We start from the raw sequence: 56,135 nt of genomic DNA, 5'->3' as shown, positions 1-56,135 counted from the left end.
CCCGAGGAGGACCCCTTCGCCGACGCCGGCCCGGACGACTGGGACTCCTGGAGCACCGACCGCCCCACCGTCCCGCACCAGGCGACGGCGCCGGAAGCCACCACGCACCCGCGCGCCGCGGAGCCGGCCCACCCGCCGCGACCCCGTCTCACCCCCGAGGAGGCCCGCACCGTCGCCTCCTGGGACCGCGACCTCGACGCCCTCACCGGTGAGCTCCTGCACACCCGTGCGAGCACCACCGAGGTGCGGCTGCCCGCCTCGCTGACCGCCTCCCAGCTGCTGAGCCTGGCCGCCGACCCGGACGGCTTCGCCCAGGAACTGGCCCGCCCCATGCCCCGCCCACCGCAGCCCGCGGCCCGCCGCGGCACCCGCTTCCACGCCTGGGTCGAGGCGCGCTTCGAGGAACTGACCCTGCCCATGCTCGACCCGGACGAGCTGCCCGGCAGCGACGCCGAGATCGCCGACGAACGCGACCTGGAGGCCCTCAAGGAGGCCTTCGAACGCACCGAGTACGCCCACCGCACGCCCCACCGCGTGGAAGCCCCCTTCCAGCTGTCGCTCGCCGGCCGCGTCGTCCGCGGCCGCATCGACGCCGTCTACCGGAAGGACGACGGGGACGGGACGACGTACGAGATCGTCGACTGGAAGACCGGCCGCGACCGCACCGCCGACCCGCTCCAGCTCGCCGTCTACCGGCTCGCCTGGGCCGAACAGCAGGGCGTCCCCCCGGAGACCGTCACGGCCGCGTTCCTGTACGTACGCACCGGTGAGGTCGTCCGCCCCGACGCCCTGCCCGGCCGCGCGGAGCTGGAACGGCTGCTGCTCGGGGAGCCGCCCGGTGAGATACCGCACTCCGAGGACACCGGCGCGGGCCGATAGGCTCGAGGACATGAGCCAGCCCGTTGACACTGCCGTCAGCGCCGTCCGTACGTACATCGCACAGCACCGCGTCGCCTTCCTCGACGACCTCACCGAGTGGCTGCGCATCCCGTCCGTCTCGGCCCAGCCCGACCACGCGCCCGACGTGCGCCACAGCGCCGACTGGCTCGCCGCCAAACTCAAGGAGACCGGTTTCCCGACCGCCGAGGTCTGGCCCACCCCCGGCGCCCCGGCCGTCTACGCCGAATGGCCCTCCGCAGACCCCGAGGCACCCACCGTGCTGGTCTACGGCCACCACGACGTGCAGCCCGCGGCCCGCGAGGACGGCTGGGACAGCGAGCCCTTCGAACCCGTCGTCCGCGACGGCCGCCTCTACGCGCGCGGCGCGGCCGACGACAAGGGCCAGGTGTTCTTCCACACCCTCGGCGTCCGCGCCCACCTCGCCACCACCGGCCGCACCACCCCGGCCGTCCACCTGAAACTGCTGATCGAGGGCGAGGAGGAATCCGGCTCCCCGCACTTCCGCGCGCTCGTCGAACAGCACGCGGACCGGCTCACCGCGGACGCCGTGATCGTCTCCGACACCGGCATGTGGTCCGAGGACACCCCCACCGTGTGCACCGGCATGCGCGGCCTCGCCGAGTGCGAGATCCGGCTGTACGGCCCCGACCAGGACATCCACTCCGGTTCCTTCGGGGGCGCGGTGCCCAACCCGGCCACCGCCGTCGCCCGTCTGGTGGCCGCCCTGCACGACGAGCACGCGCGCGTGGCGATCCCCGGCTTCTACGACGGTGTCGTCGAGCTCACCGCCCGAGAACGCGAACTCTTCGCCGAGCTGCCCTTCGACGAAGACCAGTGGCTGCGCACCGCCAAGTCCCACGGCACCCGCGGCGAAGCCGGATACAGCACGCTGGAGCGCGTCTGGGCCCGCCCCACCGCCGAGGTCAACGGCATCGGCGGCGGCTACCAGGGCCCCGGCAGCAAGACGATCATCCCGTCCTCCGCCATGGTGAAGCTGTCCTTCCGGCTCGTCGCCGGCCAGGACCCCGAGCACGTGCGCGAGGCCGTCGGCGCCTGGGTGCCCGGGCAACTGCCCGACGGCATCCGCCACGAGATCTCCTTCAGCCCCGCCACCCGCCCCTGCCTGACTCCCCTGGACCACCCGGCCCTGCAGTCCGTGGTCCGCGCGATGGGCCGCGCCTTCGGCAGCCCCGTCCGCTTCACCCGCGAGGGCGGCTCCGGACCGGCCGCCGACCTCCAGGACGTCCTCGGCGCACCGGTGCTGTTCCTCGGCATCTCCGTCCCGTCCGACGGCTGGCACGCCCCCGACGAGAAGGTCGACCTCGACCTGCTCCTCAAAGGCGTCGAGACCAGCGCGTACCTGTGGGGCGACCTCGCCGAGCACTGGCGGCACGCCCCCTGACCTCGCACGCCGTCCGAACCGGACGTCCGCGCGGGGCACACTGGAAGGGACCCGCCGCGCCCCGCAGGACCCGGTCCCTCCCGCCGCACGTCCCGCCGAACCGCCCGCCGACCCAATCCGTTCCACCGGGGGAGTTGGAAGCACCCGTGACCACCTGGACCGACCACACCACCGACCGACCCATCTCGCTCACCGCCCCGAGCGGCATCGACCGCGCCGCCCACCACCGGCTCGACGAGGCATGGCTCGCGGCGGCGTGGAGCCACCCCTCGACCCGCTGCTTCGTGGTCTCCGGCGGCCAGGTCCTCATCGACGAGACGGCGGACGGGCGTACCGAACTCGTCATGACCCCGTCCTTCGAGGCCCCGCTCACCGAGGCCCACCGCTACTTCCTGGGCATCGACGACAAGGGCGTCAGCTACTTCGCCCTCCAGAAGGACTCCCTGCCCGGCCGCATGGACGACTCCGCCCGCCCGGCGGGCCTGCGCGAGGCGGGACTGCTCCTGTCGCCGCGCGAGGCCGGCCTGATGGTGCACGCGGTCGCCCTGGAGAACTGGCAGCGGCTGCACCGCTTCTGCTCCCGCTGCGGCGAGCGCACCGTCATCGCCGCCGCCGGCCACATCCGCCGCTGCCCCGCCTGCGGCGCCGAGCACTACCCGCGCACCGACCCCGCGGTGATCATGGCCGTGGTCGACGACCAGGACCGCATCCTGCTCGGCCGCCAGGTCCACTGGCCCGAGGGCCGCTTCTCCACGCTCGCCGGATTCGTCGAGCCGGGGGAGTCCATCGAGCAGTCGGTGCGCCGCGAGGTCCACGAGGAGGTCGGCATCGGCGTCGGCGAGGTCGAGTACGTCGCCAGTCAGCCATGGCCCTTCCCGTCCAGCCTCATGCTGGGCTTCACCGCCCGCGCCACCACGACCGAGATCGACGTCGACGGCGACGAGATCCACGAGGCCCGCTGGTTCTCCCGCGACGAACTCGGCGCCGCCTTCGAGTCCGGCGAGGTGCTCCCGCCGTACGGCATCTCGATCGCGGCCCGCCTGATCGAGCGCTGGTACGGCAAGGAGCTCCCGACCCGCAGCGCCTTCTGACGGGACGCCCGGCGCTCCGACGGGGTCCCGGCGCCACGCCGCCGGGACTCCGTCCCGCGCACCGGCCATGTTGTCGGGCCGGGCGGAGCCGTAGCGCAGAGGTCGTCGCGCGCGGTCTCCAAAACCGCGAGGACGCCGGTTCGAATCCGGCCGGTTCCGCCCTCCCCGCACCCCTGAACACAAGCGTGCCCCCTCCGGTGACCTCGACCGGAGGGGGCACGGCGCCGGGGTACGTCAGACCGCGAGAGCCTGCTTCACCTGGGCGAGGCTCGGGTTCGTCATCACGACCTCGTCGCCGCCGGCGGAGGGGACCACACGCACCGTGGGCACCGTCTGGTTCCCGCCGTTCGCCTTCTCGACGAAGGCCGCGGACGCCGGGTCCTGCTCGATGTTGATCTCGGTGTACGCGATGCCCTCACGGTCCAGCTGGCTCTTCAGCCGGCGGCAGTAGCCGCACCACGTGGTGCTGTACATCGTCACAGTGCCCTGCATGCCTCTCGCGCTCCTTCGGCGGCTCGGGGAAGTCCTCGATGTGGGGGGAACGTACGTGAAAGCGCAAGCATTCCCGCCGGGTGCCGCACGGCTCCCACGTGATGCCCGCCGCATTAGTACGACTGCGAGGCCCTCCCTGTGGACAACCGGCTCACCCGTCTCCGGCGACCTGGCAGCATGGCTGTGTGACAGCAGCAACGCACTCCACCCTCTTCCCACGGGTACCGGACTCGGCCGACGCGGTGCTCGAAGGGCTCGACCCCGAGCAGCGCGCCGTGGCCACCGCCCTGCAGGGTCCGGTGTGCGTGCTGGCCGGCGCCGGCACCGGCAAGACCCGGGCGATCACCCACCGGATCGCCTACGGGGTGCGCGCGGGCATCCTCCAGCCCTCCAGCGTGCTCGCCGTCACCTTCACCAACCGCGCCGCCGGGGAGATGCGCGGCCGGCTGCGCCAGCTCGGGGCCGTCGGCGTCCAGGCCCGCACCTTCCACTCCGCGGCACTGCGTCAGCTCCAGTACTTCTGGCCGAAAGCGATCGGCGGCTCCCTGCCCCGGCTCGTCGACCGCAAGATCCAGCTGGTCGCCGACGCGGCCGCCGCCTGCCGCGTCCGGCTCGACCGGGGCGAGCTGCGGGACGTCACCGCGGAGATCGAGTGGTCCAAGGTCACCCAGACCGTCCCGGCCGACTACGCGGCCGCCGCCGCCAAGGCCGGCCGGGAGTCCCCCCGAGACCCCGCCGAGATCGCCCAGCTCTACTCCGCCTACGAGGACCTCAAGCGTGAGCGCGCCGTCATCGACTTCGAGGACGTGCTGCTGCTGACCGTCGCCGTCCTGCAGGACCGGCACGACATCGCCGAGCAGGTCCGCGCCCAGTACCAGCACTTCGTCGTCGACGAGTACCAGGACGTCAGCCCGCTCCAGCAGCGCCTGCTGGAACTGTGGCTCGGTGAGCGGGAGAACCTGTGCGTGGTCGGCGACGCCAGCCAGACGATCTATTCGTTCACGGGCGCAACCCCCGACCATCTGCTCGACTTCCGCACCCGTCATCCCGGGGCCACCGTCGTCAAGCTGGTCCGTGACTACCGCTCGACCCCCCAGGTCGTCCACCTGGCGAACGGCCTGCTCGCCCAGGCCCGTGGCCGGGCCGCCGACCACCGGCTGGAACTGGTCTCCCAGCGCGCCGCGGGGGCCGAGCCGGTCTTCACCGAGTACACCGACGAGCCCGCCGAGGCGGAGGGCGCCGCCCGCCGTATCCGTGAGCTGATCGACGCGGGGGTCCCGGCGAGCGAGATCGCCGTCCTGTTCCGGACGAACGCCCAGTCCGAGACCTACGAGCAGGCCCTCGCCGACGTCGGAGTGCCCTACCAGTTGCGGGGGGCCGAGCGGTTCTTCGACCGTCCCGAGGTGCGCAAGGCCGGCATCGCCCTGCGCGGCGCGGCCCGCTTCGGCGGCAACGACACCCTCCTCGACGACGCCCCCGACCTGCCCTCCCAGGTGCGCGCCGTGCTCTCGGGCGAGGGCTGGACGCCCCAGCCGCCGGCCGGTTCCGGAGCGGTCAGGGAGCGCTGGGAGTCACTGGCCGCGCTGGTGCATCTCGCCCAGGACTTCGCCGCCGCCCGGCCCGGCGCCACCCTCGCCGACCTCGTCGCCGAGCTCGACGAGCGGGCCGGCGCCCAGCACGCCCCGACCGTCCAGGGCGTCACCCTCGCCTCGCTGCACTCGGCCAAGGGCCTGGAGTGGGACGTCGTCTTCCTGGTCGGCGTCGCCGAGGGCATGATGCCGATCACCTACGCAAAGACCGACGAGCAGATCGAGGAGGAGCGCCGGCTCCTCTACGTCGGTGTCACCCGCGCCCGCGAGCGCCTCCATCTCTCCTGGGCGCTCTCCCGTTCACCCGGAAGCCGGCCGAACCGCCGCCCCAGCCGTTTCCTCCAAGGGCTGCGTCCCGGCTCGAACGCCGTCGCGGGCCGTGGCGGCGCGGTCGGCGCGGGAGGTGTGGAGCACGGCTCGTCCGGGGCGGCGTCCGCCCCGGTCGTCCGGAGTCCGGGGCGCAGGCAGCGCAGCCCCGCGCGTTGCCGGGTGTGCGGCCGCACGCTGACCGACGCGGGCGAGATGAAGCTGATGCGCTGCGATGGCTGCCCCACCGACATGGACGAGGGCCTGTACGAGCGGCTCCGTGAGTGGCGCGCCGACCAGGCGGGGCGCAGCGGACAGCCGGCCTTCTGCGTCTTCACCGACAAGACGCTGATCGCCATCGCCGAGACGGTCCCCGACGACGCGCACGCACTGGCCAGGATCCCCGGGGTGGGGATGCGCAAGCTGAGTCGCTACGGAGCCGATGTTCTGGCCATCTGCGCAGGTCGTGACATCGACGGGGAACGGGATCAGGACTGATCCCAACTCGTCGGAAAAATAGTTTGCGCATGCCCCGGCAATCCCCATAGGTTCTTAGGCACGGGGACGGTGGCCTTCTCCAAGGCCCTTGCTCCGTGTTGTACTTGTACATCCGCGGACCGGTTCACCCCGGTCCCCTAGACGCCGAGAGGAGGCGAGTCCAGTGATCAGCATCAACACCAGCTCCATCGTCAAACTGACCGATCGCTCGGCCGTCTCCCTGTGCATGCTCGGCGCCTCGAACCAGGGCACCGGTCTGTCCGGCATTCGTGCCGCACGCCTGGTGTCCTCCCTCGCTCCCGCGGCTCCTGCCGTCCGTGAGCGCGATGAGCGACCGACCGAGGCACTGGAAGCGGTAGTGGCACAGGCGAAGGCCTATGCCTTTGCGGCAGCCGGTGCCGGATTCCGGAAGCAGACGACGCAGCACCACCTGATGTGGGCCTTCCGTGGGCCAGAACCCTGGAGTGATCCAGCCTGATCCGATCAGGCCGGCGCCTTCAGGGCCGCGGAACCCCATCCGGGATCCGCGGCCCTTCTGTTTTCCCCAAGCGGGGAGAGCGAAGCGCCCCGGGACAACAAAAGAACCCGGTACCAGCCGCCACCCGGCCAACCGGCCGGAAACGACCAGACGAGGAAGACGAACCGTGCAACTCGAAGCGCACGTCCCGTCCGTACCGCCTTCCGACACGATCCCCAAGCCCGGCTCCACGGAGGACCCGACCTTGACTCCGCTCACCGCGCTCACCGCGCTCGACGACGCCATCGAGAACCTCGGCGTGCCCGTCCCGTGCCGCTCCTACGACCCGGAGGTCTTCTTCGCCGAGTCGCCGGCGGACGTCGAGTACGCCAAGTCCCTCTGCCGCACCTGCCCGCTGATCGAGGCCTGCCTCGCCGGCGCCAAGGAGCGGCGTGAGCCCTGGGGCGTCTGGGGCGGCGAGCTGTTCGTCCAGGGAGTTGTCGTCGCCCGCAAGCGGCCGCGTGGCCGCCCGCGCAAGAACCCGGTCACGGCATGAACACCCCAGGAACGATCGACCGCCCCCTCACGCACGACCCCCAGAAGCAGGCCCCGATGATGCCGTCCACTCAGGAGCCCGCAGGCTCCGCGACCGAAGACTTCACCACCAGCGGTGCGAACGACTCGCGCCAGAACAGGACCCGAGAGATGCAACTCATCCCAGAAGCCCTGGCCCGTGCGCATATGCACGAGCGACTGCAGGAGGCGCAGCGGGAGCGCCGGGCCGCGGGCCTGGTGACCGCTCGCCGGATGCAGCGCCGGGCCGAGCGCGCCTCCCGGCGCGCCCGCCGCGCGCTCGCCATGGCGGTCATGCAGTAACCGGTACCACCTGAAGCGGCGGTCTCCCCAGCCCGGAGGCCCAGCTCTCCCCGCGGGGGCCGGTCCGTGTGAACGGACCGGCCCCCGCGGTGCGTTGTGCGGGGCGGGCCGTCGGGAACGGCGTTATCGTCGCCGGGTGACGAGTCCTCCCGGTGGCAGTGACGACGGCGGTTCCGCGGCGGAGCCGGAGACGCCGGTGTGTGCCCGCTGCGGCACCCGCGCCGAGGGGCCGCAGCCGACCTGGACCTTCTCCGTGGAGGACGGCGCCCGCCGTCACTACTGCGAGGCGTGCTCCCGCGACAACCTGAGGGCGATCGAGGGCCGCCTGGACCCGCAGTGGTGGTAGGGGCAGCCGGTGCCCGCGGCGCTCGACGTGCCCCTCGGGTCCGTCAGGCCTGGGTGGCCGGTTCCTCCGCCACCGGTTCCTCCGGGACGAAGCCCGGCAGCCACTCCTCCAGTTCCTCCCGCAGCCGCACCGTCGCCCCCAGCTGACAGAGCACGCCGATCGTGCTCAGGGTCACCCGGTGGATCAGGAGGTAGGCCGGGGGAAGGTTGAGCTGCTTGGCCAGCTGGTAGGCGGGGGAGCGGGGGTCGGCTATCCGGGCCGCCTGGCTCCGCATCCAGCCGCGGGTGAAGGTGAACTCGTCGGCCTGGGCCGGCTCGATGATCGGCAGGAGGTAGTCGAGGACGGCGTCGGGGTCCAGCTCGATCGACTCCTTGACGAAGCCCTCGGCGCAGAGCATCTCGTAGACGGCCTCGGCCTCGCCGTCCAGCGTCATCCGCAGGGCCTCGCCGATGGGCTCGGGCAGCCCGCCGGGGAGCCGGTCCACGGTGCCGAAGTCCAGTACGCCCAGGCGCCAGTCGTCCTCGCCCTCCGGACCGCCGGGCAGCAGACGGAAGTTGCCGGGATGCGGGTCGGCGTGCAGCAGACCGGTGCGGGCGGGACCGGAGAACAGGAAGCGGGCCAGAAGCTGGCCGGCCCGGTCGCGCTGGGCCTCCGTGCCGTCCGAGATGATCTCCGACAGCGGTGTGCCGTCCATCCACTCGGTGATCAGCACCTGCTCGCACTGGTGGACCACGTCCGGCACGACGACGTCGGGATCGCCGTCGAACTCCTCGGCGTGGGTCCGCTGGGCCTGGGCCTCCAGGCCGTAGTCCAGTTCTTCGGAGACCCGGTCCTTGAGCTCCGTGATCAGCGGCTTGACGTCCATGCCGGGGATGAGCGGACCCAGCAGACGGGCGAAGCGGCTCAGCTGGTTCAGGTCGGACAGCAGGGCCTCGCCGGCGCCCGGGTACTGCACCTTGACCGCCACCTCGCGGCCGTCGTGCCACACCGCCCGGTGCACCTGGCCGATCGAGGCCGCGGCGGACGGCTTGTCCTCGAACTTCAGGAACAGCTTCTGCCAGCCCGCGCCCAGCCGCTCCTCCAGCACCGCGTGGACGGTACGGGTGGGCATCGGCGGGGCGGCGTCCTGCAGCTTGGTCAGTGCCGCCCGGTAGGGACCGGCGACCTCCTCCGGCAGGGCCGATTCGAAGACCGACAGGGCCTGGCCGAACTTCATCGCACCGCCCTTGAGCTCGCCGAGCACCTTGAACAGCTGCTCGGCGGTGCGCTGCTGGAGCTCGCGGCCGACAAGCTCCGCGGACTCGCCCACGATCCGCTTGCCGAGTCCCCAGGTAGCCCGCCCGGCGAAGCCGAGCGGGAGCGCGGCCAGCTTGGCGGTCCGGGTGACCGCCTTGCGGGGAAGATCAGACATGCGCCCTCCAAGTCCCTGCCGGCCGCTTCGCGTCCGCCTTGCGGCGCCACTCCTCCGACGGCCCGTGCCCGGCCATTGTCTCGTGTGACCCCCCGTCCCCGGAGGTGTGTTCTCCCTTACCTTTTTCCGGATCTTTGCGCGCGGCCCCGCACGGGCAGGCCGGGTGCGGCCGGACCGGACGCGCGTGCCAGTGCAGAGCGGGGAGGGAGACCTCCCAGCGTGCGCCGGCGCTGGACGGGACCCGGCCGTCCAGGAAGGTGAGCGCGTGAGCGGCCGCCAGTCCGGCCACCGTCGTGGCCATTGTCACGTCGCAGGCGCCCACCCGGCGCTGCCGCCCGGAGCGCCACTGGGCGGCCAGGCGCGGCCAGACCGGGTCCCGGTCGGCGCGGTCCTGCTGGAGACAGCCCGCACAGCTCGTCTCACCGGGCAGGACCAGCGGACCGACCACACCGGTCCCCTCCACGACACCGGCGTAGAGGTGAGGTGTGCCCGAGGACACCAGGGTTTCGGCGGCCGCGGGATCGGGCGCGTGCACGGCGACGTCGTCCCGCGGGGCGAGGACGACCAGACCGAAGCCGGGGTCGCCTTCCGTGAGGGGAGACCGGGCGGTCCGGCGCGGCGGGCGGTCCGGTGCGGCCCGGCGTACCGCGCGGCGGGCCGCCTCGTCCCTGCGGTCGCCGACGGCCTCGGCGGGCAGCCCGCCCGGCGCGACGTCCCACGGCTCGACCCGCCCGACGTCGCGCACGTCGACCTCGCCCACCCCGGCTCCCGACAGCAGTGCCGCGAGGGCGGTGCCCACCCGGCCCCCGCCTCTCACCTGCACCCGCACACTGCGGCGCGCCGCCAGCCGGCGGAGCGGATCGCCCGGTGCGGAGGTGGTCAGGGCGAGGGACGCCAGATCCGGACGGAGCCGGTCGAGCACCTCCGGTTTCTCCCGCAGCGCCTCGGCGTCCGGTCCGCCGCCCCGCGAGTCGTCCAGCAGCCCGGCCCGCGACAGCCGGCGCACCAGCCGGTCGACATGACCCTCGGACAGATCCATGCGCCGTGCCTCCTCCCGCAGGAGCTCCAGCCCGCGGGTGCCGTCGAGCAGGTCGAGGAAGTTGCCCGTGGCCGTGTCCACAGGCCCCAGCGTCAACGCGTGCGCCGGTGTCATCCCGAACTGCACGGTGTTGAGATCGCGCCATCCGCGCCGCAGCGCGGGCTTGACCATCGGATGCATGACAGGCCCCCGTATGTCCTGGATCGTCCCCGTTGGGCGGTCGAGCCCTTCACGGCTCGTCCGACACATGCCAGCATGCCGGGACGGGGCGAGCGCTGCCGAAAGTTGTCCACAGGCAGTGGGATTCATCGTATAAATCCGGCGCTCGGTGGGGGGAGCGCCGTGGAACCGTCCCGGAGCCAAGACTTCCCCGTGTGCAGCGGGTACCGTCGGGGCGTGCCCGCCGACCCACTGCACCGCGCCGGAAAGTCACAGCGCAGCACGACGAGCCAGCCGACGAACGGCTCACGGGCGAGCGCGATCGAGGTCCGCAGGAGCGCCCGCCGTCGCAGAACGGTCTCCGCGTACCGCGAGGGCGATCGCACCGTCGTACTCATCCCTGCCCGGATGTCCGAGGCGGAGGAGCAGCGCTGGGTGACCGTCATGCTCGACAAGCTGGCCGCACAGGAGAGCAGGCGGACCCTCGGGGACACGGAGCTGGCCGAGCGCGCCCGGCTGCTGTCCGACCAGTACTTCGACGGGCGGGCCAGGCCCGCCTCGGTGCGCTGGGTGACCAACCAGAACACGCGCTGGGGCTCGTGCACCCCGTCCGAGGGAAGCATCCGGCTGTCGCACCGGCTGCAGGGCATGCCCGAGTACGTCGTCGACTACGTCCTCTGCCACGAGCTGGCGCATCTGCTGGTGCCCGGGCACGGCCCGCGCTTCTGGCGGCTGCTGGAGGCGTATCCGAGGACCGAGCGGGCCCGCGGCTACCTCGAAGGGGTGGTCGCGGCCGAGCGGCTGCCGCACGTGCCGGGTGCGCGCGATGCGTGAGCACCGCCCGAGATGAGCGCACCGTAGGCCTGCGCACGCGTTGTGTACCGGGTCTGTACCGACTTCATCCGGTGTCCGAGTTTGCCGTTAGCCTGGCGCGACGCACTCACATTCGGGATGGGGGACGGTCGTACGTATGGCCAGGGAATTCCAACGCGGCCACAAGGCCAGGATCAGTGACCTCACGGCAGGTACGGATCTGTACGTAGGTGTGCAGATCTCCGGTCCGGGGCTGACCTTCGACATCAGCTGCTTCGGTCTCGACGCCGAGGAACGGCTCTCCGACGACCGTTACTTCATCTTCTACAACCAGCCGAAGTCCCCCGAGGAGTCCGTCCAGCTCCTGGGCGCCCAGGCGGGCGACACGGAGTCGTTCCGCGTGACGCTGGACCGGATCCCGCAGCAGATCAGGAAGCTGTCCTTCACGGCGACCCTCGACGGTGCCGGGCAGATGTCGCAGGTCGGTCCCGGGTACATCCGTATCGTCGCGGGCGGTGAGGAGGTGGCCCGGTACCCGTTCAGCGGCTCGGAGTTCTCCACCGAGCGGGCCGTGATGCTGGGCGACTTCTACTTCAAGGACGTCTGGCGGTTCGCCGCCGTCGGACAGGGCTTCGACGGCGGGCTCGACGCGCTGCTGCGGAACTTCGGCGGCGAGATCGCCGAGGACGAGCCGGCCGCCCCCCAGCAGCAGCCGGGGACGGGCGGAGCCGCGCCCGGTTTCGCCCCGCCCGCCCAGGCCACCGCCCCGCCCGCGTTCGGCGTACCCGGAGGCGCCGCGCCCGCTCCGGCTCCTGCCCCGGCTCCCGCTCCGGCCCCCGTGCCCCAGCCCGCCGCACAGGGCTTCGCGCCGCCGCCGGCCCCCGCACCTTCCGCGCCGCCGGTGCACGCCGCGCCGACCATCGCCGCCCCCTTGCACACCCCGCCCGGCGGCTCCCCGGTGACGCCTCCGGCGCCGACACCCGCGCCCTACGGCCAGCCGGGCCAGCAGCCGCCGTACGGCCAGCCCGCCCCGCCGCCCCCGGGCTACGGACAGCCGCAGGCTCCGCAGGTCCCGCAGGCACCCGTCCCGCCGCCCGGCTACGGACAGCCCACGCCCCCGCCGGGCTACGGACAGCCCACGCCCCCGCCGGGCTACGGACAGCAGCCCCCGCCCGGACAACCGCCCGGCCAGCAGGCCCCGTACGGCGCTCCCCAGGGCGCACCGCAGGGCCCCGGCGTGCTCGGCGCGCTCCAGCAGTTCAAGGAGACGCCCACCGGTCAGCGCTGGACGCAGCAGAACAAGAAGCTCGTCCGCGTCGACCTCGGCATCGGCGAGCAGCCCGTCCTGGCCCGGCAGGGCAGCATGGTGCTCTACCAGGGCAAGGTCGACTTCAGCTACAAGGGCGCCGGCTTCTCCGGCCGCATCGTCGGCAACGCCACCGGCCAGGAGATGCAGCTGATGCGCTGCACCGGCAAGGGCCAGGTGTTCTTCGCCGAGAACTCCACGATGCTGCATCCGATCGAGCTCCAGGGCGACGCCGTGTGCGTCTCCGCCGAGAACGTCCTCGCCTTCGACGAGAGCCTCCAGTACGAGGTCCGCCGCATCGAGGGACACGGCATCCCGGGCGGCGCGCTGTTCACGATGCAGTTCCAGGGGACCGGCACCATCGTCGTCAAGACCCACGGCACGCCGGTGGTGCTGCCGGTCACGCCCACCACGTTCGCCGACTGCAACGCCGTGGTCGCCTGGTCGGCCGCCTCCCAGGTGGTCGTCTCCAGCCAGGTGCGGATGCGCCGCAACTCCTACCCCGGCGACACCGGGGAGAGCGTCAACCTCCAGTTCCGGGGCGCACCCGGCAACTTCATCGTCGTCCAGCCGTACGAGATCTGAGGGAGCCCGTCATGAACCAGCCACTCGCGGGCTATGCCCCCGCCCCCGTCACCGCCCGCATGGAGAACCACGGCAACCACATGCTGAAGGTCGCCATGCAGACCGGGCACGACCTCCTCGCGCGCGTGGGCTCGATGGTCGCCTACGAGGGCTTCGTCCAGTACGAGCCCAACCCGCCGGCCGTCCGTCAGATCGCCAAGGACTGGATGACCGGCGAGGGCGCGCCGCTGATGAAGTGCTCCGGCGACGGCCTGCTCTACCTCGCCGACTACGGCGCCAACGTCGTCGTGATCAACCTGGGCGGCGACGGCATCTCCGTCAACGCCACCAACCTGCTCGCCTTCGACGCCCATCTCACCTGGGGCGTGGAGCGGGTCAAGGGCCTGGCGAAGTTCGCCGGACAGGGCCTGTGGAACACCAAGATCTCCGGACAGGGCTGGGTCGCGCTGACCTCGCGCGGCAAGCCGATCGTCGTGGAGTGCGGTGGCGGCGACGACGAGACGTACGTCGACCCGGACGCCCTGGTCGCCTGGTCCCCGAACCTCAAGGTGAAGGGCAAGCGCAGCTTCCGCGCCCAGTCGCTGATCGGCCGCGGCAGCGGGGAGGCCTACCAGATGGCCTTCTCCGGTCAGGGCATCGTCGTCGTCCAGCCCAGTGAGGACAGCACCGACCGTCTCCGGGTCCGGGGCTGAGGGGGAGCAACCACACCATGCAGAGCCCGCTTTTCGCCTTCAACGACCAGCAGACCCAGGAGCGCTGGAGCCTGCAGAACCAGCAGATGCTCCGCGTCGCCCTGGAGGGCCACGACGACGTCCTCGCCCGCAAGGGCACCATGGTCGCCTACCAGGGACTCGTCGAATTCGACGCCGAGTTCCAGAGCAACAGCGCATCACGCGCGCGTGCGCAGACCGGTGAGGGACTCGACCTGATGCGCTGCCACGGGCAGGGCACGGTCTACCTCGCCAACCTCGCCCAGCGCATCCACGTCCTGGAGGTGGAGCAGGACGGGCTGACGGTCGACAGCAGCTATGTGCTCGCGATGGAATCCTCGCTGCACCACGAGGTCATCGCCGTCGACAGCCTGTACGGCATCTCCGGCTCCGGGAAGTACCAGCTCAACATCACCGGCCGCGGCAAGGTCGCCCTGATGACCTCGGGCATGCCGCTGCTGCTGCAGGTGACGCCGGACAAGTACGTCAACTGCGACGCCGACGCGATCGTCGCCTGGTCCACGTCCCTGCGCGTGCAGATGCAGGCCCAGACCCACTCCTCCGGGGTGTGGCGGCGCCGCGGCAGCACCGGCGAGGGCTGGGAGCTCAGCTTCATGGGCAGCGGCTTCGCGCTCGTCCAGCCCAGCGAACTGCTGCCGCCGCAGAACGCCCAGATCGGCGGCGGCCTCGCCGCGCAGTACGGCGTGGGACAGCAGGGGGCCCGCGGCCAGAACCAGGGCAACGCCTGGAGCTGACCGGGGACGACACATGGGTGAGGGGCGACCGCCCGGGCGGTCGCCCCTCACCCATGTGTCAGACGCCGAGTCTCGTCCGGGCCGCTTCCACCAATCGGGTGACGGAGGTGTCCGCCACGTCCGCCACCTCGTCGTACGGGAACCAGCGCAGGTCGAGGGACTCGTCGCTGATCGCCTCGACGGCGCCGGCCGGGGCCAGCGCCGCGTACTGGACGTCCAGGTGCCAGGCGCACGGTGTGTGATGGCGGTCCAGACGCACGGGGCCACCGGCCGCCAGGACCAGTCCCGCGATGCCGGACTCCTCCGTCGCCTCCCGCAGGGCCGCCGCGGCGAGCGAGACGTCACCCGGCTCGCAGTGCCCGCCCATCTGGAGCCACATCCGCAGCTTCCGGTGCAGGGTCAGCAGCACCCGGCCCCGCTCGGGATCGATCACCAGGCCGCTGGCCGTGATGTGGCCGTCCGCACAGGCCTTCCACATGCCGTCCGGATGCGCCGCGAGGTGGTCCAGATAGATCTGGCGCAGTTCGGACTGGTCCTCGTACCCCTTGAGCACGAGGACCGCGTCGTCGTGGAGGCTCACTCGGCGTCGTCGCCCTTGTTCTCGCTCTTGTCCTCGCCCTCGTCCTTCTTCTTGAGGTCGGGCCTGCCGGCGGCCTCGCCGAGCATCTTGTCCAGCTCGGAGAAGTCGATCTGCTCACGGTGCACGAAGCCGTCCGGGTCGTCCAGGTCGGTCGCCGTCGGCAGCATGTCCGGGTGCGCCCACAGGGCGTCCCGGCCGTCGACTCCGCGCGCGTCGGTGAGCGAGGCCCACAGGCGTGAGGCGTCGCGCAGCCGGCGCGGGCGCAGCTCCAGACCGATCAGCGTGGCGAACGTCTGCTCCGCCGGGCCACCCGAGGCGCGGCGGCGGCGCAGCGTCTCGCGCAGCGCGTCGGCCGACGACAGCCGGGGCTTGGCCGCGGCGTGCACCACGGCGTCCACCCAGCCCTCGACGAGCGCCAGCGCCGTCTCCAGCCGGGCCAGGGCGGCCTTCTGCTCCGGCGTGTCCTCCGGCTGGAACATGCCCTGCTGGAGGGCCTCCTGCAGCTGCTCGGGGTTCTGCGGGTCGAACTGGCCGACGACGTCCTCGAGCTTGCCGGTGTCGACCTTGATCCCGCGCGCGTAGCCGTCGACGGCGCCGAACAGGTGCGAGCGCAGCCACGGGACGTGCGCGAACAGACGCTGGTGGGCGGCCTCGCGCAGGGCGAGATACAGCCGCACCTCCTCCTGGGAGACGCCCAGGTCCTTGCCGAACGTCTCGATGTTCAGCGGCAGCAGCGCGGCCCGGCCGGCCGGGCCCAGCGGCAGGCCGATGTCGGACGAGCCGACGACCTCACCGGCGAGCACGCCGACGGCCTGTCCGATCTGCGTGCCGAACATGGCGCCGCCCATGGAGCGCATCATGCCGATCAGCGGACCGGCCATGGCCTGCATCTCCTCCGGCAGCACATCGCCCATCGCGTTCCCGACGCGCTCGGCCACCGGGTCGACCAGCTCCCGCCATGCCGGGAGGGTGGCCTCCACCCACTCCGCGCGGCTCCAGGCCACGGCGGAGCTGGCGCCCGACGGCAGGGAGGTCGCGTCGTCCAGCCACAGGTCGGCCAGCCGGACCGCTTCCTCCACGGCCCTGCGGTCGGCGGGGCCGACGCTCGCGTCCTTCGAACCCTCCGGGGTGCCCTGCGAGACGGTCTGCCGGGCGATCTGCTTGGCCATGTCCCAGTTCACCGGCCCGCCCTCGTAGGAGAGCATCTGGCCGAGCTGCTGGAACGCTGCGCCCAGGTCGGTGGGGTTCAGTGACCCGAACATCGCGGCGAACGGATTGTCCGCGCCCGGGCCGCCAAAGCCTCCGGCTCCGGGCGTGCCGAAGCCGAACGGGTTGGCCGGGCCCTGACCACCACCGCTCTGCGGGTCCTTCTTCTTGCCCTCGTCGCCGTCGTCCGGCTCCTCCGGCGGAAGGCCGAATCCGAATGGGGTGTCACTCACGGGTTTCCTCGGCTGGTAGGGCCACCGGTTCTCTCCGGCGGCACGGCTGCCCGACAACACCACCCAGCGTAGACACCTGAAGCGGTTCGGGCCTCGGTGCTTCGCCGACAGCAGGCCTGCGGCAGGATGGATGCCACCTGGTACGCACGCGTCGCTCGCGCTCGTACTGAAGACAACCGCTGGAGACGCCCGGTGAGTTCCCCAGATCCACAGGTTCGCGCAGCGCGAAACGGCCCGACCGCTCCCGCGGCGCGCGGGCCCGTCGTCGCGGTCACCGGCGCCGCGTCCGGCATCGGCGCGCTGCTCACCGCGCGGCTCGCCGCCTCGGAGGAGATCAAGCAGGTCATCGCCATCGACGAGCGGCGCGGCGAGTGCGCCGAGGCGCGCTGGCACATCCTGGACGTACGGGATCCGGCCATCGCGGACAAGCTGCGCGGGGCCGACGTGGTGGTCCATCTCGCGCTCGACCTCGATCTGGAGACCGATGCCGCCGCCCGGACGGCCTACAACGTGCGGGGCACACAGACGGTGCTGACGGCCGCCGCGGCCGCCGGAGTGCGCCGCGTGGTGCTGTGCACGTCGACGATGGTCTACGGGGCGCTGCCGGACAACGAGCTGCCGCTGTCCGAGGACGCGGAGCTGCGGGCCACGGCGGAGGCCACGGGCGTCGGCGACCTCCTGGAGATCGAGCGGCTCGCGCGCCGGGCGCCCAGGGCACACCCGGGGCTCAATGTCACGGTCGTGCGTCCCGCCGTGCTGGTGGGAGGTACCGACACCGCGCTGACCAGGTACTTCGAGTCGCCCAGGCTGCTCGTGGTGGCCGGCTCGCGGCCCGCGTGGCAGTTCTGCCACGTCGAGGATCTGTGCAGCGCCCTGGAGTACGCCGTCCTGGAGAAGGTCGACGGTGAGCTGGCCGTCGGCTGCGACGGGTGGCTGGAGCAGGAGGAGGTCGAGGAGCTCAGCGGGATCCGGCGGATGGAGCTGCCGTCGGCGGTCGCGCTCGGCGCGGCGGCCCGGCTGCACCGGATCGGTCTCACCCCGTCCCCGGCCGGGGACCTGGCGTACACGATGTACCCCTGGGTGGTGAGCGGGAGCCGGCTGCACGACGCCGGGTGGCGGCCCGCGCACACCAATGAGGAGGTGCTCGCGGAGCTGCTGGAGGAGGTGTCCGGCAGGCACACGGTCGCCGGCCGGCGGCTGGGGCGCAAGGACGCGACGGCGGCGGGCGCCGCGGGAGCGACGGTGGCCCTGCTGGGCGCGGCCGCGGTGGTGCGACGGGCACGCAAGGCACGGCGCCGGATCTGACGTGCCGCCCGGCGCCGGATCCGACGTGCCTCCTGCAGGAGGCACCGAACGGGCACGCGCGCGTACCGGGTGACGACGCCGTTCCGCGTTGTCGCCGGGGTGGGGCACGATAGGGGCATGGCATCCACGCACGAGCACCCGGGTGAGCAGGCCGCACAGGACCCGATCAAGCTGATCTCGATCCGCGACACGCCGCTGTCCGTGGACGAGGTCCTCCGCGCGGTCGGGGACGACGCGGCCGGCGGGACGGCGCTGTTCGTGGGGACCGTGCGCAACCACGACGGGGGCGCCGACGTCGACGAGCTCGGCTATTCGTGCCACCCCAGCGCCGAGGACGAGATGCGGCGGATCGCCGGGAAGGTGGCCGCCGAGTACCCCGTTCGGGCGCTGGCCGCCGTGCACCGGGTGGGGGACCTCCGGGTCGGGGACCTGGCCGTGGTCGTCGGCGTGTCGTGCCCGCACCGGGGGGAGGCCTTCGAGGCCTGCCGGAAGCTGATCGACGACCTCAAGCACGAGGTGCCCATCTGGAAGCACCAGCGGTTCTCGGACGGTACCGAGGAGTGGGTCGGCGCGTAGCGCCGTCGTTGAGGGGTGGTGGTCGGGCGACGGGAGGGCGGGTGGACGCCTGTTGAGGCGACCATGACAGCCCCGGGACCTCCGGTTGCGTAACCCCACCCCTGGCGTGAGCGTTGTCACTGCTGATGGTTAATCTGCTGATCAGTCAGTGTTGCGGACGCTCATGGGGTTGGGAGGTCGGCATGGCGGCGCTCGCCTGGTTGCTGATTCCGCTTGTGGCCGCGATCGGAGCGGGACTGTGGGGCAGTTGGGCCAATCGCACCCGCAAGGTGCGGGGAGACGGCCCCGAACTCATCGGTTACGCCCGGTTCCGCGAGGCCATGGAAAAACCGCGCTCGGGTGGCTGAAGGCCGAGAACAACAGGTCACGGCGTACGACGTGGTCAGGGCCGCCCGTCCGGGTGGCCCTGACGGTGCGCTGACAGGCCTGTCCCGTACTGTCGAGGCATGCCACGCCGCACCGCGACGATGCTCGCCTCCACCCTGATGCTGATCGCGCTCCTGTGCGCGGGAGTGTTCATCCCCGTGCCCTACTCGGAGATGTCCCCGGGGCCGACGGTGAACACGCTGGGCGAGCACGACGGCGAGCCGGTGCTGCAGATCGACGGTCGCAGGACCTACCCGGCGGACGGCCACCTCAACATGACCACGGTGCGGGTCACCAGCGCCGACTACCGGATGAACCTCGTCGAGGCCGTCTACGGATGGCTCGCGCACGACAACAAGGTCGTTCCGCACGAGACCCTCTACCCCGACGGCAAGACGGAGGAGGAGTCCACCCAGGAGAACGCCGAGGAGTTCAGCCAGTCCCAGGAGAGCGCCAAGGTCGCGGCCCTGAAGGAACTCGACGTCCCGGTGGAGTCCTGGGTGATCGTCTCCACGGTGGTCAAGGGGTCCCCGTCCCAGGGCAGGCTGCACGCGGGCGACGTGATCAAGGCCGTCGACGGCAAGGCGGTGAAGGAGCCGGCCGACGTCGCCGAGCGGGTGACCGAGCACGAGCCGGGCGAGGACGTCGTCTTCACGATCGTGCCGGCCAAGGAGCAGTCCGCCGCCGAGAAGGAGAACCGGACGGCGACGAAGACCGAGAAGGTGACGATCACCACCACGGCCTCCGAGGACGGCGGCGAGAAGCGCGCCGTCGTCGGGATCTCCGCCGGGACCGACCACACCTTCCCGTTCACCATCGACATCAAGCTCGCCGACGTCGGCGGGCCGAGCGCGGGTCTGATGTTCGCGCTCGGCATCTACGACAAGCTCACTCCGGGCAGCCTGACCGGCGGCGAGTTCGTCGCCGGCACCGGCACCATCGACGACGACGGCAAGGTGGGGCCGATCGGCGGGATCCAGATGAAGACCGTCGGCGCGCGCGACAAGGGCGCCGAGTACTTCCTCACGCCCGCCGACAACTGCGCGTCCGCCGCCAAGGACACCCCGGAGGGCCTCACCCTGGTGAAGGTGGACACCATCGACGACGCCCTGGGCGCCCTGGAGGACATCCGCTCCGGCGACACCTCGGACCTGCCGAAGTGCACGGCCTCCTGACCGGCCCCGCTACTCCTCGAACGTCGCCGCCAGCGCCTGGGCCAGGCCCGGCACCAGCTCGGAGCCGGTGAGGACCTCCGTGGCGGAGTCCTTCTCACGCAGGCGCAGGGCCGACTCGCGGGCCCCGTCGCGCAGCACCGCGACCGTCATCCGGACCTCCTGACGCTCCGGGTGCCGCGCCACCCACTTCGTCAGCGCGGCCTCGTCCAGGTCCCCGGGGACCTGGGCCTCGGCCGACGGCGGCAGCATCAGCCGTTCCACGGTCAGGGCGCAGCCGGTCACCGCGTCGGGCCAGGCGATGGTGCCCAGGAACTCGTCGAGCGGCTTGCCCGTTGGAATCTCGTCCTGCTCGATCGGGGTGAGCGCGGTCGTCTCCTGTTCGTCGCCCAGACCGAGCCGGTCCGCGAGCGAGGGCTGTTCGGCCCGCAGCCGGGCGGTGTCGACGAGGGCGAACAGGCGGGCGGGCTGGTCCCAGCCGAGGCCGGAGACGTACTCGTCGATCTCGAGCACGGCCCGGGTGAGCGGATTGGCCGCCATGGGTGTGTTGGACATGGTCACAATCCTCTCTCGTTCCCGGCAGGAATCGGGAACCGAGTAAAGCGTGAGTAAGTTGCATAGGTGTGGGCCCGCGATCACGGGGGACCACACACGGTCCGTGAAGACGCGGGCCTGACGAATCAACAGCGAACTTCGAGGTGCCTACCTTGGCTTTCCAGATGCCGGACCGCGGCGGAGGCCCGACGGGGCCACGGATCAGAGTGGGCCGCCCGTCCCGGCGGGTCCGGACCCTGCTCATGACACTGGGCGTCCTGGCCGTCCTCGGCATGGTGTTCACCATGTTCGCGGGCTTCTGGACCGACTGGCTGTGGTATCGCTCGGTCAACTACTCGTCGGTGTTCACGACGACCCTGTGGACCAAGATCGGGCTGTTCTTCGTCTTCGGTCTGCTGATGGCCCTCGCGGTCGGCTTCAACGTCTGGCTGGCGCACCGCATGCGGCCACCGCTGAGCGCCATGTCGATGGAGCAGCAGAACCTCGACCGGTACCGGATGGGCATCGCCCCGTACAAGAAGTGGCTGCTGCTCGGCATCACCGCGCTGGTGGGTCTGATCGCCGGCGCCTCGGCGTCGAGCCAGTGGCGGACCTGGCTGATGTGGGTCAACGGCGTGTCCTTCGGCCAGAAGGACCCGCAGTTCAAGCTCGACGTCTCCTTCTACGCCTTCGACCTGCCCTGGTACCGGTTCCTGCTCGGCTTCGGCTTCGCCGCCACGATCCTGGCGCTGATCGCCGCCGCGCTCACCCACTACCTGTACGGCGGGCTGCGCGTCACCAGTCCGGGCGCGCGCGCCACGGCCGCGGCCACCGGACACCTGTCGGTGCTCCTCGGCGTCTTCGTCACCCTGAAGGCGGTCGCCTACTGGCTCGACCGGTACGGACTGGCGGTGAAGTCCAGCGACTTCAAGGCCACCGACAGCTGGACGGGCCTCAGGTACGTCGACGCCAACGCCTACCTGCCGGCCAAGACGATCCTGTTCTGCATCGCCGTGATCTGCGCGCTGCTGTTCTTCGCCACCCTGTGGCGGCGCACCTGGCAGCTGCCCGTGATCGGCTTCGGCCTGATGGTGCTGTCGGCGATCCTCATCGGCGGCCTGTACCCGGCGATCGTGCAGAAGTTCCAGGTCCAGCCGAACGAGCAGGCCAAGGAAGCGCCGTACGTCGAGAAGAACCTCAAGGCCACGCGTGAGGCCTACGGCATCGACGACTCCAAGGTCACCGACTACCCGGGCACGAGCCAGACCGAGGACAAGACCCGGCTGCGGGACGACGTCACCGACACGGCGAGCATCCGGATCATGGACCCGAACATCGTCTCGCCGACGTTCCAGCAGCTCCAGCAGATCAGGAACTACTACGCGTTCCCGACCAACCTGGACGTCGACCGGTACCCCATCGGCGGCAAGGAGCAGGACACGGTCATCGGTCTGCGCGAGCTGAACCTCGACGGCATCCCCAAGCGGAACTGGATCAACGACCACTTCCGCTACACCCACGGATACGGTGTCGTCGCGGCCGAGGGCACCAGCGTGGACTCCGGCGGCCGTCCGAACTTCATCGAGTCCGACCTGCCGTCCAAGGGAGAACTCCCGGAGTACGAGCAGCGCGTCTACTACGGCGAGCGCACCACCACGTACTCGATCGTCGGCGGTCCCCAGAAGGAGATCGACTACTCCGACGACAGCGGCGAGAAGACGTACAGCTACCGGGGCGACAGCGGGGTCGACCTCGAGAACCCGATCAACCGGGCCGCCTACGCGGTCGCGTTCAACGAGCCGCAGATCCTGTACTCCGGGGCGATCGGCGAGGGTTCGCGGATCCTGTACAACCGCACGCCCAAGGAACGCGTCGAGGCGATCGCCCCGTGGCTGACCATCGACGGCGACGCCTACCCGGCGGTCGTGGACGGCCGTATCCAGTGGATCGTCGACGCCTACACGACCACCAACGGCTATCCGTACGCGTCGCGGACGACCCTCGGTGACACCACGGCCGACTCGCTGACCGCCACCAACGACCAGCGCGCGGTGGTGGCCCAGCAGAACCAGGTCAACTACATCCGCAACTCGGTGAAGGCGACCGTCGACGCGTACAGCGGCGAGGTCAAGCTCTACCAGTGGGACACCCAGGACCCCGTCCTGAAGACCTGGATGAAGGCGTTCCCGGACACGGTGCAGCCGAAGACCGAGATCTCCGGCGCGCTGATGGACCACCTGCGGTACCCGCAGGACCTGTTCAAGGTGCAGCGCGAACTGCTGACCCGCTACCACGTGAAGGACGCCACGACGTTCCTCTCGGGCAGCGAGGTGTGGCAGGTGCCGGACGACCCGACCAACAAGACGGGCGACGCGGTCCCGCCGTACTACCTGAGCATGAAGATGCCCGACCAGGACGAGCAGACCTTCTCGCTCACCACGACGTTCACGCCGAACGGCCGTGACAACCTCAGTGCCTTCATGGCGGTGAACGCCGATCCGGGCACCGACGACTACGGCAAGATCAGAGTGCTGAAACTGCCGACCAGCACCACGGCCGCCGGACCCAAACAGGTCCAGAGCCAGTTCAACTCCGAACAGGACATCGCCGAGTCCATCAGGCTGCTGAGAGGCGGCGACTCCGAGGTCGAGTACGGCAATCTCCTGGCGGTCCCGCTCGACGGAGGACTGCTCTACGTGGAGCCGGTCTACGTACGCGGTGGTGGACTGAAGTACCCGCTGCTGCGGAAGGTGCTGGTGACCTACGGAGGCCAGACCGCCTTCGAGGACACCCTCGACCAGGCCCTCAGCAAGGTCTTCGGGGGTGAGGGCACGACCACCGAGCCACCACCGGGCGAGGACGAGGGAACCGGCGAGGAGGAAGGCGAGACGCCACCGCCGACGTCCGACGACCCGACGGTCCAGGAGGCGCTGGACGACGCCCAGAAGGCCTTCGAGGCCGGCCAGGAAGCCCTGAAGAAGAACGACTGGGAGGCCTACGGCCAGGCGCAGAAGGACCTGGAGGAAGCGTTGCGCAAGGCCGAGGAGGCCCAGTCGGCAGAAGGAGGCGGTGGCGCCGGCGGCGGGGAGAGCAGTCCCGGTCCCAGCGCGAGCCCGAGCAGTTAGCGAGCAGGCTGGTCAGACGCCCGTCCCGCGCCGTGCTACGGTTGCAACGCAACGGCGCGGGGTGGAGCAGCTCGGTAGCTCGCTGGGCTCATAACCCAGAGGTCGCAGGTTCAAATCCTGTCCCCGCTACTCACGTCGCGAAGTCGGCGACATCAAAGGCCCGGATTCCTCCAGGAATCCGGGCCTTTGTGATGGGCGAACGCATGTGCCTGGGCGAGTGACGGCCGTGCCGCCGACGGGAGTTGGCGGATCTGTGTTTGACTTGTCTCTCTGTGGGCATGTCGACAAAACGCTGTAGTGACCTCACTGACTGCGGTATACCAGGTGTACCCAGGTTGCAGGTGGTGCGACGATGGATGGTATGGGGGACAAGGCAACTCTGTTCGGGACAGGGCGTTTTGTGCAGTCCTCCCCCCGGGAGGAACCCCGCGACGAGACGGGGGAGGCCGCCGACGAGGCGGCCGAGGAGCTGCGTCAGCGGCTCGCCGCCGAGGCCGGCGACGTCGAGGCGATGAGCGTCCTCGGCGCCCTGCTGCTGCGCCGCGGTGATCTCGACGGAGCCGAACCCCATCTGCGTGCCGCCACCACCGCGGGCGACCGCGCCGCCGCCAACAACCTGGGCGTCCTGCTGCACCAGCGGGGCTACGCCGACGAGGCCGCGGGCTGGTGGCGGATCGCCGCCGTGGCCGGCTCCACCGCGGCGGCCCACGCGCTCGGCCGCCACCACCGGGAGCGGGGGGACGAACCCGCCGCCGAGTACTGGCTGCGCCAGTCCGCCGAACAGGGCCACACCCTCGGCGCGTACGCCCTCGCCGACCTGCTGGAACACCGCGGGGACACGGCCCAGGCCGAGCGCTGGATGCGGGCCGCCGCCGAGCGGGGGCACCGGGAAGGGGCGTACCGGCTGGCCCGCGCGCTGGACCGCAGGGCCGCGCGGGAGAGCGACGACGGTGCCGCGGCGCTGGTGCGGGAGGCCGAGCAGTGGTACCGGCAGGCCGCCGCGCGGGGACACCGCCGGGCCGCGCTGCACCTCGGGGCGATCCTGGAGCGCCGCGGCGAGCTCAAGGAGGCCGGCCGCTGGTACCTGACCTCCGCCAAGGACGGCGAGGCCCGGGCCGCCTGCGCGCTCGGCTTCCTGCTGCGCGACGCCGGGGACACCGAGAACGCCGCCGTGTGGTGGCTGCGGGCCGCACAGGACGGCGACGGCAACGCCGCCAACGCGCTGGGCGCGCTGCACGCCGAGCGGGGCGAGACCCAGACCGCCGAGCGCTGGTACCGGGCCGCGATGGACGCCGGTGACATCAACGGCGCGTACAACCTCGGGCTGCTCTGCGCCGACCAGGGCCGGACCGCCCAGGCCGAGCAGTGGTACCGCCGGGCCGCGTACGCCGGTCACCGCGAGGCGGCGAACGCGCTGGCGATCCTGCTGCTGCGGGCCGGGGACGAGACCGGCGCGGAGCCGTGGTTCTCCAAGGCCGCGGAGACCGGCAGCGTGGACGCCGCCTTCAACCTCGGCATCCTGCACGCGGGCCGGGGCGAGGAGCGGTCCGCGCTGCGCTGGTACGAGCGGGCGGCGGCCGCCGGGCACATGGAGGCGGCGCTGCAGGTCGGGATGGCGCGGCTGCGGGAGGGCGAGGAGAGCGAGGCGGAGCGGTTCCTGCGGTGTGCGGCGGGCGGAGGGAGCGCGGAGGCCGCGTACCGGCTGGCGACGGTGCTGGACGCCCGCAGGCCGCCGGAGCCCGCGCACGAGCTGGGGGAGCCGGTGAACCGGCGCAGCGAGTGCGAGGAGTGGTACGAGCGGGCCGCTTCCCAGGGTCACCGGCGGGCGCAGGTGCGGGTCGGGATGCTCGCGGCGGCCCGGGGGGACGTGGTGGAGGCGGCGCGCTGGTACCGGGAGGCGGCGGAGGCCGGGTCGCGCAACGGCGCCTTCAACCTGGGGTTGCTGCTGGCCCGTGAGGGCAGTGAGCCGGAGGCGGCCGTGTGGTGGACCCGGGCGGCCGACGCGGGGCACGGGCGGGCGGCGCTGCGGCTCGCGCTGGTCTACGCGCGGCGGGGGGAGCTGGCGGAGGGGCAGCGGTGGGCGGAGCGGGCGGTGGCGCTGGGGCCGGCGGCGGTCGCGGAGCGGGCCACTCGGCTGCGGGACGCGCTGCGGGAGGAACTGTCGGCGTGACCCGGGCGGGGGTGGGTCGCGCGGCCCGACGCCGACGGGTGCCGCTGCGCCCGCCCGTGCCGCCCCGGGGGCACCTCCCAGGCCCTTGAGGCACGGGGAGGCACGATCGCCCGCGGTGGCGCGCGGGAACGGATTTGCTTCTGTTGGACGTCTTGACGTAGTGTTCCATTCATCGACGCGGGGTGGAGCAGCTCGGTAGCTCGCTGGGCTCATAACCCAGAGGTCGCAGGTTCAAATCCTGTCCCCGCTACTGAAGGCCGAGGGCCGGAATCCGACAGGGTTCCGGCCCTCGGTGCGTAGGGCGACGTCCGGACGGCAGAAGAGAAGCCCCGACACCGATCGGTGTCGGGGCTTGCTCGTGCGTACGTCTCAGGCCGCCGCGCAGTTCGGGCAGACTCCGCGGTAGGTCACCTCGACGTCGGAGACCGTGAAGCCGAAGCGCTCCGTGTCGGGAAGGTCGGCCAGCGGATTGCCGGTCGGGTGGACGTCGCGGATCGCGCCGCACTGCGCGCACACCAGGTGGTGGTGCGGGCGGTGGGCGTTGGGGTCGTACCGCTTGGCCCGCTTGTCCGTCGCGACCTCCAGCACCTCACCGAGCGAGACCAGCTCGCCCAGGGTGTTGTAGACGGTCGCCCGGGAGATCTCGGGCAGCTTGGCGACAGCCCTGGCGTGCACCTCGTCGGCCGTCAGGTGGACGTGTTCGCCGTCGAGGACCTCGGCCACGACACGGCGCTGCGCGGTCATCCGCCATCCGCGTCCGCGGAGCCGATCCAAAAGGTCACTCATAGGCACCAGCCTAACAGCAGGGGGAAAGGAATCCCGAACGGGTGTGACTTTGGAGCTTTACTTGACTTAGACATTGTCCATTGTAGGATCGGGATCGGATTTGGCCAAGGCATGGTTTGGTCAGCAAGGACGCAGGAGGCACACGTGACGCAGGGACCGCTCACTACGGAGGCCGGTGCTCCGGTAGCCGACAACCAGAACAGCGAGACCGCGGGCGTCGGTGGCCCGGTCCTCGTTCAGGACCAGCTCCTCATCGAGAAGCTGGCCCACTTCAACCGCGAGCGCATCCCGGAGCGTGTGGTGCACGCCCGCGGTGCCGGTGCCTACGGCACCTTCACGGTGACCGCCGACGTCACGCAGTACACGCGGGCCGCGTTCCTCTCCGAGGTCGGCAAGGAGACGGAGACCTTCCTGCGCTTCTCCACGGTGGCCGGCAACCTGGGCGCCGCGGACGCCGTGCGCGACCCGCGCGGTTTCGCGCTGAAGTTCTACACCGAGGAGGGCAACTACGACCTCGTCGGCAACAACACCCCGGTGTTCTTCATCCGGGACGCGATCAAGTTCCCGGACTTCATCCACACCCAGAAGCGCGACCCGTACACGGGCTCGACGGAGGCGGACAACGTCTTCGACTTCTGGGGCCTGTCGCCGGAGTCCACGCACCAGGTGACCTGGCTGTTCGGTGACCGCGGCATCCCGGCGTCGTACCGCCACATGGACGGCTTCGGCTCGCACACCTACCAGTGGAACAACGAGGCCGGCGAGGTCTTCTGGGTCAAGTACCACTTCAAGACGGACCAGGGCATCAAGAACCTGACCGCCGAGGAGGCCGAGATCCTCGCGGGCAAGGACCCCGACTCCCACCAGCGGGACCTGCGCGAGGCCATCGAGCGCGGCGAGTTCCCGTCCTGGACGGCCTACGTCCAGGTGATGCCGGCGGCCGACGCGGCCACGTACCGCTTCAACCCGTTCGACCTGACCAAGGTCTGGCCGCACGCGGACTACCCGCTGATCGAGTTCGGCAAGCTGGAGCTCAACCGCAACCCGGAGAACATCTTCGCCGAGGTCGAGCAGTCCGCCTTCAGCCCCGCCCACTTCGTGCCGGGCATCGGCCCCTCCCCGGACAAGATGCTCCAGGGCCGCCTCTTCGGCTACAGCGACGCCCAGCGCTACCGCATCGGCATCAACGCCGACCAGCTGCCGGTGAACCGCCCGCACGCCACCGAGGCGCGCACCAACTCCCGTGACGGCTACCTGTACGACGGCCGCCACAAGGGCGCGAAGAACTACGAGCCGAACAGCTTCGGCGGTCCGACCCAGACGGGCCGTCCGCTGTGGCAGCCCATCCCGGTGACCGGTGTCACCGGTGAGACGGTCACGCCCGTCCACGCCGAGGACAACGACTTCGTCCAGGCGGGCAACCTGTACCGGCTGATGACGGAGGAGGAGAAGGAGCGCCTGGTGAACAACCTGGCGGGCGCCATCTCCGGGGTCACGCGTGACGAGATCGCCGACCGCGCGATCAACAACTTCCGTCAGGCGGACGAGGACTTCGGCAAGCGGCTGGAGGCCGCGGTCCAGGCCCTGCGCGGCTGATTCCAGCGCTGGACCGCTTGTCGAAACACGGGCCGGACCCCCTCGCGGGGTTCGGCCCGTTCCGCATGTCACTACGCCGGTACCCGCTGGACCGGCTGCCGCTGGGGTGCCCAGCAGCGGATGATGTCGCGGACCGAGACGATGCCGGCCGGCTCGCCCCGGTCGAGGACGATCAGATGGCGGAAACCGCCGTGGGCCATGGCGACAGCGGCCTCCTCCAGGGTCCAGGACGGGGCGGCGAACACGACGTCGGTGGTGGTGTGGGCGTGGGCGTGCTCGGTGTCGGGGTCCTGGCCGAGCCCGACGGAATTGAGCACGTCCCGCTCGGTGAGGATGCCGATGCCGGTGCCGTCGGGATCGAGGACCACGGCCGCGCCCACCCGGCGGGCGGACATCAGGGCGGCGGCCCGGCGGAGGGTGTGGGCGGGGCCGATGGTGAGGACCACGGTGCTCATGGCGTCACGGACGAGCATGGATGGAGCCACCTCCTACCGGAAAACGCGAGGCCACGGACGCGAAGGCCCGTTCGTTCGCGATTTCACAAGTTCACAATCGGGGGGACTCCCAGAGTGGCAGGCGGAGCGGGGGCCAACAAGAGGGCGCGTGCGGCCGACCGGGGGCGCGCACGCTCGCCCCGTGCCGCTCAGTAACGCTGGTTGAGGTACCCCAGCAACTCGTCGTGCAGCAGCCCGTTCGACGCGGCCGCGTTGCCGCTGTGCGGGCCGGGGCGGCCGTCGAGCCCGGTGAAACTGCCGCCCGCCTCCGTGACCACGATCGCGGTGGCCGCCATGTCCCACAGCGACAACTCCGGCTCGGCGCACAGGTCCACCGCCCCCTCGGCGACCATCATGTACGGCCAGAAGTCGCCGTACGCGCGCGTGCGCCACACCTCGCGGGTGAGGTCGAGGAAGCCGTCCAGGCGTCCCTGCTCCTCCCAGCCGCTGAGCGAGGAGTACGCGAAGGAGGCGTCGGACAGCTTGGAGACGCGGGAGACCTGCAGCCGGGAGGCCGACGACAGACTGCGGCCGCTGAAGGCGCCGTGCCCCTGCGCGGCCCACCAGCGGCGGCCGAGGGCGGGGGCGGAGACCACCCCGACGACCGGCTGGAAGCCCCCCTCACCGGCCTCCATCAGGGAGATCAGCGTGGCCCACACGGGAACCCCGCGCACGTAGTTCTTGGTGCCGTCGATCGGGTCGATCACCCAGCGCCGGGGCCCCGTGCCCTCTACCCCGTACTCCTCGCCCAGGACCGCGTCCCTCGGGCGGGCGCGTTTGAGGTGGTTGCGGATGAGTTCCTCGGCGGCCTTGTCCGCCTCACTCACCGGCGTCATGTCGGGTTTGGTCTCCACCTTGAGGTCGAGAGCCTTGAACCGTTCCATCGTCGCGGCGTCGGCGGCGTCCGCCAGGACATGGGCGAAACGCAGGTCGTCGAGGTAGTCGGGCATGCAACGAACGGTATCTGCCGAGGTCGGTGCGGGGCCACCGGGGGCGGGGCCCGAGAACCCTTGACAGTGCCCGACGGCGCGTCAAATCTAACCGCAGGGTCGGCCGCTCGCCCCGAGGGAGGCGAAGATGCCTGCAGCGCGGGAAGCTCTGCTGGACGCCGCTTACACGGCACTGGCGCGTCGGGCCTGGTCCGCGGTGCGGATGGTGGACGTGGCCGCCGCGGCCGGAGTCTCCCGCCAGACGCTGTACAACGAGTTCGGCAGCAAGGACGGCCTCGCCCGGGCCCTCGTCCGCAGGGAGGCCGACGGCTACCTCGCCGGCGTCGACCGCGCCCTCGCCGGCCATGTGGACCCGCGCGACCGGCTGACCGCGACCGCCGAGTGGACCACCGCCAGCGCCCGTGAGAACGCCCTGGTCCGCGCCATGCTCACCGGCTGCTGGGGCGCACGCCTGCCCGCCCCGGGCCTCGCGGCCGCGGCGTCCGGATCCACCATGCCCGCGCAGCGCCGCGCCGACGGCCCGCTGCCCTCACCCACCGACTTGGTCGCCCTCGTCCGCGACCGTGCCGTCGCCGTCCTGGCCGGTCCCGGCGTCCCCGGGGCCGAGACCGCCGACCTGGCCCGGTCCTGCGAGCTGGTGGTCCGCCTCGCCCTGTCCTGCGTCGCCGCGCCCCCGGACGGCAACGGCGTCGCCGACCTGGTGCGCGGCGCCCTGCACCGGCCTTCGGTGGTGCCGTAGCGGGGTTCAGTGCGCGGACCCCGACAGCTGCAGCCCGATCACGCCGACGATCACGAGCGTGATCGACACGATCTTCAGCGTCGACACCAGGTCCCCGAGGAAGACCATCCCGTAGATGGCCGTCCCCGCCGCGCCGATGCCCGTCCACACCGCGTACGCGGGCCCCACGTCCAGCTTCTTCAGCGCCAGCGTCAGCAGCCCGAAGCTGCCCAGCGCGAACGCGCAGAACGCGACGGTCGGCCACAGCCGGGTGAAGCCGTGCGACAGCTTCAGGCACACGGCGAAGCCGGTCTCGAGCAACCCGGCCACGATGACCAGCAGCCACGCCATGTGTCGTCCTCCCGCATTCCCCACGTACAGTGACCGTTTCGTCAGGTTCGACGGGTTCGGGTCCGGCTCGGTGCGCTTATGCACTTACCGTCCGGCGGCCACGACAAACAACGCGGAGGTCAGTCGCCCTCCGTGCGCTCCCGCGTCGCCAGCAGCCGCCGCAGCGAGTACAGCCGCGCCGGATCCGCGTGCCCCTCGGCCACCCACGCGTCCAGCGCGCAGTCCGGCTCGTCGTGGCTGCACGCGCGCGGACAGCCCGCCGTGCCCGGCTCGAGATCGGGGAAGGCGTGGATCACCCGGGACGGGTCGACGTGGGCGAGCCCGAAGGACCGCACCCCCGGGGTGTCGATCACCCAGCCCGCGGCGCCCGCCAGCGGGAGCGCCAGCGCGGACGTCGTCGTGTGCCGCCCCCGCCCGGTCACCGCGTTGACGTGTCCGGTCGTACGCCGCCGCTCCTCCGGCACCAGCGCGTTGACCAGCGTCGTCTTGCCGACCCCGGAGTGCCCCACGAACGCGGTGATCCGGCCGTCCAGCTGCTCCCGGACCCGGTCCGCGGCCTCGCCGCTCTCCAGTTCCGCGCGGCTGGTCACGACGTACGGGATGTCGAGGTCGCCGTAGAGCTCCAGCAGCTTGTCCGGCGGCGCGAGGTCCGACTTGGTCAGCACCAGCAGCGGCTCCAGACCGCCGTCGTACGCCGCGACCAGGCAGCGGTCGATCAGCCGGGGGCGGGGTTCGGGGTCGGCGAGGGCGGTGACGACGGCGAGCTGGTCGGCGTTGGCGACGACGACCCGCTCGTAGGGGTCGTCGTCGTCCGCGGTACGGCGCAGCACCGACGCGCGCTCCTCGATCCGCACGATCCGCGCGAGCGTGTCCTTCTTCCCGGACAGGTCGCCCACGATCGCCACCCGGTCGCCGACCACCGCCGCCTTGCGGCCCAGCTCGCGGGCCTTCATCGCCAGCACGGTCCGGTCGTCGACGAGGCAGGTCAGCCGGCCCCGGTCGACGGTGAGGACCAGGCCTTCGGCGGCGTCCTCGTGCTTGGGCCGGATGTGGGTGCGCGGTCGGTTGCCCTTGCGGTTGGGGCGGGAGCGGATGTCGTCCTCGTCGGTGTGCTTGCCGTAGCGGCGCATGGTGAACCCCTACGCCCCGAGCATCCCGGTCCACAGCTCGGGGAAGTCCGGCAGGGTCTTCGCCGTCGTCGCCACGTTCTCGATCTGCACGCCCTCGACCGCGAGGCCGATGATCGCGCCGGCGGTGGCCATGCGGTGGTCCTCGTAGGTGTGGAAGACCCCGCCGTGCAGCCGGCGCGGGCGGATGTGCAGGCCGTCGGCGGTCTCGGTGACGTCGCCGCCGAGCTCGTTGATCTCCTTGGTCAGCGCGGCCAGCCGGTCCGTCTCGTGCAACCGCAGGTGGGCCACGCCCCGCAGGGTCGACGGGGAGTCCGCGAGCGCCGCCACGGCCGCGATGCCGGGCGTCAGCTCGCCGACCTCGCCGAGTTCCACGTCGACGCCGTGGACCGACCCGGAGCCGGTGAACACCAGCCCGTACTCGGTCAGCTCGCAGGAGCCGCCCATCTCGGTGAAGATCTCCCGCAGCCGGTCACCGGGCTGGGTCGTACGGGCCGGCCAGTCCGGGATCACGACCTTGCCGCCGGTCACCAGCGCCGCCGCCAGGAACGGCTGGGCGTTGGACAGGTCCGGCTCGACGGTCAGGTCCCGGCCGAGCAGGGCGCCCGGCGTGACCCGCCAGACGTTCGGCTCGCCGCCCGACTCGGGGGTGTCCACCTGGGCGCCCACCGCGCGGAGCATGTCGACGGTCATCCGGATGTGCGGCAGGGACGGCAGCGTCGCGCCGGTGTGCCGGACCTCCACGCCCTGGTTGAAGCGCGGCGCCGACAGCAGCAGGGCGCTGACGAACTGGGAGGACGAGGACGCGTCGACCTCCACGGTGCCGCCGTCCAGGGCACCGCCGCCGTGCACGGTCATCGGCAGCGCGCCGCGGTCCTCGTCGTCGATCCGGGCGCCCAGGTGGCGCAGCGCGTCGATGACGCCGTTCAGGGGACGCTCGTAGGAACGCGGGTCGCCGTCGAAGCGGACGGGGCCGTCGGCCAGCGCGGCGACCGGGGGCAGGAACCGCATCACCGTGCCGGCGTTGCCGACGTCGACGGTGGCCGGGCCGCGCAGGCCCGTGGGGAGCACCCGCCAGGCCTCGCCGGTGCCGTCCGGGCCGACGCCCTCCTCGATCTCCACGCCCATCGCGCGCAGGGCGCCCGCCATCAGCAGGGTGTCGCGGGAACGCAGCGGGCGGCGCAGCCAGCCCGGCTCGGAGGCGAGGGCGGCGAGGACGAGGGCGCGGTTGGTGACCGACTTGGACCCGGGCACGTGGACCGTCGCGTCGACGGCTCCGCTCGCGTGCGGGGCGGGCCAGAGGGCGGTGTGCGTGGGGTTCGGGGCCATGGCCCCACTTTATAAGGAGCCCGGGAGGCGGGCTGTGTTTCGGGTGCGGCTGCGTGGTGGCTCGTCGCGTCCGCGCGGCGGAGCCGCATGCCGGCACGGTCCCGGGCCCCTTCCGGGCCGGCTGTTCGCGGCCTCGCCGGCAGGCGCGCCGTGGCCTACAGGTCCAGGAGCCACCTGCCTCCGCCCAGCAGGGAGCACAGCGACACCGCGTGGAACAGGAAGAACCACAGCCCCGCCGGGACGTGCGTCAGCCTCGACAGCTGGTCCGCGTCCGAGTCCCCCGCGCCGCCGCGCGACCGCTTGGCCTGGAGCTCGAAGGCCGGGCGCACTCCGCCCAGGAGCAGGAACCAGACCACGGCGTACGCGAACGCCGCCTGCACCTGGGGCCCGGTCAGCCAGGACACCAGGACGAACGTGCCGCCCGTGACCAGCACCGACACCGCCCCGTACGCGTTGCGGATCATCACCAGCATCGCCACCAGCAGCGCCGTGGCCAGCCACAACAGCAGCGTGATGCGGCCGGCGCCGAGCAGCGCGGCGCCGCCCAGGCCCAGCAGCGGGGGAGCGGTGTAGCCGGCGGCGGCCGTGAGGATCATGCCGATGCCGTGCGGTTTTCCGCGGCTGACGGTCAGGCCGCTGGTGTCCGAGTGCAGGCGTATCCCCGTCAGCGTGCGGCCGGTGAGCAGCGCCACCAGGCCGTGCCCGCCCTCGTGGGCGATCGTGACGGCGTTCCGGGACAGCCGCCACAGCCCCTGCGGTACGACGACGGCGGCCGCGGCGACCAGTGTGGCGACGACCACCCACAGGTCCGGGTCGGGCTGGGTGCCGGAGACCTCGTCCCAGAGGGAGGCGAATGAGGCGGACGCGGTACTGACCATGCTTTCCATCTGTTTCCGGTTGCTCCCTCTGCGCGTGCGGAGTCTGGCAGTGTTGCACGTATGTGCGGACGGTATGCAGCGAGTCGCAGGCCCGAGGATCTCGCGGGAATCTTTGAAATCGAGCAGTGGGAGCCGGAGGAGACCCTGGCGCCCGACTACAACGTGGCGCCGACCAAGGAGGTCTACGCCGTACTCGACCGTGCCCTGAAGGACGCGGCGGACCCGCGCCCGGTTCGGCAGCTGCGGAAGCTGAAGTGGGGCCTGGTGCCCTCCTGGTCCAAGACGCCCGAGGGCGCCGCCCGGATGATCAACGCCCGCGCGGAGACCGTCCACGAGAAGCCGTCCTACCGCCGGGCCTTCTCCACCCGGCGCTGCATCCTGCCCGCCGACGGCTACTACGAGTGGGTCACCGGCAAGCAGGAGCGGGACCTGGAGGTCGAGGGGAAGAAGAAGCGGCCCCGCAAGCAGCCCTACTTCGTGACGCCGGCCGACGGCTCGGTGTTCGCCATGGCCGGGCTGTACGAGTTCTGGCGGGACAGGACGCTGCCGGACGACCACCCCCAGGCCTGGTGGGCGACGTGCTCCGTCATCACCACCGAGGCGGAGAGCAGCCCGCTCGCCGTCTCGCCGGCGGACGGCCCGCACACCCTCGCCGAGATCCACCCGCGGATGCCGCTGATGCTCACGCCGGACCGCTGGGACGCCTGGCTGGACCCCGCCCGCACGGACGCCGAGGAGCTGCGCGGGCTGCTCGCCCCGCCCCCCTCCGGCCTGATGCGCGCCTACCCGGTTCCCACGGCCGTCAGCAACGTCCGCAACAACGGGCCGGAGCTGCTGACCGAGCTGGCCGCGCCGGAAGAGGGCACACTCTTCTGACGTGACCCCCGACACGGCAGACACGACAGCCACGACCGAGACCGTCGAGACGGACGCGGGCCCCGCCCGCGTCACCTGGCACCGCGCACACGGCCGCGCCCGCCTCGTCCTCGCGGTGGGCCACGGCGCCGGCGGCGGCATCGAGGCCCGGGACCTGAAGGCGCTCGCCGCCGGGCTGCCCGCGCACGGCGTGACCGTCGCCCTGGTCGAACAGCCCTGGCGGGTGGCCGGCAAGAAGGTGGCCCCCGCGCCGAAGACCCTCGACACCGGCTGGCGCGGCGTCTGGCCCGCGCTGGCGAAGCCGGGCCTGCCGGTGGTCTCGGGCGGGCGCAGCGCCGGCGCCCGCGTCGCCTGCCGCACCGCCGCGGAACTCGGCGCCCACGCCGTACTCGCCCTGGGCTTCCCCCTGCATCCGCCGGGCAGGCCCGAGAAGTCCCGCGCCGGCGAGCTGCTCGGCGCGGGCGTGCCCACCCTCGTCGTCCAGGGCGGCAACGACCCCTTCGGCAGGCCCGCGGAGTTCCCCGAGTACGGGAGGGGCCGCGCGATGGGGGTCCCCCCAGGCGTTCAGCCCTGGGGGAGCGTCGGTGCAAGGGCGGTGGTGGGAGACGGGTGGGCGTACGAACTGGTCGAGGTCCCCCACGGCGATCACGGCTTCGCCGTGCCCAAGAGGGCGGACCTCACGCAGGAGGAGGCCGTGGCGGTGATCACGGACGCGGTCGTGCGGTGGACCGCCTCACTCGGGTGAGGCGCCGGGAATGCCCGCGCGGATCCCGCTGTTGGGACGGACGTATGTGCCGGTCAGCGGCATCGCCGCCGTAGGAGAGGAAGTCCGCCGCATGGGTTCCACGTTCTGCCCGAACCGCAGTGCCCGCGCCGACCTGGACTGGACGGTGCTGCACGCGGCCAAGACCGTCCCGATTCGGGCGGCGGGCGGACCGGATCGTCGTCTATCCTCCGATTCGGGTGAGGCCGCCTTCGGTCTCACGACAACTCTGGAGGAGGTGGGTCCGGTTCCCGGTACCGGCGCAGGGACCGAACACGGCCAGGCGGAGCAGCCCGAGGGCCAGGGCAGCACGGGCGCGGAGTCGACCGCGGAGCGCAGCGCGCGCTTCGAGCGGGACGCGCTCGAGTTCCTCGACCAGATGTACTCGGCCGCCCTGCGCATGACGCGCAACCCGGCCGACGCCGAGGACCTGGTGCAGGAGACGTACGCCAAGGCGTACGCGTCCTTCCACCAGTTCCGCGAGGGCACCAACCTCAAGGCGTGGCTGTACCGGATCCTCACCAACACCTTCATCAACTCGTACCGCAAGAAGCAGCGCGAACCCCAGCGCAGCGCGGCCGAGGAGATCGAGGACTGGCAGCTCGCGCGCGCCGAGTCGCACATGTCCACGGGTCTGCGCTCAGCGGAGTCGCAGGCGCTGGACCACCTGCCCGACTCGGACGTCAAGGAAGCGCTCCAGGCGATCCCCGAGGAGTTCCGCATCGCGGTGTATCTCGCCGATGTGGAGGGCTTTGCCTACAAGGAGATCGCGGACATCATGGGGACGCCCATCGGTACGGTGATGTCCCGGCTGCACCGTGGCCGCCGCCAGCTGCGCGGCATGCTGGAGGACTACGCGCGTGAGCGCGGACTGGTCCCGGCCGGCGCCGGAGAGTCGAACGAAGCGAAAGGCTCGGGGTCATGAGCTGCGGAGAGCCGCACGAGACGGATTGCAGCGAAATCCTCGATCATCTCTACGAGTTCCTCGACCGTGAGATGCCGGATTCCGACTGTGTGAAGTTCGAGCACCACTTCGAGGAGTGCTCGCCGTGCCTGGAGAAGTACGGGCTCGAGCAGGCGGTGAAGAAGCTGGTCAAGCGCTGCTGCGGGCAGGACGACGTGCCGGGCGACCTGCGTTCCAAGGTCATGGGCCGGCTCGATCTGATCCGCTCCGGCCAGGCCGTCCCCGACCAGGACGTCACGGCCTCACCGGCCGCACCGCAGGAGTCCTGACACTCCGCGGTTCCCCGCCCCCTGTGTCACTCGAACGTGCTAATCCGCGGGTTATCGGCCCGTGGAGGCACACCCCGCCGCCCTAGGCTCCAGAGCCTGACAGGTGACAGGCCGGGTGTCGGCGGGCGCGGTCGGGGAGGGGTTCATGGAGGCGTTACCGGCGCGGGCCCGCGCGTATGTCGTCCGTGTCACCGTGCTGGGCCTGCTCTGTCCGCTGTTCCTGGTCCCCTCGGTCCCGGTGTCCCCGCCGGGCGGTGCGCGCTTCTCCTGGTGGGCGGTCGCCCTGCTCGCCGCGGTGTACGCGGGCTGCGAGCGCCTCGCCCGGTCGCGCCCGGCCGCCGCCCCGCACCCGGGCGGGACCTTCCACCCCGTCCTGCTCGCCGGGGCCTTCCTGCTGCCACCGTCCGCCGCGGCGCTGGTCGCGCTCCCCGGGGCGCTGCTGCTCCCCGTGGAACAACGCCCGTACCTGGCGCGCAGGCTCTGGCGGGCCGGCCGGCTGGTGCTCGCCGTATGGGCCGCGAGCCGGGTCCACCTGGCGGTCGGCGGCCGGGACGCGGTGGCGGACTGCGACGTCCCGGGCGCGCTCGGCACGGCCGGGGCCGCGGTGCTGGTGTTCTGCCTGGTGCTCACCCTGCTGGACGGCGGCATCCCGGCGCCCGGCGTGCTCCCGCGCGGGAGGCGGATCCCGGCGCCGGCCGCCTGGTGGCGGCTGTTCCTCGGGTCGCTGGCACCGATCACCGTGCACGGCCTCGCCGGACTCATGATGGCCCTGCTGTGGCGCAGCCCCTACGGTCCCGTGGCCGCGCTGCTCGTGCTGCTGCCGATGGGCGTCTCCTGGTGGGCGTTCGCCCAGTACCACCGGGAGCGGGCCGCCCATCAGGCGACGATCCGCGCCCTCGTCCAGGCCGTCGACATCAAGGACGGTTACACGCGCGGGCACAGCGAACGCGTCGGACGGGCGTCCATGATGATCGCGCGGGAACTCGGCATGGACGACGAGCGCGTCGAGGTGCTCCGCTTCGCGGGCATCCTGCACGACGTCGGCAAGCTCGGCGTGCCCACCCGGCTGCTCACCAAGAACGGCCCGCTGACCCCCGAGGAGCGCCGGGTGATCGAACTGCACCCCGAGTACGGCCACGAGATGGTGCGGGGGATCTCCTTCCTCGGCGAGGCCCGCGCGGCGGTGCTGCACCACCACGAACGGCTGGACGGCGCAGGCTACCCCTACGGCCTGGCGGGCAGTCAGATCCCCGAGTCCGCGCGGGTGGTCGCCGTCGCCGACGCCTTCGACGCGATGACCTCCACCCGCTCCTACAGCAGGGCGCGGCCCGTGTCCGTGGCGCTGGAGGAGCTCCGGCGGTGCGCGGGCACCCACTTCGACCCGCGGATGGTGGCCGCGCTGGTCCGGGCGATCGGCCGGGACGGCTGGCATCCGGCGGTGACCGCCGACGACCCCCGGCCGGCCACCGGCGGCACCCGGTCCACCGCCGCGCCCGGGCCCGCCGCACCGGTCGCCGGCCGGCCGGGGGCGCGCCGATGAGGCCCCGGCTCCACACCGTCGTCCACCTGTGCGCCGTCGTCCTCACCGCCGGTTCCCTCGGCGTCACCCTCTACAGCGGCGTCGAGGAACGCGGTGCCGCTCTCGCCTTCGGGGTCCTCATCGCCGTCGGTGAGCTCACCCGCCGCAACGGGACACGGATCAGGGAGGCGGCGCCGCTCGCCACCGCGGGTGCACTGTCGTACGCGCTGCTCGGCGAGACCGCGGGGCGGCCCACCCACCACGGCGTCGCCCAGGTCGTCACCGTGGTGCTCGCCGCGTCCCTGCTCGGCAGCGTGCCGCACGTCGGGCGTGGTGCGGGACCCGCCCTGGACCCGTCGGCCCGCAGGGTGCTGACCGTCGGGTTCGCCGCCGTGTGCTTCCAGCCGCTGTACAACCGGGGCGCCTTCGACGGCTGGGGAGGCCCCGCCCACGCACTGCTCCTGCTCGCCCTGCTCTCCCTCACCGCGCTGTGCGACGCCGTGCTCGCCGCCGCGCTGGCCCACTCCCGCACCGGATGGCCCTTCCTGCCGACGCTGCGCGACGAACTGCGGGCCGTGCCCGGCATCGGGGCCGCGGTCATCGCCACGGGCGCGGTGATGGCGCTCGGGGTCGCGGTCGTGGGGCTGTGGGCGCTGCCCGTCTTCTCCGTACCCCTGCTGCTCGCCCAGCTGTCCTACCGGCGGTACGCCGCCGTGCGCGCCACCTACCGGCAGACCATCACCTCCCTCGCGCGGGCCACCGAGATCGCCGGCTGCACCCCGGCCGGGCACGCCCGCCGGGTCGCCGCGCTCAGCCGGGCGGTGGGCCGGGACCTCGGGCTGACCGAACCCGAACTGACCGTGCTGGAGTACGCCGCCCTGATGCACGACATCGGCCAGCTCAGCCTCGTCGACCCGGTCCCCGGTGGCGCCACCGCCGTCCTGCCGGTCACCGAACAGCGGCGGATCGCGCTGCTCGGCGGCGCCGTGGTACGCCAGACCGGGGTGGACCCGCGCGTGGCTGCGATCGTCGAACGCCAAGCCGACCCGCACCGGGAGCAGCCGCTCGCCGCGCGTATCGTCCGGGTGGTCAACGCGTACGAGGAGAAGTCCCGGGAAGGAGGGCCCGGCGGGCCGCTGACCGCGCTGGAGGAACTGCGCCTGGGAACCGCCGGGGAGTACGCGCCGGAGGTGGTCGAAGCACTGGCCCGGGTGCTGTCACGGAACACGGAGGGGGCACGTGAACACGAAGGGCCGAGCGTGGCGAGGGCCACGAACGGGACTGTCTGACCCCGGCCGAGGCTGGGTAACCCATGGGTAATGAGCGCCCTCGCGGCCGTACGTGGTTGGATGCGAAGGAGAGGGTGTCCGGGGGCGTGGACGGGTACGGCCAGCCCACCGACGGAACCGGCAGGCGGGAATCGTGAGGATCTTCGGCAAGGGACGGCACCGGCCCTCCGCCTCCTGGCGGCAGGCCACGGACCGTGCGTTCACGCTCATCGGCGACGGCCGGTACGAGGACGCGGGCGCGTTGCTGACCCGTGCCGCCGATCTGGAGCCCTGGTTGTCGGAGTCCTGGTTCAACCTCGCGCTGCTGCACAAGTTCCGGCACGACTGGGAGCAGGCGCGGGCGGCGGGGCTGCGGGCCGTGGCGCTGCTCGACCGCGACACCGGGGCTCCCGACTGGTGGAACGTGGGCATCGCCGCCACCGCCCTGCAGGACTGGCCGCTGGCCCGGCGGGCCTGGCAGGCCTACGGACTCAAGGTGCCCGGACCGGCCACCGACTCCGGCGAGCCCCTCGGCATGGACCTGGGCAGCGCGGCCGTACGACTGTCCCCGGAGGGGGAGGCGGAGGTCGTGTGGGGGCGGCGCCTCGACCCCGCCCGGATCGAGGTGCTGTCCATTCCGCTGCCGTCCTCCGGGCGCCGCTGGGGCGAGGTCGTCCTGCACGACGGCGTGCCGCACGGGGAGCGGAGCACCGCCGCCGGGCACACCTACCCGGTGTTCGACGAGATCGAGTTGTGGGCGCCCTCGCCGGTGCCGACCTGGGTGGTGCTGCTGGAGGCCGCGACCGAGGCCGACCGGGACGCGCTGGAGCAGCTGGCCTCCGACGCCGGGTTCGCGGCCGAGGACTGGTCGTCCTCCGTACGGCTGCTGTGCCGGATGTGCTCGGAGTCCCGGATGCCGTCCGACGAGGGGGAGGGCGAGCACCTGGACCCGCACGATCACAGCGAGCCGGGGCATCCGGGGCCGCTCGGGCACCGTACGGACGGGCAGTTGTGGGTGCCGGAGCGGGAGTGCGGCGTTGCGGCGCCGGCTTCCTTGGTTCGGGGGTTGCTGGACGGGTGGGTTGCGGACAGTCCGGACTCACGGGATTGGCGGGACCTGGAAGAGGTCTGTTAGGAGCGCTGCCGACTGCGGGTCGGTCGTGGCTGGTCGCGCAGTTCCCCGCGCCCCTTCAGGGGCGCTTGCACCGTACCCTTGTCAGATCACAACCCCGGTTTTACTCAGGAAGGCACACGTCGGTCATGGCTCAGCAGGACACCGATCAGCAGCACGCGGGCGTGCTCCCCGTCGACGACGAGGGGTACGTCATCGACACGGAGGACTGCGAGGAGCGCGAGACGGCGTGGCGGGAGCGCGGCACCTCGCGCCCGATCACCGTGGTCGGCAACCCGGTGCTGCACCAGGAGTGCAAGGACGTGACGGACTTCGGCGACGAGCTCCAGCAGCTGGTCGCCGACATGTTCGCCAGCCAGCGCACCGCCGAGGGCGTGGGCCTGGCCGCCAACCAGATCGGTGTGGACAAGAAGGTCTTCGTCTACGACTGCCCGGACGACGAGGGGGTGCGGCACGTCGGTGTGCTCTGCAACCCCGAGCTGGTCGAACTGCCCGCCGAGCGGCGCCGGCTGGACGACAGCAACGAGGGCTGCCTGTCGGTGCCCACGGCGTACATGCCGCTGGCCCGCCCCGACTACGCCGAAGTGACCGGGCAGGACGAGAAGGGCAACCCGGTCCGGGTACGCGGCACCGGCTACTTCGCACGGTGTTTGCAGCACGAGACCGACCACCTCTACGGCTACCTCTACATCGACCGGCTGTCCAAGCGCGAGCGCAAGGACGCGCTGCGGCAGATGGCCGAGAACGAGCCGCGTTACCCCGTGGTGGCCAACGACTGACCGGCCTCCGAACCCCTTCCGTCTCCTCGCCGACGGCGCCCGATCGAGCACTTTCTCGATCGGGCGCCGTTCGTCTGTGCGCCCTCCGTAGCAGCGAAACAAGCAAATCCGTTCCCAGAACGGTCAGTTGTGGTGCTGAATGGAGGTGCGGGGATACGCGCGACGTGCGCCCGGATCGGGGCGGGGGCACGCCGACCGGCGGCAGAGAGGGGATTGTTCGTGCATGCTTTGTCACACGGCACCACATCGACACCGACCACCATCACAGTTCCACCGGCGCTGTCTCTTCCGGTGATCGAGGCGGCGTTTCCCCGGCAACTCCACCCGTATTGGCCCCGGCTTCAGAAGGCGACCAGGGCGTGGCTGCTCGAAAAGCGGCTCATGCCGGCGGACAAGGTGGAGGAATATGCCGATGGCCTGTGCTACACCGACCTTATGGCGGGCTACTACATAGGTGCCCCCGACGACGTCCTGCAGGCGATAGCGGACTACAGCGCGTGGTTCTTCGTCTGGGACGACCGGCACGACCGCGACATCGTGCGCGGCCGCCCCGCCGCCTGGCGGCGGCTGAAGGACCTGCTGCACCGGGCCCTCGACAGCCCCGGTGACCACCTGGGCCACGGGGATCCGGTGGTGGCGGGGCTCGCGGACAGCGTGGAGCGGCTGTACGCGTTCCTGCCGGGCGGCTGGAACGCCCGGTTCGCCCGGCACTTCCACGAGGTGATCGAGGCGTACGACCGGGAATTCCACAACCGCACGGAGGGGGTCGTCCCCACCGTCGAGGAATACCTGGAACTTCGCCGGCTCACCTTCGCGCACTGGATCTGGACCGATCTCCTGGAGCCGAGCGCGGGCAGTGAACTACCGGACGAGGTGCGGCAGAACCCCGCCTACCGGAAGGCGGCGCTGCTCAGTCAGGAATTCGCCGCCTGGTACAACGACCTGTGTTCACTGCCGAAGGAAATAGCGGGTAGTGAGGTACACAATCTCGGCATCAGCCTCATCGCCCACGAGAAACTCACGCTCGAAGAAGCAATTACGGACATGAGGCGTCGTATCGAGGAATGCATCAGCGAATTCCAGGACGCCGAACGGGACGCCTTGCGCTTCGCGGACGCCCTCGACGACGGCACGGTGGGAGGAAAGGAAACGAGTGCCGCCGTACGCGCCTGCGTCGGCAACATGCGGAACTGGTTCAGCTCCGTCTACTGGTTCCACCACGAGTCCGGCCGGTACCGGGTCGACAGCTGGGACGACCGGTCCACACCCCCGTACGTCGACAACGAAACGGCAGGTGAGTCATGACCGTCGAGTCCGTGAACCCCGAAACGGCCGAGGGGACCGCGCTGCGCGAGCCTCCCGTGGCCGGCGGGGGAGTCCCCGTCCTCGGCCACGGCTGGAAACTGGCGCGCGATCCGCTGTCCTTCATGTCCCGGCTGCGTGACCACGGCGACGTCGTGCGCCTCAAGCTCGGACCGAAGACGGTGTACGCCGTCACCACCCCCGCCCTCACCGGGGCGGTGGCGCTGAGCCCCGACTACATCATCGCCGGACCGTTGTGGGAGTCCCTGGAGAGCCTGCTCGGCAAGGAGGGCGTCGCCACCGCCAACGGCTCGCTGCACCGGCGCCAGCGCCGCACCATCCAGCCCGCCTTCAAGCTCGACGCGATCCCCGCGTACGGGCCGATCATGGCGGAGGAGGCGTACGCGCTGGTGGAGCGCTGGCGCTCCGGAGAGGTGCTGGACGTCACGGCGGAGTCGTTCCGCGTGGCCGTCCGGGTGACCGCCCGCTGCCTGATGCGCGGCAGCTCCATGGACGCCGGGGCGGAGCGCATCTGCGCCGACCTCGCCACGCTGTTCAGCGGCATGTACCAGCGCATGGTGGTACCGCTCGGACCGCTCTACAGGCTTCCGCTTCCGGCCAACCGGGAATTCAACCGCGCGTTGGCCGATCTGCATGTCCTGGTCGACGAGATCGTCGCCGACCGACGGGCGAGCGGTCAAAAGCCGAACGATTTGCTGACGGCTTTGCTGGAGGCGAAGGACGAGAATGGCGACCCCATAGGGGAACAGGAGATCCACGATCAGGTCATCGCCATACTCACCCCCGGCAGCGAAACCGTCGGAGCCACGATCATGTCGCTCCTCCTGGTTCTCACCGAGCACCCGGAACTCGGCGACAAGATCCGCGACGAGGTGAAAACCGTCGTGGGTGACCGCCCGGTCGCATTCGAGGACGTCCGGAAGCTGACGTACACCGCGAATGTCGTCGTCGAGACCCTGCGCCTGTATCCGGCCGTATGGATATTGACCCGCCGTGCGGTGACCGACACGGAACTCGGCGGATACCGCATTCCCCGGGGCGCGGACGTCATCTACAGTCCGTACGCGATCCAGCGCGACCGGCGGTCGTACGAGCGGCACGAGGAGTTCGACCCCGACCGCTGGCTCCCGGAGCGGGCGGGGGAGGTGCCCAAGTACGCGATGAGCCCGTTCAGCGTGGGCAACCGCAAGTGCCCCAGCGACCACTTCTCGATGGCCGAGCTCACGCTCACCACCGCGGTGATCGCCTCCGCCTACCGCTTCGAGCACGCGCCCGGCTCCGACGCCCGGCCCCGGATCGGCATCACGCTCCGGCCGCGCGGCCTGATGCTGCGGGCGGTGCCCCGCTGACCGGTCGCGCGGCGCGTTCAGGCGGCCTCCGGGCCCCTGAACGCGCGCCGGTAGGCGTGTGGGGTGGTCCCGACGGTCCGTACGAAGTGGTGGCGCAGCGCCGCCGCGTTGCCGAAGCCGGTACGGCCCGCGATCGCGTCCACCGTCTCGTCCGTCCCCTCCAGCAGACGCTGGGCCAGCAGCACCCGCTGGCGCAGGATCCAGCGGTAGGGCGTGGTGCCGGTCTCCTGCTGGAAGCGGCGGGCGAAGGTGCGCGGTGACATGTGGGCGCGGGCGGCGAGCTGCTCGACGGTGGTCTCCTCGTCGAGGTGCCGCTCCATCCACACCAGCACCTCGGAGACGGTGTCGCCCCCGGACCGCGGCAGCGGGCGCTCGATGTACTGGGCCTGCCCGCCGTCGCGGTGCGGGGGCACCACCATGCGCCGGGCGATCTTGTTGGCGACCTCCGGACCCTGCTCCTTGCGCACCAGGTGCAGACAGGCGTCGATGCCGGCGGCGGTGCCCGCGGAGGTGATCACCGGGTCCTCGTCGACGTAGAGCACATCCGGCTCGACCGTCAGATGGGGATACCGCCTGGTCAGATCCTCCGCGTGCTTCCAGTGGGCGGCGGCGCGCCGGCCGTCGAGGAGTCCGGCGGCGGCGAGCACGAACACCCCGGAGCAGACGCTGAGCACCCGCGCGCCCCGGTCCACGCCCCGGCGCAGGGCGTCCAGCAGTTCGGGCGGGAACTCCCGGGAGACGTAGGAGGAGCCGGCGGGCACGGCGATGAGATCGGCCGTCTCCAGACGCTCCAGACCGTGCTCGACCTGGAGGGAGAAGCACGTGTTGGTGCGCACCGCGGGACCGTCGGCCGAGGCCACGGCGAAGTCGTAGACCGGTAGGCCGTCGTCGCTGCGGTCCACGCCGAAGACCTCGCAGACGACGCCGAGTTCGAAGGGATTCACACCGTCGAGGAGGACGGCGGCCACGTTCCGGAGCATGGCTCCAGTGTGCCGCGTCCTTGGCAGTAAATCGAGGGCGTACGGCAGTCCTGCCACTGCCGGTAAGGAGCGTCCGGCGCGACAGTGGTGTCCATGGATACGACACAGCGGGAAGCGCTGATCGCGATGGTGGCCGTTCTCGGCCTGTTCCTCTTCATGACCCTGCCCGCCCTGATCGGCATCGCGCGCGAGCGGCGGATCGACCGGCAGATCGAGCGGGCCGAGGCCGCCCGCGCCGCCGCCGGGCACCGCGAGGGGCCGGCGGCGTCACGCCCGGAGACGGGCGCCGCCCCGCGCCGCACCGCGCGAGCGGCGTGACGGCGGGGCGGCGCCCGGGCGCACGACCGCCTAGAAGTCCTCGTCCAGGTCGACCGTGCCCTCCACGGCGACCTGGTACGCGGACGGGCGCCGCTCGAAGAAGTTCGTCAGCTCCTGGACGCCCTGGAGCTCCATGAAGGAGAACGGGTTCTCCGAGCCGTACACCGGCGCGAAGCCCAGCCGCACCAGCCGCTGGTCGGCGACGCACTCCAGGTACTGCCGCATCGAGTCGGTGTTCATGCCCGGCAGCCCGTCCCCGCACAGGTCGCGCGCGAACTGCAGTTCCGCCTCGACCGCCTCGCGCAGCATGTCGGTGACCTGCTGCCCGAGCTCCTCGTCGAACAGCTCCGGCTCCTCCTTGCGCACGGTGTCGACCACGTCGAAGGCGAAGGACATGTGCATCGTCTCGTCCCGGAACACCCAGTTGGTGCCGGTCGCCAGCCCGTGCAGCAGACCCCGGCCGCGGAACCAGTAGACGTAGGCGAACGCCCCGTAGAAGAACAGGCCCTCGATGCACGCGGCGAAGCAGATCAGGTTGAGCAGGAAGCGGCGGCGGTCCGCCTGGGTCTCCAGCCGGTCGATCTGCTCCACCGAGTCCATCCACTTGAAGCAGAACTCGGCCTTCTCCCGGATGGACGGGATGTTCTCCACGGCCGCGAAGGCCGCCGCCCGGTCGTCCGGGTCGGGCAGGTAGGTGTCGAGCAGCGTCAGGTAGAACTGGACGTGCACCGCCTCCTCGAAGAGCTGCCGCGACAGGTACAGCCGCGCCTCGGGGGAGTTGATGTGCTTGTACAGCGTCAGCACCAGGTTGTTGGCCACGATCGAGTCGCCCGTCGCGAAGAACGCGACCAGCCGGCCGATCAGGTGCTGCTCCTCCGGGCTGAGCTTCGCCAGGTCGGCCACGTCCGAGTGGAGGTCCACCTCCTCCACGTGCCAGGTGTTCTTGATGGCGTCCCGGTAGCGCTCGTAGAAGTCGGGGTAGCGCATGGGACGGAGCGTCAGCTCGAAGCCGGGGTCGAGCAGGTTCTTGGTGGTCGTCACTGGCAGGCCTCGCAGGACTCGGGGTTTTCCAGGGAGCAGGCGACGGCCTCGGGGTCGGCCGCCTGCTGAACGGGGACGGTGGTGCGGGCCGCCGCGCGGGCGATCCGGGTCGCCGGGCGGGAGCGCAGGTAGTACGTGGTCTTCAGGCCCTGCTTCCAGGCGTACGCGTACATCGAGGAGAGCTTCCCGATGGTCGGCGTCTCCAGGAACAGGTTGAGCGACTGCGCCTGGTCCAGGAACGGGGTGCGGGCGGCGGCCATGTCGATCAGACCGCGCTGCGGGATCTCCCACGCCGTGCGGTACAGCCGGCGCACCTCCTCGGGGATCCAGGTGAAGTCCTGCACCGAGCCACCCGCCTCGCGCAGCGCCTCACGGGTGCGCGCGTCCCACACGCCGAGCCGCTTCAGGTCGTCCACCAGGTACGAGTTGACCTGGAGGAACTCCCCGGACAGCGTCTCGCGCTTGAACAGGTTGGACACCTGCGGCTCGATGCACTCGTATCCGCCCGCGATCGACGCGATGGTGGCGGTGGGCGCGATCGCCAGGAGCAGCGAGTTGCGCATCCCGACGGAGGCGATCCGCGTCCGCAGCGCCGCCCAGCGCTCCGGCCAGGTCAGGTCGGTGTCGTAGTGGTCGGGGTGCAGTACTCCCCGGGCGGTACGGGTCTTCTCCCAGGCCGGGAGCGGGCCGTCCCGCTCGGCGAGGTCGGCGGAGGTCTCGTACGCGGCGAGCATGATCCGCTCGGCGATCCTCGTGGACAGGGCCTTCGCCTCCGGGGAGTCGAAGGGCAGCCGCAGCTTGAAGAAGACGTCCTGCAGGCCCATGGCGCCGAGACCGACGGGGCGCCACCTGGCGTTGGAGCGGCCCGCCTGCTCGGTCGGGTAGAAGTTGATGTCGACGACCCGGTCGAGGAACGTCACTGCCGTGCGCACCGTCTCGTCGAGGCGCTCCCAGTCGATGTCCCCCTGCTCCACGAAGGCGCCGAGGTTGACCGACCCCAGGTTGCAGACCGCCGTCTCCCCGTCGTCGGTGACCTCCAGGATCTCCGTGCAGAGGTTCGAGGAGTGGATGACGTGGCCCGGCTGGGCGGTCTGGTTCGCCGTGCGGTTGGCGGCGTCCTTGAAGGTCATCCAGCCGTTGCCGGTCTGCGCGAGGGTGCGCATCATGCGGCCGTACAGCTCGCGGGCCGGGAGGGTCTTCCTCGCCAGGCCCTTCGCCTCGGCGGCCCGGTACGCCGCGTCGAACTCCTCGCCCCACAGGTCGACCAGTTCGGGCACGTCCGCCGGGGAGAACAGCGACCAGGGCGCGTCGGCCTCCACCCGGCGCATGAACTCGTCCGGCACCCAGTGCGCGAGGTTCAGGTTGTGCGTACGGCGGGCGTCCTCGCCGGTGTTGTCGCGCAGCTCCAGGAACTCCTCGATGTCCAGGTGCCAGGTCTCCAGGTAGACCGCCGCCGCCCCCTTGCGCCGGCCGCCCTGGTTCACGGCGGCGACCGAGGCGTCGAGCGTCTTCAGGAACGGGACGATGCCGTTGGAGTGCCCGTTGGTGCCGCGGATCAGCGAACCCCGGGCACGGATACGGGAGTAGGACAGGCCGATGCCGCCGGCGTGCTTGGAGAGGCGGGCGACCTGGTGGTAGCGGTCGTAGATGGAGTCCAGCTCGTCCTTGGGGGAGTCGAGGAGGTAGCAGGACGACATCTGCGGGTGCCGCGTGCCGGAGTTGAACAGGGTGGGGGAGGAGGGCAGGTAGTCCAGGCGGCTCATCAGCCCGTACAGCGCGGCGACCTCGTCCACCGAGCGCGCGCTGTCGTCCTCGGCGAGTCCGGCGGCGACCCGCAGCAGGAAGTGCTGGGGCGTCTCGACGACCTTGCGGGTGAGCGGGTGCCGCAGCAGGTAGCGGCTGTGCAGGGTACGCAGGCCGAAGTAGCCGAAGCGGTCGTCGGCGCCGGTGTCGATCAGCGCGTCGAGCCGGTCCGCGTGCAGCCGGACGAACCCGGCGGTCCGGTCGGCGATCAGGCCCTCGCGGTGCCCGGTCGCGACGGACCCGGTGAACGAGGTGACGCCCTGTGAGGCGGCCTCGGCCCGGATGGAGAGGGTCAGCAGCCGGGCGGCGAGCCGGGAGTAGGCCGGGTCCTCGGAGATGAGCCCGGCCGCCGCCTCGGTGGCCAGCTCCCGCAGCTCCGCCTCGTCGGCGGAAGCGGACCGGCCGCGCAGCGCGGCGGCGGCGACCCGGCCGGGGTCGGCGTCCGGCAGGTCGGCGGTCAGCTCGGTCAGGGTCCGCAGCAGCGCGGCACCGGGGCCGCCGCTCTCCTCGGTCACGTCGATCGCTGAGGCCGGATCGGCTGGCGCGATGGTCACGTGGGGCTCTCCCTCGCTCGGCACGGGGCCTCGAAGCGGGCAGGGGGCAGCACACGAGCGCACGCGGCGTCGCGTCCACCGGCCCATTCCACGAGGCCCGGACGTCCAGGCACCCGGACCGGACGGCCGGGCGCACTGTCGGCAGGTCCTCGGACTGACGCCCAGGCACACGCGTACGCGGGCATGGGTACACCGTTGCGGGACAGTTCCGGATTCGCACCGGATTCCCCTGCGACGACAGCGAGCACGAGCATACATCTTGTGTCGGGTGCCGCCGCCAACCCCATATGTTGTGTCGCGAAGGTGTCAGAGCGTCAACTCGTAGGTGAGCAGAGTGATGTCGTCCAGGTCCGGCAGGGGGTTCCAGTCGCGCTCCGGGCTGCGGGTGAACCCCAGCCGCTCGTAGACGCGGTGGGCGGAGCACATGGGGCGCTGGGTCGACAGCACGATCCGCACGCACCCCTCGGCGGCCCGCGCCCGGTCGACGCAGGCACGCACCAGGGCCTCCCCGGCGCCCCGGCCGCGGCCCGCGCGGGCGACCGCGAGCATCCGGATCTCCGCCTCGCCCGGCCCGGCCAGGTCGGCCATCGGGCCGGGACCCGGCACGAAGGTCACCCCGCCCAGCACCGCCCCGTTCTCCACGGCGACCAGCACCTCGGCGGTCGCCGCCCGCTTCGCCACGTCCCGCAGCTCACCGAGGTACGCGTCGCTCTCCCCGAAGTCGAGCAGCCCGTCCAGCAGATAGGCCTGTGCGGTGATCTCACCGAGTTCCCCGTGCTCGCCGGGCTCCACCGGCCGGATGACGATGTCCATGGGGGGGAGTGTGCCGGACGGGTACGACGACGGGCCGCCGGATTCCTCCGGCGGCCCGTCGTCCCGCGTCGCGGGCGTCAGTGGCTGCTGCCCGCCGTGGCCGGCGGAAGTTCCACCTGGACACCGGGGTCACCCGCGTCCGCCGTGTAGTCCTGCGGCTTGGTCTCGTCGATGCCCTCGGGCGCCTTGACGGCCCTCATGACGAAGGTCAGGACGACCGTGACCAGGACGTTGATCACGAACGCGGTGAGGCCGATGTAGCCGATCTCGCCGATGCCCGGGATCTCCTTCGACGACCCGCCGAAGTGCTTCTGCGTCGGCGAGGCCACCCCGTACGCGGCGACCGTGCCGTAGACCATGCCGACCGCCCAGCCGCCGATCAGCGCCCAGCGGTGGAACCAGCGGGTGAACAGGCCACCCACCAGCGCCGGGAAGGTCTGCAGGATCCAGATGCCGCCGAGCAGCTGGAAGTTGATGGCGACGGTCTTGTCCATGGTCAGGACGAAGGCCAGCGCGCCCACCTTCACCAGCAGGGACACGACCTTGGAGACCTGGGTCTCCTGCTTCGGCGTCGCGTCCGGCTTGATGAAGTCCTTGTAGATGTTGCGGGTGAAGAGGTTCGCCGCCGCGATCGACATGATCGCCGCCGGTACCAGCGCGCCGATGCCGATCGCCGCGAACGCCACGCCCGCGAACCAGTCCGGGAACATGTTCTCGAACAGCTGCGGAATCGCCAGCTGGCCGTTGCTGACCTTGACCCCGGCCGCGATCGCCATGAAGCCGAGCAGCGCCAGCAGGCCCAGCATCAGGGAGTACAGCGGCAGGATCGTGGTGTTGCGGCGGATCACCTCACGGCTGCGCGAGGACAGCGTCGCGGTGATCGAGTGCGGGTACATGAACAGCGCGAGCGCCGAGCCCAGCGCCAGCGTGGCGTACGTCCACTGGCCCGCCTCGCCCGGCACCAGCGCACCGCGCGGCGCGCCCGTGGCCGGGTTGGTCTCGCTGTACGCCTCCCGCGCGGAGGCGAAGATCTCGTCGAAGCCGCCCAGCTTGATCGGGATGTAGATGATCGCCACGGCGATCACGATGTAGATCAGCGTGTCCTTGACGAACGCGATCAGCGCGGGGGCCCGCAGACCCGACGAGTACGTGTACGCCGCCAGCACACCGAAGGCGATCAGCAGCGGCAGGTCCTTGACGAACCAGTTGGTGTCCTCGCCGCCGCCGACGCCCATCACGTCCAGCACGGCCTGGATGCCGACCAGCTGGAGCGCGATGTACGGCATCGTGGCCAGGATGCCGGTGACCGCGACGGCCAGCGACAGCCCCTTCGAGCCGAACCGGCCGCGCACGAAATCGGACGTCGTCACGTACCCGTGCTTGTGCGACACCGACCACAGCCGGGGCAGGAAGGTGAAGATCAGCGGGTACACCAGGATCGTGTAGGGCACCGCGAAGAAGCCGGCCGCGCCCGCCGCGTAGATCGCCGCCGGTACGGCCACGAACGTGTACGCGGTGTACAGGTCGCCGCCGAGCAGGAACCAGGTGACCCAGGTCCCGAAGGACCGCCCGCCCAGACCCCACTCGTCCAGGCTGTGCTCGTTCTCGGCCTTGCGCCAGCGCGCGGCCATGAAGCCCATCGCCGTGACCAGCAGGAAGAAGAAGATGAAGACGGCGAGTGCCACGCCGTTGACGCCGTCGTTCACTGCGACGCACCGCCCTTCGCGGCCGAGCGGGCGCGCTGGTCACGCTGCCAGAGCTTGTACGCGATCATCGTCAGGGCGGTGGAGACCAGCACCCACAGCATCTGGTACCAGTAGAAGAAGGGGATGCCGATGAACACCGGGTCGGTCTTCGCGTAGGACCCGACCCACAGCATGGCCACGAATGGTGCGACGAGACAGAGGGCGATGACGACGCGCACGGGCGTCACCACCGGCCCTCCTCTGGTTTCTGGGGCTTGTGACATCAGACGGCTCCGTCCCCTCACTGATCACCGGCGGTAATGCGCAGGAAATCTAGGTCAGGGTGTGGCGCGGTCGTAACCCCTCGTCCGCATAGCGGTACCCAGGCGCCGCTCAACCGAGAGGAAACAGCAACGCAATCCCTGCCGACCGCCCGCTTCGCCGGGTTTTGCGGACCCGCCGGGGACCCATCGAGGGCCCGCCGAAGATCTGCCGAGGGCCCGCTGCGGGGACGGCCGGGCTCAGTCCTGGGGGCGCTTCAGGCGGGCGACGAACTTGTACCGGTCGCCCCGGTACACCGACCGCACCCACTCCACCGGCTGTCCGTCCCGGTCCAGCGAGTGCCGGGACAGCATCAGCATCGGCAGGCCGACGTCGGTGCCGAGCAGGCCGGCCTCGCGCGGGGTGGCCAGGGACGTCTCGATGGTCTCCTCGGCCTCCGCGAGACGGACGTCGTACACCTCGGCCAGGGCGGTGTAGAGGGACGTGTACTTCGCCAGGCTGCGGCGCAGCGCGGGGAAGCGCTTGGCGCTCAGATGGGTGGTCTCGATGGCCATCGGCTCGCCGTTGGCCATGCGCAGCCGCTCGATGCGCAGCACCCGCCCGCCGGCCGTGATGTCGAGCAGCCCGGCGAGCCGGTCGTCGGCGGTGATGTAGCCGAGGTCCAGCAGCTGCGAGGTGGGCTCCAGGCCCTGGGCGCGCATGTCCTCGGTGTACGACGTGAGCTGGAGCGCCTGGGAGACCTTGGGCTTCGCGACGAAGGTGCCCTTGCCCTGGATGCGCTCGAGGCGACCCTCGACCACCAGTTCCTGGAGCGCCTGGCGCACGGTGGTGCGCGAGGTGTCGAACTCCGCCGCCAGGGTGCGCTCGGGCGGGACCGGCGTGCCGGGCGGCGCCGTCTCGGTCATGTCGAGCAGGTGCTTCTTCAGCCGGTAGTACTTGGGCACACGCGCCGTACGGACCGTGGTCCCACCCTCGTTCTCCGCACTGCTGACGTCGGTGCTCATGCTCTGCCTTCCCGGCTCCGGGTGCCGAAACGACCGACATCCCCATCGGCCACGGCTGACATCGTGGCACGGCTCGGGACGGGGGTGTGCCCCGCACGCTCCGCGATCCCCTTTGTATACCCCTGGGACAAAGGGTTGGTCCAGACCATGGGCGGCCGCTCAGATGCCCTGCCAGTCCGGCTTGTTCGCGTAGGTGTGCCGGAAGTAGTCGGCGAGCTTCAGCTTGGCGGCGGCTGCCTCGTCGACGACCACCGTGGCGTGGGGGTGCAGCTGCAGCGCGGACGCCGGGCACACCGCCGCCACCGGCCCCTCGACGGTCGCGGCGACCGCGTCCGCCTTGCCCTCGCCGGTGGCGAGCAGGACCAGGTGACGGGCCTCCAGGATGGTGCCGATGCCCTGGGTGATGACGTGGTGCGGGACCTGGTCGATGTCGCCGTCGAAGAAGCGGGCGTTGTCCACCCGGGTCTGCTCGGTCAGCGTCTTGATCCGGGTGCGCGAGGCGAGCGAGGAGCACGGCTCGTTGAACCCGATGTGCCCGTCCGTGCCTATCCCGAGCAGCTGGAGGTCCACGCCGCCGGCCTCCGTCAGCTCCCTGTCGTACGCCTCGCACGCGCCCTGCACGTCCTCGGCGGTGCCGTCGGGGCCCAGGAAGGCGTCCATCCCGATCCCGAGCGGCTCCAGCACCTCGCGCCGCAGCACCGAGCGGTAGGACTCGGGGTGGTCGGCGGGCAGTCCCACGTACTCGTCGAGCTGGGCGATCCGCGCCCGCGAGGCGTCCACGGCACCGGAGCGCACCTTGGCCGCCAGCGCCTCGTAGACGGGCAGCGGCGTCGAGCCGGTCGCCACGCCCAGCAGGGCGTCGGGCGTGCGCCGCAGGAGCTGTGCCATGGCCTCGGCGATGAGCTCGCCGCCCGCCTTGGCGTCCGCAACGATGACAACTTCCACGGTGGGCCTGCCGATCTTGAGGAGGACTCGACTGGGACCGGACCCGCCGGCGCGGGCCCGTACGGTGCTGCGATGTGGTTTAGACCAATCTCAATCTAACAGAGCGGGCGCGGGGGCCGCGCGCCGAAATCGACCCGGCCGACCGGCCCCGCACGGGACCCCCACGGGTTAGGCTGCGGGACGGGGACCCATGGGTCCGGACTGACGACGAAGTGACATCGAAGAACAGCGTCCGACGCATTTACAGGAACAGTGGTCTAGTCCACAATGCGTACACAGGGCACACCAAGCCTGCCTTCCCCGCACAGGAAGGTGGAACCGAGGAACCGGAGCTCTCTGCCCTGACTGCCCCGGCTCCTCGTCCTTCGGCCGACCGGGACCGCACACCCCACGGCCGATATTGCTCCGGGCTGCGGTGCCGGGAGGGTTGAGGGTCCCTCCCAGGCGCCGCGGCCCGCGGGTGTTCCGCGGTCCCGCAGACCGCCGGGTACGCTCGCTGACGTGCCCTCCATGAACGAACTCGTACGCCAGCACACCGCCCTCGACGACACCGATCTCGAGTGGCTCCACCTGCTGGTCTCGGAGTGGCAGCTGCTCTCCGACCTCTCCTTCGCCGACCTGGTCCTGTGGGTCCCCACCCGCGACGGCACCCGCTACGTCTCCGTCGCCCAGATGCGGCCCAACACCGGCCCCACCTCCTACCAGGACGACATGGTCGGCCATCTCGTCCCGCGCGGCCGCCGCCCCATGCTGGACGCGGCCCTGGACGAGGGCCGGATCGTGCGCGAGGGCGACCCGGAGTGGCGCGAGGAGGTCCCCGTACGGGTCGAGTCCATCCCCGTACGGCGGGAGGGGCGCGTCCTCGGGGTCATCGCGCGCAACACCAACCTGCTCACCGTGCGCACCCCGAGCCGGCTGGAGCTCACCTACCTCCAGAGCGCCTCGGACCTCGCGCAGATGATCGCGGCCGGCTCCTTCCCGTTCGCGAACCAGCAGCTCGAGATGGACGCCTCGCCCCGCGTCGGCGACGGGCTGATCCGGCTCGACGCCGACGGCATCGTCCAGTACGCCTCCCCGAACGCCCTGTCCGCGTACCACCGCATGGGCCTCGCCGCCGACCTGGTGGGCCATCACCTCGGACGGACCACCGCCGAACTCGCCCCCTCCCGCGGCCCCGTGGACGAGGCGCTGGCCAAGGTCGCCAGCGGCTGGGCGCCGCGCGAGTTCGAGATCGAGGCGCACGACGGGGTGATCCAGTTCCGGGCGATCCCGCTCAAACCGAAGGGGACGCGCATCGGTTCGCTGGTGCTGCTCCGGGACGTCACGGAACTCCGCCGCCGCGAACGCGAGTTGATCACCAAGGACGCGACCATCCGGGAGATCCACCACCGGGTGAAGAACAACCTCCAGACGGTGGCGGCGCTGTTGCGGCTGCAGGCGCGGCGCATCGGGTCCGAGCGCGGCCGCGCGGCGCTGGAGGAGGCGGTGCGCCGGGTGGGGTCCATCGCGATCGTGCACGAGACGCTGTCCCAGAACCTGGACGAGCGCGTGGAGTTCGACGAGATCGCCGACCGCGTCCTCGCGATGGTCGCCGAGATCTCCCCGGGCAAGGTCACCGGCCGGCGCACGGGCCGCTTCGGCATACTCGACGCCGAGGTCGCCACGCCGCTGTCGATGGTGCTGACCGAGGTCCTGCAGAACGCCCTGGAGCACGGCTTCCGCGAGGGCGAGACCGGCACCGTCGAGGTGTCGGCGGTCCGTGGCGGCACCACGAAGGAGGCCCGCCTGCTGGTCACCGTGCAGGACGACGGCGTGGGTCTGCCCGAGGGCTTCGACCCGCACACCGCGGGCAACCTCGGTCTGCAGATCGTACGGACCCTGGTGGAGGGCGAGTTGGGCGGCAGCTTCGACATGGTGCCGGCCCCGGAGCGGGGGACCAGGGTGATCCTGGACGTCCCGGTGCAGTCGGACAAGTAGCGGGCACGGACGGCGCGGACCCGCACAGGCGTGCGCGGACTTGCACGGACGGCGAAGAGCCCCGGACCGCTGAAAGCGGCCGGGGCTCTTGCTCAACTGCGCGCTGCGGCTCGGGGGCGGGAGATGCGTACGCGCCGTACGCGCCGCCAAGCTCAGGCTGTCAGCAGGGGTGGGTTGTCAGGCGGAGGCCTGACGGGCCCGGTTGCGGGCGGCACGGCGCTTCATCGCGCGACGCTCGTCCTCGCTGAGACCACCCCAGA

At 71.5% G+C, this 56,135-nt stretch carries 54 protein-coding genes, 3 tRNA genes and 1 riboswitch (2 of these 58 only partly in view); of the genes, 35 read left to right on the top strand and 22 right to left on the bottom strand.

What is annotated here, in order from left to right; translation table 11 throughout:
- From AB0A94_RS17785 to AB0A94_RS17770, 4 genes are all read left to right on the top strand, one after another.
- Positions 1–879: the final stretch of an ATP-dependent DNA helicase gene (locus AB0A94_RS17785; RefSeq protein ID WP_361745264.1), read on the top strand. Its footprint begins 2,595 nt before the window's first position; the window shows 879 of its 3,474 coding nt (coding positions 2,596–3,474); the start codon falls outside the window, past its left edge; the stop codon is at positions 877–879.
- A gap of 10 nt (positions 880–889) precedes the next feature.
- On the top strand, positions 890–2,302 hold the full coding sequence (locus AB0A94_RS17780; RefSeq protein WP_361745262.1) for a dipeptidase: 1,413 nt from the start codon (positions 890–892) through the stop codon (positions 2,300–2,302).
- A gap of 146 nt (positions 2,303–2,448) precedes the next feature.
- On the top strand, positions 2,449–3,393 hold the full coding sequence (gene nudC, locus AB0A94_RS17775; protein WP_361745260.1) for an NAD(+) diphosphatase: 945 nt from the start codon (positions 2,449–2,451) through the stop codon (positions 3,391–3,393).
- Between the two features lie 84 nt (positions 3,394–3,477).
- Positions 3,478–3,552 (top strand) — tRNA-Trp (locus AB0A94_RS17770).
- Positions 3,553–3,627: 75 nt separating this feature from the next.
- On the opposite strand, the gene AB0A94_RS17765 is transcribed toward AB0A94_RS17770, so the two are convergent.
- Entirely contained in the window at positions 3,628–3,885 is a 258-nt protein-coding gene (locus tag AB0A94_RS17765; protein WP_361745258.1) for a mycoredoxin, read from the bottom strand.
- A gap of 101 nt (positions 3,886–3,986) precedes the next feature.
- On the opposite strand from AB0A94_RS17765, the gene AB0A94_RS17760 reads away from it, so the two are divergent.
- From AB0A94_RS17760 to AB0A94_RS17740, 5 genes are all read left to right on the top strand, one after another.
- Positions 3,987–6,278, top strand: coding sequence for an ATP-dependent DNA helicase UvrD2 (locus tag AB0A94_RS17760; protein ID WP_361745256.1), 2,292 nt, complete (start codon positions 3,987–3,989; stop codon positions 6,276–6,278).
- Positions 6,279–6,441: 163 nt separating this feature from the next.
- A complete protein-coding gene (locus AB0A94_RS17755) occupies positions 6,442–6,756 on the top strand; it encodes a hypothetical protein (RefSeq protein ID WP_361745254.1) in 315 nt (104 codons plus the stop codon).
- 166 nt (positions 6,757–6,922) lie between these two features.
- A complete protein-coding gene (locus tag AB0A94_RS17750; RefSeq protein WP_073932361.1) occupies positions 6,923–7,291 on the top strand; it encodes a WhiB family transcriptional regulator in 369 nt (122 codons plus the stop codon).
- Positions 7,288–7,611: a hypothetical protein gene (locus AB0A94_RS17745; RefSeq protein ID WP_361745252.1), complete on the top strand. Its 324-nt coding sequence runs from the start codon at positions 7,288–7,290 to the stop codon at positions 7,609–7,611. Before AB0A94_RS17750 ends, AB0A94_RS17745 begins: the two co-directional genes overlap by 4 nt.
- Before the next feature lie 136 nt (positions 7,612–7,747).
- A complete protein-coding gene (locus AB0A94_RS17740) occupies positions 7,748–7,957 on the top strand; it encodes a hypothetical protein (RefSeq protein ID WP_361745250.1) in 210 nt (69 codons plus the stop codon).
- 43 nt (positions 7,958–8,000) lie between these two features.
- Here AB0A94_RS17740 and AB0A94_RS17735 read toward each other — a convergent pair whose 3' ends face one another.
- Together AB0A94_RS17735 and AB0A94_RS17730 are read right to left on the bottom strand one after the other, a co-directional pair.
- Positions 8,001–9,368 carry an AarF/UbiB family protein gene (locus tag AB0A94_RS17735; RefSeq protein ID WP_361745248.1) on the bottom strand — a complete coding sequence of 456 codons (1,368 nt, stop codon included), beginning with the start codon at positions 9,366–9,368 and terminating at the stop codon, positions 8,001–8,003.
- Positions 9,361–10,587, bottom strand: a complete 1,227-nt coding sequence (locus AB0A94_RS17730; protein ID WP_361745246.1) for a TOMM precursor leader peptide-binding protein — start codon at positions 10,585–10,587, stop codon at positions 9,361–9,363. Before AB0A94_RS17730 ends, AB0A94_RS17735 begins: the two co-directional genes overlap by 8 nt.
- A gap of 216 nt (positions 10,588–10,803) precedes the next feature.
- On the opposite strand from AB0A94_RS17730, the gene AB0A94_RS17725 reads away from it, so the two are divergent.
- The 4 genes from AB0A94_RS17725 (at position 10,804) to AB0A94_RS17710 (ending at position 14,735) form a co-directional block, all read left to right on the top strand.
- Positions 10,804–11,400, top strand: a complete 597-nt coding sequence (locus AB0A94_RS17725) for a M48 family metallopeptidase (protein ID WP_361745244.1) — start codon at positions 10,804–10,806, stop codon at positions 11,398–11,400.
- 136 nt (positions 11,401–11,536) lie between these two features.
- Complete coding sequence (locus AB0A94_RS17720) at positions 11,537–13,270, top strand: TerD family protein (RefSeq protein WP_361745242.1); 1,734 nt, start codon at positions 11,537–11,539, stop codon at positions 13,268–13,270.
- Between the two features lie 11 nt (positions 13,271–13,281).
- Positions 13,282–13,962: an AIM24 family protein gene (locus AB0A94_RS17715; protein WP_361745240.1), complete on the top strand. Its 681-nt coding sequence runs from the start codon at positions 13,282–13,284 to the stop codon at positions 13,960–13,962.
- Between the two features lie 17 nt (positions 13,963–13,979).
- Complete coding sequence (locus tag AB0A94_RS17710) at positions 13,980–14,735, top strand: AIM24 family protein (protein ID WP_361745238.1); 756 nt, start codon at positions 13,980–13,982, stop codon at positions 14,733–14,735.
- A gap of 58 nt (positions 14,736–14,793) precedes the next feature.
- Here the strand turns inward: AB0A94_RS17710 and AB0A94_RS17705 are convergent, their stop codons facing one another.
- The gene (locus tag AB0A94_RS17705) at positions 14,794–15,315 is read right to left on the bottom strand and encodes an NUDIX hydrolase (protein ID WP_361745236.1); all 522 of its coding nucleotides are present in this window, start codon (positions 15,313–15,315) and stop codon (positions 14,794–14,796) included.
- Positions 15,312–16,754 (bottom strand): zinc-dependent metalloprotease, encoded by a 1,443-nt coding sequence (locus AB0A94_RS17700; protein ID WP_361745234.1) that lies wholly within the window; start codon positions 16,752–16,754, stop codon positions 15,312–15,314. Before AB0A94_RS17700 ends, AB0A94_RS17705 begins: the two co-directional genes overlap by 4 nt.
- Positions 16,755–16,946: 192 nt before the next feature.
- On the opposite strand from AB0A94_RS17700, the gene AB0A94_RS17695 reads away from it, so the two are divergent.
- The 4 genes from AB0A94_RS17695 to AB0A94_RS17680 all read left to right on the top strand — a co-directional run bounded on the left by AB0A94_RS17695 (position 16,947) and on the right by AB0A94_RS17680 (position 20,176).
- Positions 16,947–18,059: an SDR family oxidoreductase gene (locus AB0A94_RS17695; protein WP_361745232.1), complete on the top strand. Its 1,113-nt coding sequence runs from the start codon at positions 16,947–16,949 to the stop codon at positions 18,057–18,059.
- Between the two features lie 117 nt (positions 18,060–18,176).
- On the top strand, positions 18,177–18,635 hold the full coding sequence (locus AB0A94_RS17690) for a molybdenum cofactor biosynthesis protein MoaE (RefSeq protein WP_361745230.1): 459 nt from the start codon (positions 18,177–18,179) through the stop codon (positions 18,633–18,635).
- 182 nt (positions 18,636–18,817) lie between these two features.
- Positions 18,818–18,982, top strand: coding sequence for a hypothetical protein (locus AB0A94_RS17685; RefSeq protein ID WP_199785232.1), 165 nt, complete (start codon positions 18,818–18,820; stop codon positions 18,980–18,982).
- Between the two features lie 99 nt (positions 18,983–19,081).
- Complete coding sequence (locus AB0A94_RS17680; RefSeq protein ID WP_361745228.1) at positions 19,082–20,176, top strand: PDZ domain-containing protein; 1,095 nt, start codon at positions 19,082–19,084, stop codon at positions 20,174–20,176.
- Between the two features lie 9 nt (positions 20,177–20,185).
- Here AB0A94_RS17680 and AB0A94_RS17675 read toward each other — a convergent pair whose 3' ends face one another.
- Positions 20,186–20,728, bottom strand: a complete 543-nt coding sequence (locus tag AB0A94_RS17675; protein ID WP_361745226.1) for a PPA1309 family protein — start codon at positions 20,726–20,728, stop codon at positions 20,186–20,188.
- 164 nt (positions 20,729–20,892) lie between these two features.
- Here AB0A94_RS17675 and AB0A94_RS17670 point away from each other — a divergent pair, with 164 nt between their 5' ends.
- The 4 genes from AB0A94_RS17670 (at position 20,893) to AB0A94_RS17655 (ending at position 26,252) form a co-directional block, all read left to right on the top strand.
- Entirely contained in the window at positions 20,893–23,832 is a 2,940-nt protein-coding gene (locus AB0A94_RS17670; protein ID WP_361745293.1) for a UPF0182 family protein, read from the top strand.
- A gap of 55 nt (positions 23,833–23,887) precedes the next feature.
- Positions 23,888–23,961, top strand: a tRNA-Met gene (locus AB0A94_RS17665).
- Positions 23,962–24,184: 223 nt separating this feature from the next.
- On the top strand, positions 24,185–26,002 hold the full coding sequence (locus tag AB0A94_RS17660) for a tetratricopeptide repeat protein (protein WP_361745224.1): 1,818 nt from the start codon (positions 24,185–24,187) through the stop codon (positions 26,000–26,002).
- A 176-nt stretch (positions 26,003–26,178) separates the two neighbouring features.
- Positions 26,179–26,252, top strand: a tRNA-Met gene (locus AB0A94_RS17655).
- 119 nt (positions 26,253–26,371) lie between these two features.
- On the opposite strand, the gene AB0A94_RS17650 is transcribed toward AB0A94_RS17655, so the two are convergent.
- The gene (locus tag AB0A94_RS17650; RefSeq protein WP_190161507.1) at positions 26,372–26,788 is read right to left on the bottom strand and encodes a Fur family transcriptional regulator; all 417 of its coding nucleotides are present in this window, start codon (positions 26,786–26,788) and stop codon (positions 26,372–26,374) included.
- 144 nt (positions 26,789–26,932) lie between these two features.
- On the opposite strand from AB0A94_RS17650, the gene AB0A94_RS17645 reads away from it, so the two are divergent.
- Positions 26,933–28,384, top strand: coding sequence for a catalase (locus AB0A94_RS17645; protein ID WP_361745222.1), 1,452 nt, complete (start codon positions 26,933–26,935; stop codon positions 28,382–28,384).
- Between the two features lie 71 nt (positions 28,385–28,455).
- Here the strand turns inward: AB0A94_RS17645 and AB0A94_RS17640 are convergent, their stop codons facing one another.
- Positions 28,456–28,857: a CBS domain-containing protein gene (locus AB0A94_RS17640; RefSeq protein WP_361745220.1), complete on the bottom strand. Its 402-nt coding sequence runs from the start codon at positions 28,855–28,857 to the stop codon at positions 28,456–28,458.
- Between the two features lie 170 nt (positions 28,858–29,027).
- Positions 29,028–29,828 carry a histidinol-phosphatase gene (hisN, locus tag AB0A94_RS17635; protein ID WP_361745218.1) on the bottom strand — a complete coding sequence of 267 codons (801 nt, stop codon included), beginning with the start codon at positions 29,826–29,828 and terminating at the stop codon, positions 29,028–29,030.
- A gap of 127 nt (positions 29,829–29,955) precedes the next feature.
- Between hisN and AB0A94_RS17630 the strand changes: the two genes are divergently transcribed.
- A complete protein-coding gene (locus AB0A94_RS17630) occupies positions 29,956–30,567 on the top strand; it encodes a TetR/AcrR family transcriptional regulator (RefSeq protein ID WP_361745216.1) in 612 nt (203 codons plus the stop codon).
- Positions 30,568–30,573: 6 nt separating this feature from the next.
- Here the strand turns inward: AB0A94_RS17630 and AB0A94_RS17625 are convergent, their stop codons facing one another.
- The 4 genes from AB0A94_RS17625 to AB0A94_RS17610 form a co-directional block, all read right to left on the bottom strand.
- Entirely contained in the window at positions 30,574–30,897 is a 324-nt protein-coding gene (locus AB0A94_RS17625) for a multidrug efflux SMR transporter (RefSeq protein WP_125504317.1), read from the bottom strand.
- Between the two features lie 119 nt (positions 30,898–31,016).
- A complete protein-coding gene (gene rsgA / locus AB0A94_RS17620) occupies positions 31,017–32,027 on the bottom strand; it encodes a ribosome small subunit-dependent GTPase A (RefSeq protein WP_361745213.1) in 1,011 nt (336 codons plus the stop codon).
- A gap of 9 nt (positions 32,028–32,036) precedes the next feature.
- A complete protein-coding gene (aroA, locus tag AB0A94_RS17615; protein WP_361745211.1) occupies positions 32,037–33,353 on the bottom strand; it encodes a 3-phosphoshikimate 1-carboxyvinyltransferase in 1,317 nt (438 codons plus the stop codon).
- 155 nt (positions 33,354–33,508) lie between these two features.
- Positions 33,509–34,231, bottom strand: coding sequence for a M50 family metallopeptidase (locus AB0A94_RS17610; protein WP_361745209.1), 723 nt, complete (start codon positions 34,229–34,231; stop codon positions 33,509–33,511).
- A gap of 60 nt (positions 34,232–34,291) precedes the next feature.
- Here AB0A94_RS17610 and AB0A94_RS17605 point away from each other — a divergent pair, with 60 nt between their 5' ends.
- From AB0A94_RS17605 to AB0A94_RS17560, 10 genes are all read left to right on the top strand, one after another.
- Positions 34,292–35,107, top strand: coding sequence for an SOS response-associated peptidase (locus tag AB0A94_RS17605; RefSeq protein ID WP_361745207.1), 816 nt, complete (start codon positions 34,292–34,294; stop codon positions 35,105–35,107).
- Between the two features lies 1 nt (position 35,108).
- On the top strand, positions 35,109–35,852 hold the full coding sequence (locus AB0A94_RS17600; protein ID WP_361745205.1) for an alpha/beta family hydrolase: 744 nt from the start codon (positions 35,109–35,111) through the stop codon (positions 35,850–35,852).
- Between the two features lie 256 nt (positions 35,853–36,108).
- Positions 36,109–36,795 (top strand): RNA polymerase sigma factor SigR, encoded by a 687-nt coding sequence (gene sigR / locus AB0A94_RS17595; RefSeq protein WP_217129648.1) that lies wholly within the window; start codon positions 36,109–36,111, stop codon positions 36,793–36,795.
- Positions 36,792–37,103 (top strand): mycothiol system anti-sigma-R factor, encoded by a 312-nt coding sequence (rsrA, locus tag AB0A94_RS17590; RefSeq protein ID WP_085575468.1) that lies wholly within the window; start codon positions 36,792–36,794, stop codon positions 37,101–37,103. The genes sigR and rsrA overlap by 4 nt, the downstream gene beginning before the upstream one ends.
- A 145-nt stretch (positions 37,104–37,248) precedes the next feature.
- Complete coding sequence (locus tag AB0A94_RS17585; protein ID WP_361745203.1) at positions 37,249–38,643, top strand: HD-GYP domain-containing protein; 1,395 nt, start codon at positions 37,249–37,251, stop codon at positions 38,641–38,643.
- Positions 38,640–39,911 carry an HD domain-containing protein gene (locus AB0A94_RS17580; RefSeq protein WP_361745201.1) on the top strand — a complete coding sequence of 424 codons (1,272 nt, stop codon included), beginning with the start codon at positions 38,640–38,642 and terminating at the stop codon, positions 39,909–39,911. Before AB0A94_RS17585 ends, AB0A94_RS17580 begins: the two co-directional genes overlap by 4 nt.
- Positions 39,912–40,044: 133 nt before the next feature.
- On the top strand, positions 40,045–41,025 hold the full coding sequence (locus AB0A94_RS17575) for a hypothetical protein (protein WP_217129553.1): 981 nt from the start codon (positions 40,045–40,047) through the stop codon (positions 41,023–41,025).
- Positions 41,026–41,150: 125 nt separating this feature from the next.
- A complete protein-coding gene (def, locus tag AB0A94_RS17570; protein ID WP_217129554.1) occupies positions 41,151–41,801 on the top strand; it encodes a peptide deformylase in 651 nt (216 codons plus the stop codon).
- 219 nt (positions 41,802–42,020) lie between these two features.
- Positions 42,021–43,106 (top strand): epi-isozizaene synthase, encoded by a 1,086-nt coding sequence (gene cyc1 / locus AB0A94_RS17565; protein WP_361745198.1) that lies wholly within the window; start codon positions 42,021–42,023, stop codon positions 43,104–43,106.
- A complete protein-coding gene (locus tag AB0A94_RS17560; RefSeq protein ID WP_361745196.1) occupies positions 43,103–44,473 on the top strand; it encodes a cytochrome P450 in 1,371 nt (456 codons plus the stop codon). Before cyc1 ends, AB0A94_RS17560 begins: the two co-directional genes overlap by 4 nt.
- Positions 44,474–44,490: 17 nt before the next feature.
- Here AB0A94_RS17560 and AB0A94_RS17555 read toward each other — a convergent pair whose 3' ends face one another.
- Complete coding sequence (locus tag AB0A94_RS17555; protein WP_361745194.1) at positions 44,491–45,453, bottom strand: helix-turn-helix domain-containing protein; 963 nt, start codon at positions 45,451–45,453, stop codon at positions 44,491–44,493.
- A gap of 93 nt (positions 45,454–45,546) precedes the next feature.
- Between AB0A94_RS17555 and AB0A94_RS17550 the strand changes: the two genes are divergently transcribed.
- On the top strand, positions 45,547–45,771 hold the full coding sequence (locus AB0A94_RS17550; RefSeq protein WP_361745192.1) for a hypothetical protein: 225 nt from the start codon (positions 45,547–45,549) through the stop codon (positions 45,769–45,771).
- A 30-nt stretch (positions 45,772–45,801) separates the two neighbouring features.
- Here AB0A94_RS17550 and AB0A94_RS17545 read toward each other — a convergent pair whose 3' ends face one another.
- The 7 genes from AB0A94_RS17545 to nagB all read right to left on the bottom strand — a co-directional run bounded on the left by AB0A94_RS17545 (position 45,802) and on the right by nagB (position 53,898).
- The gene (locus AB0A94_RS17545; RefSeq protein WP_361745290.1) at positions 45,802–46,758 is read right to left on the bottom strand and encodes a ribonucleotide-diphosphate reductase subunit beta; all 957 of its coding nucleotides are present in this window, start codon (positions 46,756–46,758) and stop codon (positions 45,802–45,804) included.
- Positions 46,759–46,808: 50 nt separating this feature from the next.
- On the bottom strand, positions 46,809–49,169 hold the full coding sequence (locus tag AB0A94_RS17540) for a ribonucleoside-diphosphate reductase subunit alpha (RefSeq protein ID WP_361745190.1): 2,361 nt from the start codon (positions 49,167–49,169) through the stop codon (positions 46,809–46,811).
- Positions 49,170–49,291: 122 nt separating this feature from the next.
- A riboswitch (cobalamin riboswitch) is annotated at positions 49,292–49,460 on the bottom strand.
- A gap of 15 nt (positions 49,461–49,475) precedes the next feature.
- A complete protein-coding gene (locus AB0A94_RS17535) occupies positions 49,476–49,982 on the bottom strand; it encodes a GNAT family N-acetyltransferase (RefSeq protein WP_361745188.1) in 507 nt (168 codons plus the stop codon).
- A gap of 77 nt (positions 49,983–50,059) precedes the next feature.
- Positions 50,060–51,688, bottom strand: a complete 1,629-nt coding sequence (gene mctP / locus AB0A94_RS17530) for a monocarboxylate uptake permease MctP (RefSeq protein ID WP_361745186.1) — start codon at positions 51,686–51,688, stop codon at positions 50,060–50,062.
- A complete protein-coding gene (locus tag AB0A94_RS17525; RefSeq protein WP_361745184.1) occupies positions 51,685–51,951 on the bottom strand; it encodes a DUF3311 domain-containing protein in 267 nt (88 codons plus the stop codon). Before AB0A94_RS17525 ends, mctP begins: the two co-directional genes overlap by 4 nt.
- A 237-nt stretch (positions 51,952–52,188) precedes the next feature.
- Positions 52,189–52,953, bottom strand: a complete 765-nt coding sequence (locus AB0A94_RS17520) for a GntR family transcriptional regulator (protein ID WP_361745182.1) — start codon at positions 52,951–52,953, stop codon at positions 52,189–52,191.
- 159 nt (positions 52,954–53,112) lie between these two features.
- A complete protein-coding gene (nagB, locus tag AB0A94_RS17515; protein ID WP_361745180.1) occupies positions 53,113–53,898 on the bottom strand; it encodes a glucosamine-6-phosphate deaminase in 786 nt (261 codons plus the stop codon).
- Positions 53,899–54,399: 501 nt separating this feature from the next.
- Here nagB and AB0A94_RS17510 point away from each other — a divergent pair.
- Positions 54,400–55,875: a PAS domain-containing sensor histidine kinase gene (locus AB0A94_RS17510; protein ID WP_361745178.1), complete on the top strand. Its 1,476-nt coding sequence runs from the start codon at positions 54,400–54,402 to the stop codon at positions 55,873–55,875.
- 177 nt (positions 55,876–56,052) lie between these two features.
- Here AB0A94_RS17510 and AB0A94_RS17505 read toward each other — a convergent pair whose 3' ends face one another.
- Positions 56,053–56,135 carry the 3' portion of a WhiB family transcriptional regulator gene (locus AB0A94_RS17505; RefSeq protein ID WP_030219886.1) on the bottom strand. It continues 175 nt past the right edge of the window, so 83 of the gene's 258 nt are visible here — the last part of the coding sequence; the start codon falls outside the window, past its right edge; its stop codon occupies positions 56,053–56,055.

The organism is Streptomyces sp. NPDC044984 (assembly GCF_040646935.1).
Taxonomy (GTDB): domain Bacteria; phylum Actinomycetota; class Actinomycetes; order Streptomycetales; family Streptomycetaceae; genus Streptomyces.
The sequence above is the reverse complement of the archived record's forward strand: the minus strand, read 5'-3'. Positions and strand labels throughout refer to the sequence as shown.

What these genes read in the sequence shown, in the direction of transcription:
- rsgA (WP_361745213.1), bottom strand. Translation starts at nt 32,027, where the DNA reads ATGCGCCGCTACGGCAAGCACACCGACGAGGACGACATCCGCTCCCGC.
- AB0A94_RS17685 (WP_199785232.1), top strand. Translation starts at nt 18,818, where the DNA reads ATGGCGGCGCTCGCCTGGTTGCTGATTCCGCTTGTGGCCGCGATCGGA.
- hisN (WP_361745218.1), bottom strand. Translation starts at nt 29,828, where the DNA reads ATGCCCGACTACCTCGACGACCTGCGTTTCGCCCATGTCCTGGCGGAC.
- AB0A94_RS17765 (WP_361745258.1), bottom strand. Translation starts at nt 3,885, where the DNA reads ATGCAGGGCACTGTGACGATGTACAGCACCACGTGGTGCGGCTACTGC.
- AB0A94_RS17640 (WP_361745220.1), bottom strand. Translation starts at nt 28,857, where the DNA reads ATGCTCGTCCGTGACGCCATGAGCACCGTGGTCCTCACCATCGGCCCC.
- AB0A94_RS17745 (WP_361745252.1), top strand. Translation starts at nt 7,288, where the DNA reads ATGAACACCCCAGGAACGATCGACCGCCCCCTCACGCACGACCCCCAG.
- def (WP_217129554.1), top strand. Translation starts at nt 41,151, where the DNA reads ATGGCTCAGCAGGACACCGATCAGCAGCACGCGGGCGTGCTCCCCGTC.
- AB0A94_RS17545 (WP_361745290.1), bottom strand. Translation starts at nt 46,758, where the DNA reads ATGCGCTACCCCGACTTCTACGAGCGCTACCGGGACGCCATCAAGAAC.
- AB0A94_RS17535 (WP_361745188.1), bottom strand. Translation starts at nt 49,982, where the DNA reads ATGGACATCGTCATCCGGCCGGTGGAGCCCGGCGAGCACGGGGAACTC.
- AB0A94_RS17605 (WP_361745207.1), top strand. Translation starts at nt 34,292, where the DNA reads ATGTGCGGACGGTATGCAGCGAGTCGCAGGCCCGAGGATCTCGCGGGA.
- AB0A94_RS17690 (WP_361745230.1), top strand. Translation starts at nt 18,177, where the DNA reads ATGGCATCCACGCACGAGCACCCGGGTGAGCAGGCCGCACAGGACCCG.
- AB0A94_RS17580 (WP_361745201.1), top strand. Translation starts at nt 38,640, where the DNA reads ATGAGGCCCCGGCTCCACACCGTCGTCCACCTGTGCGCCGTCGTCCTC.
- AB0A94_RS17730 (WP_361745246.1), bottom strand. Translation starts at nt 10,587, where the DNA reads ATGCATCCGATGGTCAAGCCCGCGCTGCGGCGCGGATGGCGCGATCTC.
- AB0A94_RS17520 (WP_361745182.1), bottom strand. Translation starts at nt 52,953, where the DNA reads ATGAGCACCGACGTCAGCAGTGCGGAGAACGAGGGTGGGACCACGGTC.
- AB0A94_RS17630 (WP_361745216.1), top strand. Translation starts at nt 29,956, where the DNA reads ATGCCTGCAGCGCGGGAAGCTCTGCTGGACGCCGCTTACACGGCACTG.
- AB0A94_RS17560 (WP_361745196.1), top strand. Translation starts at nt 43,103, where the DNA reads ATGACCGTCGAGTCCGTGAACCCCGAAACGGCCGAGGGGACCGCGCTG.
- AB0A94_RS17650 (WP_190161507.1), bottom strand. Translation starts at nt 26,788, where the DNA reads ATGAGTGACCTTTTGGATCGGCTCCGCGGACGCGGATGGCGGATGACC.
- AB0A94_RS17735 (WP_361745248.1), bottom strand. Translation starts at nt 9,368, where the DNA reads ATGTCTGATCTTCCCCGCAAGGCGGTCACCCGGACCGCCAAGCTGGCC.
- AB0A94_RS17660 (WP_361745224.1), top strand. Translation starts at nt 24,185, where the DNA reads ATGGATGGTATGGGGGACAAGGCAACTCTGTTCGGGACAGGGCGTTTT.
- AB0A94_RS17550 (WP_361745192.1), top strand. Translation starts at nt 45,547, where the DNA reads ATGGATACGACACAGCGGGAAGCGCTGATCGCGATGGTGGCCGTTCTC.
- AB0A94_RS17680 (WP_361745228.1), top strand. Translation starts at nt 19,082, where the DNA reads ATGCCACGCCGCACCGCGACGATGCTCGCCTCCACCCTGATGCTGATC.
- AB0A94_RS17710 (WP_361745238.1), top strand. Translation starts at nt 13,980, where the DNA reads ATGCAGAGCCCGCTTTTCGCCTTCAACGACCAGCAGACCCAGGAGCGC.
- AB0A94_RS17525 (WP_361745184.1), bottom strand. Translation starts at nt 51,951, where the DNA reads ATGTCACAAGCCCCAGAAACCAGAGGAGGGCCGGTGGTGACGCCCGTG.
- AB0A94_RS17675 (WP_361745226.1), bottom strand. Translation starts at nt 20,728, where the DNA reads ATGTCCAACACACCCATGGCGGCCAATCCGCTCACCCGGGCCGTGCTC.
- AB0A94_RS17555 (WP_361745194.1), bottom strand. Translation starts at nt 45,453, where the DNA reads ATGCTCCGGAACGTGGCCGCCGTCCTCCTCGACGGTGTGAATCCCTTC.
- AB0A94_RS17610 (WP_361745209.1), bottom strand. Translation starts at nt 34,231, where the DNA reads ATGGTCAGTACCGCGTCCGCCTCATTCGCCTCCCTCTGGGACGAGGTC.
- AB0A94_RS17715 (WP_361745240.1), top strand. Translation starts at nt 13,282, where the DNA reads ATGAACCAGCCACTCGCGGGCTATGCCCCCGCCCCCGTCACCGCCCGC.
- AB0A94_RS17585 (WP_361745203.1), top strand. Translation starts at nt 37,249, where the DNA reads ATGGAGGCGTTACCGGCGCGGGCCCGCGCGTATGTCGTCCGTGTCACC.
- AB0A94_RS17720 (WP_361745242.1), top strand. Translation starts at nt 11,537, where the DNA reads ATGGCCAGGGAATTCCAACGCGGCCACAAGGCCAGGATCAGTGACCTC.
- AB0A94_RS17760 (WP_361745256.1), top strand. Translation starts at nt 3,987, where the DNA reads ATGCCCGCCGCATTAGTACGACTGCGAGGCCCTCCCTGTGGACAACCG.
- aroA (WP_361745211.1), bottom strand. Translation starts at nt 33,353, where the DNA reads ATGGCCCCGAACCCCACGCACACCGCCCTCTGGCCCGCCCCGCACGCG.
- AB0A94_RS17625 (WP_125504317.1), bottom strand. Translation starts at nt 30,897, where the DNA reads ATGGCGTGGCTGCTGGTCATCGTGGCCGGGTTGCTCGAGACCGGCTTC.
- AB0A94_RS17780 (WP_361745262.1), top strand. Translation starts at nt 890, where the DNA reads ATGAGCCAGCCCGTTGACACTGCCGTCAGCGCCGTCCGTACGTACATC.
- AB0A94_RS17670 (WP_361745293.1), top strand. Translation starts at nt 20,893, where the DNA reads ATGCCGGACCGCGGCGGAGGCCCGACGGGGCCACGGATCAGAGTGGGC.
- rsrA (WP_085575468.1), top strand. Translation starts at nt 36,792, where the DNA reads ATGAGCTGCGGAGAGCCGCACGAGACGGATTGCAGCGAAATCCTCGAT.